The sequence below is a fragment of the Streptomyces sp. NPDC030165 genome, from assembly GCF_055573595.1.
Map to the genome: position 1 here is coordinate 144,239 of NZ_JBVIBD010000010.1, position 57,671 is coordinate 201,909.

The window sequence follows — 57,671 nt, forward strand, 5'->3', positions numbered from 1 at the left end:
CCTCGCCGGTGCCGATGGCCCACACGGGCTCATAGGCGATGACGATGGTCTCGGCCTGCTCGGCCGGGATGTCCTTCAGGCCGCCGTCGACCTGGGCGAGGGTGTGCTCGACCTGGTTGCCGGCCTTGCGGACGTCCAGGCCCTCGCCGACGCACAGGATCGGGGTGATGCCGTGCTTGAAGGCGGCCTTGACCTTGGCGTTGCAGATCTCTTCGTTCTCGCCGTGGTACTGGCGGCGCTCGCTGTGCCCGATGGCCACGTAGCTGCACTTGAGCTTGGCCAGCATGGCGCCGGAGATCTCGCCGGTGTACGCACCGGAGTCGTGCGCCGAGAGGTCCTGGGCGCCGTACTTGATCTTGAGCTTGTCGCCGTCGACCAGCGTCTGCACCGAACGCAGGTCGGTGAAGGGGGCCAGGACCGCGACCTCGGTGGCCTCGTAGTCCTTGTCGGCGAGTGCGAAGGCGAGCTTCTGGACGTGCGCGATGGCCTCGAGGTGGTTGAGGTTCATCTTCCAGTTGCCCGCCATCAGCGGGGTACGGTCAGTCACGGTTCTTCAGTCCTCCAGAGCGGCGAGACCGGGCAGCGTCTTGCCTTCGAGGTATTCGAGGCTGGCGCCGCCACCGGTCGAGATGTGGCCGAAAGCATTCTCGTCGAAGCCGAGCGAGCGGACGGCCGCGGCCGAGTCGCCGCCGCCGACGACGGTGAAGCCGTCGCAGTTCAGCAGGGACCGCGCGATGGCGGTGGTGCCGCCCGCGTAGTCGGGGTGCTCGGCGACGCCGACCGGGCCGTTCCAGAAGACGGTCTCGGCGTCGGCGATCTTCGAGGCGAACAGCTCGCGGGTCTTCGGGCCGATGTCCAGGCCCTCCTTGTCGGAGGGGATCCGGTCGGCGTCGACCGTGACGAAGTCGGCCTTGGCCTTCGTCTTCAGGTCGGGGAAGTCGGCCGAGGCCAGGATGTCGACCGGCAGGACCAGCTCGACGCCGTTCTTCTCGGCGCGCTCCATGTACTCGGTGACGGCCGGGATCTGGTCCTCCTGGAGGAGGGAGATGCCGACCTCGTAGCCCTTGGCCTTGAGGAAGGTGTACGCCATGCCGCCGCCGATCAGCAGCCGGTCGGCCTTGTCGAGCAGCTGGTCGATGACGGCCAGCTTGTCGGAGACCTTGGCGCCGCCGAGCACCACCACGTAGGGGCGCTTGACGTCCTCGGTGAGCTTCTTCAGGACGGTGACCTCGGCGGCGATCAGGTCGCCCGCGGCGTGCGGCAGGCGGGCCGGCAGGTCGTAGACGGAGGCGTGCTTGCGGTGCACGGCGCCGAAGCCGTCGCCGACGTACACGTCCGCGAGGGCCGCGAGCTGGTCCGCGAAGGCGCCGCGCTCGGCGTCGTCCTTGCTGGTCTCGCCCGGGTTGAAGCGCAGGTTCTCCAGGACGGCGACCTCGCCCTCGCCGAGCCCGTCGACGACGGAGCGGGCGGACTCGCCGACCGTGTCCGTGGCGAAGGCGACGTCGCGGCCGATCAGCTCACCGAGGCGCTCGGCGGCGGGGCGCAGCGAGAAGGCCGGGTCGGGGGCGCCCTTGGGACGGCCCAGGTGGGAGGCGACGATCACCTTGGCGCCGAGCTGGGCGAGCTTGGCGATCGTCGGCTGGACGGCGCGGATGCGGCCGTCGTCGGTGATGGTGGTGCCGTCCAGCGGCACATTGAGGTCCGCGCGGACGAAGACCCGCTTGCCGGACAGCCCTTCCTGGGCGAGATCGTCGATCGTCTTCATGCGAAGTGACTCCGTTGCGTAGGTCGGTCATGGGAGGGGGCCCGTACGGCGCTTCGGTGCGCCCTACGAGCCCCTTCCGCACATCTACGTGCCCTGGCCTGGATCAGGCAGGCGTCAGAGCTGCTCGCCGACGAAGGTGGTCAGGTCCACCAGGCGGTTGGAGTAGCCCCACTCGTTGTCGTACCAGCCGATGACCTTGACGCTCTTGCCCTGCGCCATCGTCAGGGAGGAGTCGAAGGTGCAGGAGGCCGGCCAGTTGACGATGTCCGAGGAGACGATCGGGTCCTCGGTGTACTCCAGGATGCCCTTGAGCTGGCCCTCGGCCGCCTTCTGGAACGCGGCGTTGATCTCGTCCTTGGTGACCTCGCGCTCCAGCTCGATGACCAGGTCGGTCACGGAGCCGGTGGGGACCGGGACGCGCATGGCGATGCCGTCCAGCTTGCCCTCGAGCTGCGGGAGGACCAGCGCGGTGGCCTTGGCGGCACCGGTCGTGGTCGGGATGATGTTCTCCGCGGCGGCGCGGGCGCGGCGCAGGTCCTTGTGCGGGAAGTCCAGGATGCGCTGGTCGTTGGTGTACGCGTGGACGGTCGTCATCAGGCCCTTGACGATGCCGAAGTTCTCGTCGAGAACCTTGGCCATCGGCGCCACACAGTTGGTGGTGCAGGAGGCGTTGGAGATGACGTGGTGGTTGGCCGCGTCGTACTTGTCCTGGTTGACGCCCATCACGACCGTGATGTCCTCGTCCTTGGCGGGCGCGGAGATCAGGACCTTCTTGGCGCCGGCCTGGATGTGCTTCTCGGCGTCGGCCTTCTTGGTGAAGATGCCGGTCGACTCGATGACGATGTCGGCGCCCAGCTCGCCCCAGGGGAGCTGCGCCGGGTCACGCTCGGCCATCGTCTTGAAGGTCTGGTTGCCGACCGTGATGGTGTCGTCGGTGTGGCTGACGTCGTGCTTCAGGCGACCCAGGATGGTGTCGTACTTCAGCAGGTGAACCAGGGTGGCATTGTCGGTCAGGTCGTTGACACCGACGATCTCGATGTCCGCACCCTGCTCCAGGAGCGCGCGGAAGTAGTTGCGACCAATGCGGCCGAATCCGTTGATGCCTACGCGGATCGTCACGAACCGATCTCCTCGTTGGTGCGCCGGTGCAGTACCGGCGAGCTGTATGGGATGTCCCCGACCGCCTCCGACCCTACCCCCAATACGAGACGTACGTGACATTGACAGGGGCGGTCCGGGCCCACTCTGGGGCCACGGACCGCCCTGTTCGCCGAGAGAGTACGGGCACGGTCAGCCGTCGAGCGCCCGGAGCGCCGCCCCGGCCAGTTCCGACCGTTCCGTGGCGGTCTGTACGTGCTCCAGGCCGAAGCCCAGCAGCACGGTGTTCCGCGTGGTCACCGCGCCGGCGGCCCGGAACAGCTCCTTGGAGCGGGTCCAGTCGGCCGTGGCGGGCGGACTGCCGGCGGGCGGCCCGGGAACGGTCCAGGGCCCGAGGGAGGTCTCGAAGCCCTCCAGCGGCTCTCCGCCGGTGCCGGTGGTGAGCCGGGTGTTGTCGGCGAAGACGCCGCGGCCGCCGACGCTGGGGTCGGTGACGTAGGAGAGCGACAGCTCGACGCGCTGCCCCGCGTAGGCGGACAGGTCGACGGCGACCGGCCGCCAGCCGTCCGAGGCGCCGGTGAAGCGGTGCCACGCGCCGGTCGTGCCGGTGTTGCGGCACTCGGTGCCGGTGCGGGTCAGGTAGTGCCGGAGGAAGGGGTGGGCGGCCAGGTAGTAACCGGCGCCGCACTCCGCGGGTACGTCGGTGCCGGTACCGCCGTTCGCGTCGGGCAGCGTCGTCCAGTCGTCCTTGCCGGCGGTGTGCGCCTCGACGACGGCGTTGTCGAAGCCGGCCTCCGTGTCGTGGCTGAGCATGAACCGGAGGGTGGGCCGGTCGGCCGCGGTGACGCCGGTCAGGTCCACGGTCCGGGTCAGCCGCATCCAGGAGGTGTCGCGGTGCCGCGCAGCGGCGAACCAGTCGCCCTCGTACGGCTGGAACGGCGTTCGTACCCCCGGATACTCACCCGCCGCGGCGCTGGCGAACTGGGGGAACGTAGCGGGCGGCAGCTCGTCGGAGATCACCGAGTGGGCGCCCGCGGAGTCCAGCGGGTTGCCCGGCGCGTCGGCGAGCCGCACCTCGGCGCCGGCCAGCTTGCCGGTGCCCTTGAAGGCGGGCGGGTTCTTGAGAGCCACCCGGCCGCCGGCGCCCAGGTAGTACTGGCTGAAGTCGTCGGTCACGGCCCGGCCGACCACGGCGCTGCCACCTGCCTGCTCACCCGCGGCGATCAGCTTGCCGCCCTCGTTGAGGTAGTCGCGTACGGCCAGCAGGGTGGCGCCGCCCGGGCGTCCGGCTCCCGTGTACCAGACGACGTTCTCGAAGTGGCTCAGGACACCGAGCGCGTCCGGAGCGCCCTGCCGGGCGACGTCCCAGACCGCGGCGCGGTGGCCGTTGGCGGCGAGGGCCTTGGTGTACGCGGCGGTGTGCCGCGCGGGAGTGGTGCCGCCCTCCTCGGCGAGGACGAGGGTGTCGGCGCGGGGCCGCTCGGCGACGGTGTAGGTGAAAGGTTCACTCTTGGTGGCCTTGCCGTCGCGCGTACGGCCGGAGAACCAGACCTCGACCTCGTCCCCCGGACCGGCGCCCTCGACGGACGCCCGGTACTGGTCGAAGTGCAGGTTGTCCTCGCCGCCGTACCTCTCGCCGCCCTTCCAGGGCTCCAGCTCCTCGGTGTGCCGACGGCCGCCGTCGACGCGGTAGTTCAGCTCCTTGTCGCGTACGGACTTGCGTGCGGTGACCGCGACTTCCTGGTCCTCGCCGCGGGCGTAGGAGGTGGTGAAGGCGTGCGGGGTGAAGTCGGGCGCTTTCAGGCCCACGGAGGAGACGGGCTGGTCAGGGCGCCGGGCGCTCTCGGCGACGGAGAGCGCGAAGGGGATGTTCTTCTCGAACTCCGCCTGGATGAGCTTCTCGGAGTCCGGGAAGTTGAAGACGGACTGACAGTCGGCGGCGTTCCACTCGTCGTTCGGGTCGGCGTCGGACGCCGTCTGACAGGTCGACATCTCCGGTGTGAACATGGGGATGCCGTTGACGTTGGACGCGTGGCCGTCGGCCTCGCCGTTGGTGATGTACAGCTCGGAGGCGACCTGCGGGCGGTAGCCCGGGATCGCGGACTTCTCCGGCGTACCGGCCAGGGCACGGTAGAGGACGTCGTCGGGGGTGGGAGTGGCCACCTGCCAGCCGACGCCGTAGAGGATCAACTCGGCGGCGGAGTGGTAGTTGACGGCGTACCGGAAACCGATGCGTTTCTCGAAGGCGTCCAGCGCCTTGGTCTCGGGCTCGGAGGCGGCGGCCGGGCCGCGATAGGTCTCACCGGCCGGGTTGGGGGACGAACCCTCGTTGTCGTGACCCCACTTGTAGGAGAAGTTGCGGTTGAGGTCGACGCCGTCGCCGGGCGTGATCTTGCCGTCGCCGTTGTTGTCCCGCAGGTTCTTGCGCCACAGGCGGTTCTGCGGGCTCTCGAAGGTGTAGTCGTAGCCGTCCGGATTGGCGGACAGCACGAACCACAGCTCGGTGGTGTCGAGGATCTTGGTCAGCCGCGGGTCCTTGCCGTACCCGGCCAGGTAGTACCGCATCAGCCGGCGGGTCATCTCGGGAGTGATCCACTCCCGCGCGTGCTGGTTGGACAGGTACAGCACCGCGGGCTTGGCGCCGTCCTCGGTCGTGTCGGCGTTCTTGGTGAGCTTCAGGGCCATGATGTCGCGGCCCTTGACGGTCTTGCCGATGCTGACGGCCTTGGCGAGCTTCCGGTTGGAGCGCGCGGTGTCGATCATCTCCTTCAGCAGACCGCTGTCGCCCGTGTACGGGCGGAAGACCCGGTCACCCTGGGCCTCGACCTTGCGCCGCGCCTCCGGGGGAACGTTCCTGCGCGTCAGCTCCACGCCTTGCCGGCGCAGCTCGGCGGCCTGTCCGGCAGAGAGGTACACCTCGACGTCCGCCTTGCCCGTCCTCGGCACCTGCGCGCTCAGCTCATGGCCGTCCACCCCGGCCTTGAGCAGCAGCGGCACCTGCGCCTTGGTGACCTCAGCCGTCCAGACCGCGACGGCATCCCGATCCCCTCCATCCCCCGGCCGCGCCTGCGCCTGCGCGGCCGGCACCGCCACCACCCCTCCCAGCAGTAACGATGCTGCCGCGAGTAAGGATCTCGCCCCGCGTCTCATGAGCCCCCCTTGCCGACGTCCATCTCGTGAATAGGCGTTCGACAGATTGGTCACGCTGCATGATCATGTCAATACAGGGCGTGGCGAATGGCTGGCGATGGCCGAGAAGCCCCCGGGGCGCCGCTTCAGCGGTGAACGCGGTGGCCGTCGGCCGGGGGCGGCGTGGGAAAGCCCGGCTTCGATCGGCGCGGGCCCGGCTCCTACGGACTTCGTCCTACGGTTCCGGTCCCTCCCGTACGTGGTCGGCTGCCGCGCCGGGGGTGGGGGGCGCCTGTCCCCGGCGGTGGTCGATCGCCGTACCGGTCCGTACGGGGCGGGTGGCGCGGGCCCGGGCCCTGCGGACTTCGTCCTCCGGTCCCGCACCCTCCCGTACGTGTCAGGCTGCTACGTGCGTGGGTGGGGGGCGCCTGCCCCCACCGGCCGTCGGTCGCCCTACGGCGGGAGGGGGCGGGCCGTAGGACGGAGTCTGGAGGACCGGTCCCGTACCCGGGTGCGGGACGGCGGCTACCGGTAGGGGGGCGAGCCCGGGCCCTACAGACTTCGTCCTCCGGTCCCGGACCCTCCCGTACGTGTCAGGCTGCCACGTATGTGGGTGGGGGGCGCCTGCCCCCACCGGCCGTTCGCCGCCGTACGGCGGGAGGGGGCGGGCCGTAGGACGGAGTCCGGAGGACTGGTCCCGTGCCCGGGAACGGGAGCGCCGCCCGGTGCGGGCAGCAAGTCGGCCACGGCGGCTGGTCTGCCACCGGCCGTCGAAACTCACCGGTACGGCGGGGGCGCGGGCCCGGGCCCTGCGGTCTTCGTCCTCCGGTCCCGCACCCTCCCGTACGTACTCGGCTGCCGCGTGCGTGGGTGGGGGCGCCTGCCCCCACCGGCCGTCGACCGCCCTACGACGGAAGGGGGCGGGCCGTAGGACGGAGTCCGGAGGACCAGTCCCGTGCCCGGGAACGGGGAGCGGCACCCGGTACGGGCAGCAAGTCGGCCACGATGCGCAGCCGCCACCGGCCGTCAGCCGACCATCCCGTCCGCCATTTCCTCGGACAGGTTGGACTCCGTACCGGGGATGCCCAGGTCCTGGGCGCGCTTGTCGGCCATGGCCAGGAGGCGGCGGATGCGGCCGGCGACGGCGTCCTTGGTCAGGGGCGGGTCGGCGAGGGCGCCCAGTTCCTCCAGGGATGCCTGCTTGTGGTCCATGCGCAGGCGGCCGGCCGCGGCGAGGTGCTCGGGGACCTCCTCGCCGAGGATCTCCAGGGCGCGCTGGACCCGGGCCCCCGCGGCGACCGCGGCGCGCGCCGAGCGGCGCAGGTTCGCGTCGTCGAAGTTGGCGAGGCGGTTGGCGGTGGCGCGGACCTCGCGCCGCATGCGCCGCTCCTCCCAGGCCAGGACCGACTCGTGGGCCCCCAGGCGCGTCAACAGCGCGCCAATCGCATCACCGTCACGGACGACGACGCGGTCCACGCCGCGTACCTCGCGGGCCTTGGCGCCGATGCCGAGCCGGCGGGCCGCGCCGACCAGCGCGAGGGCCGCCTCGGGCCCGGGGCAGGTGACCTCCAGGGAGGAGGAACGGCCGGGTTCGGTCAGTGAGCCGTGGGCGAGAAAGGCCCCGCGCCAGGCCGCCTCGGCGTCGCAGGTGGCCCCCGAGACCACCTGCGGTGGCAGGCCGCGGATGGGCCGGCCGCGGCCGTCGACCAGGCCGGTCTGGCGGGCGAGCTGGTCGCCGCCGGCGACGACCCGTACGACGTAGCGGCTGCCGCGCCGCAGGCCGCCGGGGGCCATCACCACCAGGTCGGAGGAGTGGCCGAAGATCTCCAGGATGTCCTTGCGCAGCCGCCGGGCGGCGATGCCCGTGTCCAGCTCCGCCTCGATCACGATGCGTCCGCTGACCAGGTGCAGACCGCCCGCGAACCGCAGGATCGACGAGACCTCCGACTTCCGGCAGCAGGTCCGGGTGACGGGGAGCCGGGAGATTTCGTCCTTCACCGCTGCCGTCATCGCCATGGGCCGATCCTTCCATGCATCCGAAAAATACGGTCGTACGCGGCGGCCAGCAGCTCCGGGTCGTGCCGGGCGGCACCCTTGTGGGTCTCCGCCGTGCCGCAGGGGCTGCCGGGCGCGGCGACCGCCGCCAGCTCGACCTCGCTGCCGACGAGCTGCTTGGCAGCGACGGTCAGGCTCTCGATGTCGGGCACGGCGGCCCGGTCGGCCAGCACCACGTCGAAGGCGAGTTTAGGGGCGTGTCGGGCCAAAACCTCCAAATGACGCTGCGGGGAAAAGCCATCGGTTTCGCCGGGCTGGGGTGCCAGGTTCAGCGAGAGGACCTTGCGGGCCTTGGTCTCCTCCAGTGCCTCGCGCAGCTCGGGCACGAGCAGGTGCGGGATGACGGAAGAGAACCAGGAGCCGGGGCCGAGCACCACCCAGTCCGCGTCGCGGACCGCGGCGACGGCCTCGGGCACCGCGGGCGGGTCCTCCGGGACGACGTGCACGGACTGCACCTCGCCGGGGGTCAGCGCGACCGTGGCCTGGCCGCGGACCGTGGTGATGTCGTCCGGACGGGTCTCGTCGTGGCCCTTGACCAGGGCCTGGAGTTCCAGGGGTACGGCGGACATGGGCAGTACCCGGCCGTGCGCGCCGAGCAGCTTGCCGACCAGGTCCAGGGCCTGGACGTGGTCGCCGAGCTGCTCCCACAGGGCGACGATGAGGAGGTTGCCGACCGCGTGGTCGTGCAGCTCGCCCTCGCTGGTGAAGCGGTGCTGGATCACCCGGGACCAGGTCTGGCCCCAGTCGTCGTCCCCGCACAGCGCGGCGAGCGCCTTGCGCAGGTCGCCGGGCGGCAGGACGCCCAGCTCGTCGCGGAGCCGGCCGCTGGAGCCGCCGTCGTCGGCGACGGTGACCACGGCGGTCAGGTCACCGGTGATGCGGCGCAGCGCGGCCAGCGAGGCGGACAGGCCCATGCCGCCGCCGAGCGCCACGACCTTGGGTGTGGCGCCCCTGCCGGAGCGGCTGCCCGGAACCAGCTTGCGGACCCGGCGCAGCCGCAGGGGACGGGCGGTCATTCGCGCCCCATGTCCCGGTGGACGACGACGGTCTCGACGCCTTCGGAGACCAGGCGGTGGGCGAGCTTCTCGGACATGGCGACGCTGCGGTGCTTGCCGCCCGTGCAGCCGACCGCGATGGTGACGTACCGCTTGCCCTCGCGGCGGTAGCCCTCGGCGACGATGCGCAGCAGTTCCGCGTAGCCGTCCAGGAACTCCTTGGCGCCGGGCTGGCCGAAGACGTAGCCGGAGACCTCGTCGTTCAGGCCGGTGTAGGGGCGCAGCTCCGGGACCCAGTGCGGGTTGGGGATGAAGCGGCAGTCGATGACCATGTCGGCGTCGACGGGCAGGCCGTACTTGAAGCCGAAGGACATGACCGTGGCCCGCAGCTCGGGCACCTCTTCGCCGGCGAACTGGGCGTCCATCTTGGCGCGCAGTTCGTGGACGTTCAGGCTGGAGGTGTCGATGACCAGGTCGGCGTCGCCGCGCAGCTCGCGCAGCAGGTCGCGCTCGGCGGCGATGCCGTCCACGATGCGCCCGTCGCCCTGGAGGGGGTGCGGGCGGCGGACGGACTCGAAGCGGCGCACCAGGGCCTCGTCGGAGGACTCCAGGAAGACGATGCGGCGCTTGACGCTCTGCGCGTCGAGGGTGGCCAGGGACTCCTTGAGGTTGTCGAAGAAGCGCCGGCCGCGGACGTCCACGACGACGGCGATCCGCGCCACGTTGCCCTGTGAGCGGGCGCCCAGCTCGACCATGGGCGGGATCAGCTCGGGCGGGATGTTGTCGACGACGAACCAGCCGAGGTCCTCCAGGCACTTGGCGGCCGTGCTGCGGCCGGCCCCGGACATCCCGGAGATGATCACCAGCTCGGGGATGGCGGCGCTCTCGCCCGCGTCGGCATCGCGCATCGTGCCCGTACTCACCTGTGCACCGTCTCTCTCGGTCGTGCGGGAAGGCCGGGTGTCCTGGGCTTCCCGCGTGTCGTGCCTGTGCTGCTCGGTACTGCTGCTCATCGTTCCTGCCCCCGCTCTGATGACAACGCGGCCGGCGGGGTCACGTCATCCTCAATGATCTCTCCTGTGGCGGTGTTCACCGCCGGGGCGGCCGGGGCCGCTCCGGCCAGCGCCGCCGCGATCGTCTCGGCCGTCTTGCGGCCGATGCCCGGCACCTCGCAGATGTCCTCGACGCGTGCGGCCCGCAGCCGCTTGACGGAGCCGAAGTGCTTCAGCAGGGCCTGGCGGCGACTCTCGCCGAGGCCGGGGACGCTGTCCAGTGGCCCGGCCTTGAGGCGCTTGCCGCGCTTGTTGCGCTGGTAGGCGATGGCGAAGCGGTGGGCTTCGTCACGGACGCGCTGGAGGAGGTAGAGGCCTTCGCTGCTGCGGGGCAGGACGACGGGGTCGTCCTCGTCGGGCACCCAGACCTCTTCGAGGCGCTTGGCCAGGCCGCAGACGGCGACGTCGTCGATGCCCAGCTCGGACAGGGCCCGCTGGGCGGCGGCGACCTGCGGCTGGCCGCCGTCGACGACGACGAGCTGGGGCGGGTACGCGAAGCGCTTGGGGCGGCCGTCCTCGTCGGTGGGGCCGGTGGCCACGGGCGTGTCCCCGTCGGCGGCCCCGGCGGTCACGGGCGCGGCCCCGTCGGCGGCCGGCGCGTCCTCCCCGGCGGGCGCCTGCTCGTCCCACTCCCCCGTCTGCTGCTTCTCCTGGAGGTAGCGGCGGAAGCGGCGGCCGATGACCTCGTGCATGGCCCGGACGTCGTCCTGGCCCTCGAAGGTCTTGATCTGGAAGCGGCGGTACTCGCTCTTGCGGGCCAGGCCGTCCTCGAAGACGACCATGGAGGCCACCACGTCGTCGCCCTGGAGGTGGGAGATGTCGAAGCACTCGATGCGCAGCGGCACCGAGTCCAGGCCGAGGGCCTGGGCGATCTCCTCCAGGGCGCGGGAGCGGGTGGTCAGGTCGGAGGCGCGCTTGGTCTTGTGCAGGGCCAGGGCCTGCTGGGCGTTGCGCTGGACGGTGGCCATCAGGTCCTTCTTGTCGCCGCGCTGCGGGATGCGCAGCGAGACGTTGGAGCCGCGGCGCTCCGTGAGCCACTGCTGGACCGGCTCGACGGGGTCGGGCAGGGCCGGGACCAGCACTTCCTTGGGGACGGCGTCGCCGCTCTCCTCGCCGTAGAGCTGCTGGAGGGCGTGCTCGACGAGGGCGGCGCTGTCCACGTTCTCGACCTTGTCGGTGACCCAGCCGCGCTGGCCGCGCACCCGGCCGCCGCGGACGTGGAAGATCTGGACGGCCGCTTCCAGCTCGTCCTCGGCGAGTGCGATCAGGTCGGCGTCGGTGGCGTCGGCGAGCACGACGGCGCTCTTCTCCATGGCGCGCCGCAGCGCGTCCATGTCGTCACGCAGCCGGGCGGCCCGTTCGTACTCCATCTCCTCGGCGGCCTCCCGCATGGCCTTCTCCAGGCGGCGGATGTACGCACCGGTACGGCCGGCCATGAAGTCGCAGAACTCCTCGGCCAGTTCGCGGTGCTCCTCGGGGGAGACGCGGCCGACGCACGGGGCCGAGCACTTGCCGATGTAGCCGAGCAGGCAGGGGCGGCCGATCTGGGCGGAGCGCTTGAAGACCCCGGCGGAGCAGGTCCGTACGGGGAAGACGCGCAGCATCAGGTCGACGGTCTCGCGGATGGCCCAGGCCTGGCCGTAGGGGCCGAAGTAGCGCACGCCCTTCTTCTTGGCCCCGCGCATGACCCGGACCCTGGGGTATTCCTCGTTGAGGGTGACGGCCAGGTACGGATAGCTCTTGTCGTCGCGGTACTTGACGTTGAACCGCGGGTCGTACTCCTTGATCCAGGTGTATTCGAGCTGGAGCGCCTCGACCTCGGTGCTGACGACCGTCCACTCGACGGAGGCGGCGGTGGTGACCATCGTGCGCGTGCGGGGGTGGAGGTTGGCCAGGTCCTGGAAGTAGCTGGACAGGCGCTGGCGCAGGCTCTTGGCCTTGCCGACATAAATGACGCGGCGGTACTCGTCACGGAATCTGTAGACCCCGGGCGAGTCGGGGATCTGTCCCGGCTTGGGTCGGTAACTGCTGGGGTCTGCCATGCCGCCCACCCTACTTGGGGGCAGTGACAGCGGGCGGACCGTGGGCGGCGGCGGGCGGGCACGCCGGGGGCGGGGGGGCAGGGAGGGGCGCGGGGAGGGGCGCTGCCAATACGCGCGGGCGCGGGGCACCGGCCCGGGTCCGTGCGGGCCGGTGCCGGTGGCTTCCCGGCCTCGGCTCCGGGGGCCCGTGGCCGAGGCGGGTGCCCGGGGCCGTGCAGGGGCCTGGGGCCGTGCCGGGTGCCCGGGGCCCGGCGGGCCCCTGCCCGGGCCTCAGCGGCTGTGGCGCCTGCGCAGCGCCGCGGCGCCGGAGAGCCCGAGGGCGAGCAGGGCCGCGGTGCCCGCGACGGCCGAGGCGGCGGTCACCGGGCCGCTGCTGTCGCCGGCCGTGGCGCCGGCCGCGACGGGCTGTCCGGGCGTGCCCGCCTCCGGGGCCCCGCCGGCCGCCTGCGGGCCGTACCCGCCCGCGGCGCCGCGCCGGTCGTACGCGGAGCCGGGCAGCTTGTCGCCGTACGCCTTCGCCACCCGCTTCTGGTACGCGGCGACGGTGGTGCCGCCCGCGCCGATCGCCTTGCGCGCCTCGGCGTCCAGCGGCCGGACGCGGTCGCCGCGCTGTTCGTACCAGGCGTTGATCTGCGGTTCCTGGAAGACCGTGCCGCCGTCGCCCGCCGCGCTGTAGCGGGTCTCGTCGTCGCCGGTCGCGATGTTGACGACCTTCCAGGCCCCGCCGGATTCGGCGGTCCACACGGAGGCCTTCTGCCCGTCGGTGGAGACCGCCGTGCTGGCCAGGAACTCCAGCTCGGAGACGGGTGCCCCGGCCTTGCCGCGCACGAAGTCGGCCGAGAGCACGTAGACGGGCACGGTCCGCCCCTGGATCCGCGGCTGCGCCTTCGTCCGGGCGATCGCGCCGTCCCGGGCGAAGAAGCGGGCGAGCGTGGCGAGGGTGTCCGGCGCGGTGGCCGCCGTGCGGGCGGCGGTGACGGCCGACGCGGCGGGTGCGGGGGGCGGCGCGGGGGTGGCGGCGAGCGCGCCCTGCGGGGCGAGGCCGAGGAAGGCGGCGGTGAGCGCGCCGGTGGCGGCGGCCCGTATGGCGGCGCGGCGGGCGCGGGTGCCGCGCCCGGCGGCGGTGGCGGATACGGCCGGAGCTCTGTGCTCGGTCATGGCCTCAGGCTCCGATCCGGTAGAGGGAGTGGGTCCAGGAGAACGAGTTGCCGTTGACGTAGTAGTTGTAGTCGCCCCAGTTGTAACGGTTGTTGGACCCCCACGGGTCTCCCCAGTACACCCAGTTCTTCGCGGTGTCGAAACCGTAGATCACGTGCATGTGCCCGCCGCCCGAGGACCACTGGATGCGGGTCTCCACGGGGCGGCCCGCGTTGATCTCGCTCTGGACGGTGCCGTAGCGCAGGTAGCCCGTGACGTACGAGCCCGGGTTGACGCCCATCCAGTCGAAGGCGTTCTGCACGTTGCCGAGTGTGGCCTGGTTGTTGGGGCAGTTGCTGCCCTGCTGGCGGTTGAAGGCGGCGTTGCAGAACTGGTTCTGGCTGTACCTTTCCCCGTAGAACGTGGCGATGGTGTTGCCGGAGGCGGCCCAGCACCAGTTGGACCGCTCCTGGGCCTGCATGGAGATGTTGAGCCGGTTGGCGGCGAGCGCGCCCTGTGGGGCGGGCGCGGCGGGTGCCGCCTGGACCGCGGTGCCGGTGGGGGCGGGCGCCGCGGTGGCGGGCGTCGCGGGTATTGCGGTCAGTGCGGCGGCCGACAGTGCCGCGGCCGACAGCCATCTGCGGCGCAAGCCGCGGGTGCGTGGTGCACAGGTCATGGCGTTCCTCTCCCGATGAGGGGGTGGGGATGGAGGAGCGCATCCGGATGCTGGTCAGGAGCATCGGGTGTTGTCGGGAGCAGGTCAACACGCTTCAATGCGGGGTGACATGGGGGTGTGGACGTCCGGTGCCGGGTGTGAACGGCCGGTGCCCGGCGTACTGCAATGGACAGGCAGGACCAGCGCACGGTGTGAAGTCCGGTTGTGAACGTTCACCGCGCGCGCCGGAGGGTTGGGCGATGACACAGCACATGGCACAGCAGGCACCACATACACCTCATGAACATCAGGAAGCGCACGGGAAAAGTCCGCACCAGACGCCCCGGGAGCATCCGGTGAACGCCCCGGCGCCTCCCCCATTGGCCGAGCTGACGCAGATCCTGCGCACCGGCCCGTTCCACCTGGCCCTGCGCGCCGCCCTGGCCGCGCGCGGCCTCGCCCTGCACCGCGTCCAGCACAAGCTGGCGCAGCGCGGCATCAAGGTCGGCGTGACCAGCCTGAGTTACTGGCAGCAGGGAGCACGGCGCCCGCAGCGCCCCGAGTCGCTGCGCGCCGTACGGGCCCTGGAGGAAGTCCTCGACCTGCCCGCGCATTCCCTGCACCGGCTGCTGGTCCCCGAAGGCGGCCCGCGGGCCGAGACGGCGGAACGACCCGCCGCCCGCTCCTACCGCTCGCTCTTCGACCCCTCCGACGCCCTGCACGCGCTCTTCGCCGAACTGGAGGCGCCCGTGGACGGCGGGCTGCACACGGTCGGCCACCACGAATGGGTGCACATCGGAGCCGGCAGGGAGCTGAGCGAGCGCAGCTCCCTCCAAGTGGTGCGCGCCCACCGGGACGGCGTGGACCGCTACATCGCCATCCATCAGGGTGATGCGGGCTGCGACCCGTCCCGGGTGATCGTCACGGCCGGGGAGAACTGCCGCCTGGGGCGGGTGCGCCGGAACGCGGCCCACGCGATGGTGGTCGCCGAACTGCTCTTCGACGTCCGGCTGCGCACCGGCGAAACCCACGTCTTCGGCCACCGCTTCGAGGACGGCAGCGGCGGCCAGAGCGCGGAGTACGTACGCGGCTTCCGCTTCGCCGGCGGCCAGTACGTCCTCCAGGTGCGCTTCGACGAGGCCGCGCTGCCGGTGCGCTGCCGCCGCTTCACCCGGACCAAGGCGGGCGCGCCGCGCTCGGGCCAGCAGGAGCTGACGCTGAGCGGGCAGCACCGGGCCGTACATCTGGTGGAGCAGGGCGTACGGCCCGGGATCGTGGGGATCGGGTGGGACTGGGGGTGATCGGGGACGGCGCGTCCTAGGGGGTGTCCGCGCCGGTGGCCGGGACGCCCGACGGGTCGGGGTCCGTGGCGGCCGGGCGGCCGTCCAGGGCGCCCGCGGCCGCCGCGTTGTCCGCGACGCGCCGCTCCAGCATCGAGATCTTGCCGTCGAGCGGCCGGTCCATGCCCGGCCACACGTCGGCCTTGATGCTGACCTGGACGCGCGGCACCCGGTCGGCGACGGCCTCGGTCGCGCGCTTGACGACGTCCATGACCTCGTCCCAGTCCCCCTCGATCATCGTGTACATGGAGTCCGAGCGGTTCGGCAGCCCGGACTCCCGGATGATCTTGATGGCGTCGGCGACGTACGCCGCGCCGTTCTCCTCCACGCCCATGGGCGTCAGGGCGAAGGCAATGAGCACGGTCTTCCTCTCCTCGCAGGGACACACGGACGAAAACGGCGGTCCGTCGGCGGCGGGCCGCGGTGCGGCACCGTCACCCGCTGCCGACGTGAGCCGCCCGGTAGGCGCGTACCACGGGAGACCGGTAGGCATCCGCGATCCGCAGCAGGTGGCGGACCTCCTCGCCGAGATCGCCCGCGCCGGGGCCCGCGAGATTGGCCGTCTGCGCGTGCGGCGCCTCCCCGGCGCGCCGCGCGTGCAGGGCGGCGGCCAGCCAGCAGGCGGTGACGTGCGCGTCGGCCAGGTGCCCGGGGACGGCCTGCTCTCCCACGTGCCGGTGGACCCCGTCGAGCGTGGCCGGGGAGACGTAGTCCCGCAGCACGATCATCGCGTCGCGGATCTCGATGACCCGCCGGTACAGGCGCAGCTGGAGCGGCAGCACGGCGTTGCGCAGCCGGCTGCCCGGCCCCAGGACCACGTCGGGGGTGACCGCCGTCAGCTCCCGCCACAGCACGGCCAGTCCCCGGTAGGAGGCGTGGTCCCGCCACAGGCGCTGGATCCCGGCCAGTACGGGCAGTGCCGCACCGGCCGCGATGAACAGCGCCTCGACGCCGGTGACCGGCGAGAACAGCGGGCCGAAGACCGGGGAACGGGTCTGGAGGTAGCAGAGTTTGAGCACCCACAGCAGCGAGGCCAGCAGGATGCCGGTGCCGAACAGGCGCAGCCCGTACCGCAGCAGCCGGGGCGCGCCGGTACGGCCCTGGGCCCAGCAGACGAATCCGCAGGTGGTGTCGGCCGTCAGGTGGAAGGCGAAGAACACGTACCAGTAGGCGTCCGGCACGCTGGGGACGTCCGGCGAGGGCGTGATCTGGTTGCGCGCGTGCGGCGGCCCGGCCAGGTCGAGGGCGACGAGCGCCAGCATGACGGCGAGGGCGGCGCCGAACACCAGGACGGTACGGCGCTGCCGCCCCGCCGCCTGGAAGATGAACCACAGCACGGCGGCGGCGTCGACGATGCTGAACAGGTGCGTGGTCAGGTCGACCCAGTGGGCGCCCGGCACCAGGCGGGCCAGGACGGCGGTGACCGGCTCCAGGTGCATCGACATGGCCAGCGCGATCATCACGATCGCGAACCACAGGGGCCGCTGCGCCCGGTCCGTCAGGCCCCGCGGGGCCCGGGCGATCACCACGGCCCACAGGGCGACGATGCCGGCGTTCTCCAGCCAGGTGAGGTCCGTCAGCCAGGAGAGCACGGCGCTCCCGGATGACGGGCGTCCCGCAGGCCCATGCCGGACGCCAGGCCGCCGAGCGTGCCGGACAGCAGCGTCGGCGCGGGCACCCGCCCGGCGCCCTCCAGGATCAGGCTGGCGATCATCTCCGCCTCCTGCTCCTGCCGGTCGGAGTAGCGGGTGCGGCCCAGCGCCCGCCGGATGGACGCCGGGTCCTCGATGTCGATGTACCGGAAGAGCCGGGGGTCCTCGACGGCCATCCGGTGGTCGCAGACCAGGTGGCCGATCTCGTGGAGGATGATGTGCTCCTGGTGGAGCGGGCTGGTCTGCGCGTCGTAGAAGACGTAGTCGCCCTCTTCGGTCGCCAGCCACATACCGGTCGGCATGCCCAGCCCGGTCGGGGTGGGCAGGGTCATCAGCCGCAGCGGGCGGTCCCGGTCCGCGGCGAGCCGGGCGCACAGTTCCTGGGCGGAGAACGGCTCGGGCAGGGGTATCGCGTCGATCACGCGCCGGCAGCGGCGGCGCAGTCGCCTCCAGTGCATCGCGGGTGATACTCCATGGCTTGTGGGTACAGGGGGGCAGCCGACCCGGTAGCGGCGCCCGGTCATGCTGCCGCCGCCGGGCGGTGACACGGGGAAACCCGCACGACGACACCCCCTCGCGCGCCATCCGTGCAACGCGTCGTGCGATCGTAGATCTTCACCCGGCCCCCTGTCAGGCCCCCGCCGCCGAGCAGGCCGTTTCCGGCCAACCGCGCTGGGTGACGGTGCCCGTGTCCGCCCGTCAGCCGGCGATCAGCTTGCCGCCCTCGGTCTTGACGGGGACCTCCGGCAGTGGCTTGGAGGCCGGTCCCTGGACGACCTTGCCGGTCGTGACGTCGAACCGGCTGCCGTGGCAGGGGCAGTTGCCCTGGTTGCGCTCGATCTTGTCCAGGACGCATCCCGCATGCGTGCACTTGGCGCTGAAGCACTTGAACCGGCCCTTTTCGGGCTGCGAGACGAGCAGACGGCTCTCGCGGTAGAGCTTGGCGCCGCCGACCGGTACCTCGGAGTCGGCGCCCAGGGTGACGGGCTCGGCGGGCGTCGCGGGCGCTTCGCCCGAGCCGCCACCGGAGCAGGCGGCGACGCCGAATCCCGCCGCGCCGACGAGCGCGGCCCCTCGCAGCACGGTCCGGCGGGCGGGGGGCTGGCTCATGTCGTTCTCCCAGGAGTTCCGTTCAGGGGCGCGGCGTCACCGTGCGGTATCGGCTCCCGACGATACCGGTACCGATCCGTCCGCTTCGGGCTGCCCCGACCGGCCCTCGTCACGGTCGCCCGGATGCCCCGCACGGCCCTTGAGCAGGTCCCGTTCGATCTCCTCCAGGCTGCGGCCCTTGGTCTCCGGCAGCAGCTTGCGTACGAAGACGAAGGCGGCGAACGTCGTCACGGCGAAGAACAGGAAGTTCACGCCGGCGCCCCAGGCCCGCAGCAGAGTCGGGAAGACCAGTGCGACGACCATGTTGAACAGCCAGTTGAACATCACGCACAGGCTCACCGCGGCGGCCCGGATCCGCATCGGGAACAGCTCCGGCAGCATCACCCACTGCACCGGACCCCAGGAGACGGCGAAGGACGCGATGTACAGGGCGATGCCGAAGAGGGTGAGGGTGGACAGCGCCGCCCCGTAGCCGAGACCGGACAGGTTGGTGGCGGCCAGGACGAGCATCGCCGTGCACATGCCGAGCGCGCCGTACAGGAGCAGCGGCTTGCGTCCCTTGCGGTCGATCAGGCGCATGGCGGGCAGCGTCATGAGCATGTTCAGCAGCCCTATGCCGACGTTGGCGAGGATCGCGCCGTCGGAGCCGAAGCCGATGTCGGTGAGGAGCGTCGGCGCGTAGTAGATGATCGTGTTGATGCCGACGAAGTTCTGGAAGAAGACCAGCAGCATCCCGACGAGGAGGACCGGCCGCAGCCGCGGCGACGCGAGGTCCTTGAGGGACAGCGAGCGGCTCGCGGCCCGTTCGATGCGCTCGGTCTCCTCGATCTCGGCCAGTTCGGCGTCGGCCGCGCCGCCCGTACCGCGCAGCCGCGTCAGCACGTGCCGTGCCTCGTCGTTGCGGCCCTTGCCGACCAGCCAGCGGGGGCTCTCGGGCTGGGTGACGATGCCGAGCGCGAGGATCGCGGCGGGCACCACGCCCAGGCCGATCATCCAGCGCCACGCCTCGGCGCCGGCGAGCAGGTAGTCGGTGACGTACGCGAGGAAGATGCCGACCGTGACCAGCAGCTGCATCAGCGAGGTCAGCCCGCCGCGCAGGTGCTTGGGTGCCAGCTCGGTCAGGTACAGCGGTACGACGACGGAGGCGATGCCCACGCCGGTGCCGAGCACGAAGCGGAAGGCGATCAGCGTCCACGGGGTGGTGGCCAGGGCGGCGCCGAGGGTGCCGAGGATGAAGACGGCGGAGGCGGCGAGGATCAAGCGGCGCCGCCCCCAGGAGTCGCAGAGCCGTCCGGACAGGCCCGCGCCGAGCATCGCGCCGACCAGCAGGCCGGAGACGACCATGCCCTCCAGAAGCGGGGTCAGCGCGATGTCGTTCTTGATGAAGAGCATGGCGCCGGAGATGACGCCGGTGTCATAGCCCCACAGGATGCCGCCGAGGGCGCCGAAGACCCAGATCAGGGCGTTCTTGATGCGTGCGGGCACGGTCCGTCACCCCTTTCGCGCGGGGCGCGGGCCCTGCGGCGCGATGTGGATCTTGCGGCCGGTGCCGGCCCGGAAGCGGGCCACCGCCTCGTCGAAGTCCTCCAGCCCGTACACGTCGCTGACCAGCGGATCGAGGTCCAGTCCGGCGGCCAGGACGTCGATGGCGGGCTGGAAACTGTTGTGGACGGCCATCGAGCCGATGATGTCGATCTCGTGGTGGTAGACCAGGTACGGCGAGAACTTCGCCGAGCGGGCCGGGTCGGTGACGCCGAACTGGAGGAACGTACCGCCCTTGCGCACCCGGCCGAGCCCGTCCTCGATGGCCGGGACCGCGCCGGTCGCGTCGATGACCACCTCGAAACCGGGCTTGCGGCCGAGCCGGTCGGCGCTGGTGACGGCGGCGTCCAGGCCGAAGCCCTCGGCGAAGGCGAGCCGGTCCTCGTTGAGGTCCACGACGGACACCGAGGCGGCGCCGGCGGTGCGCACCAGCGCGGCCATCATCAGGCCCATCGTTCCGGCACCGTAGATCAGGTAGTGCTCGCCGGGGCGGCGGGGCAGCCGGTTCAGGCCGTGCACCGCGCAGGACAGCGGCTCGATCAGGCCCGCGGCGGCCTCGGAGAAGGACTCCGGGACGAGGTGGCAGCAGCGTGCGGGGACGGCGACCAGTTCGGCGAAGCCGCCCGCCTGGGTGACGCCGATCGCCCGGTAGTCCTCGCAGAGGTTGGCGCGGCCGATGCGGCAGTAGTGGCAGGCGCCGCACGGCATGTTCGGGTCGACCGCGACGCGGTCGCCGACGGCCGGGCCGGTGACGCCCTCGCCGACGGCCGCCACTTCGCCGGTCAGCTCGTGGCCGGGGACCAGCGGGTAGGGCACGGCGGGCAGCTCGCCGCCGAGGATGTGCATGTCGGTGCCGCACAGCCCGCAGGAGGAGACGCGTACGACGACCTCCGCGGATTCCGGCCGGGGATCGGGGACTTCGGTCAGGGCGGTACGGCCCGGCTCGGTGACCACGACAGCGCGCATGGCGCCTCCTCACGTCTTCGTGCGGTGTTGCGGGTGTTGCGGGATGGGGCGGCGTGAACGTAACCCGGGGGTAAACGTTTGCGCAAGCGTTTACGTCTAGGCTGTGATGGACTACGTACCGGCAGCCGGGCCTCCTGCCGGCGCACCAGGACGACGGACTCGGGGAGACGGACCGGATGACGACGATGGTCGATGTGGCACGGCAGGCGGGGGTCTCCGTGGCCACGGTCTCGCACGTGCTCAACGAGACCCGGCCGGTACGGCCCGACACCCGCGCCGCCGTCCTGAAAGCCATCGACGAGCTGGGCTACACCCACAACACGCTGGCCCGTTCCCTGGTCACCGCACGCACCCGCTCCATAGGCCTCGCGGTCTCAGCGATCAGCAACCCGTACTTCACCGAGATCCTCCAGGGCGTCGAAGCCGGTGCCCTGGAGGCGGGCTACAGCCTGCTGATCGCCGATCCGCACGACGACCCCGCGCACGAGCAGAAGGTCGTCCGGCTGCTGCACGAACGCCGGGTGGACGGCATGATCGTCGCGCCGTCCGCCGAGCCCGCGGGCATGGCCGGCTACCTCACCCGCCGCAAGGTCCCGGCCGTCTTCCTCGACCGGCTCGTCGGCGACGCGTACGACCAGGTCTGCGCCGAGAACACCGCCCCCGTACGGCAGCTCGTCGAGCACCTCGCCGGCCTCGGCCACACTCGCATCGGCCTGGTCGCCGGCCTGCCCGGCCTGAGCACCACCACCGAACGCGTCCAGGGCTACCGCGAGGGCCTGCGCGCCCGCGGCCTGCCCTTCGCCCCCGAACTGCTGGCGGGCGGCAACTCCGAGGCCGAGGGCGCCCAGGACGCCACCCGGCACCTGCTCGCCGCCCCCGAACCGCCCACCGCGATCATCACCGCCAACAACGCGATGACGATCGGCACCCTGCGCGCGCTGCGCGACCTGGGCCTGGACGTCCCCCGCGACATCGCGCTGGCCTGCTTCGACGACTTCTCCTGGGCCGACCTCTTCGCACCGCGTCTGACGGCGATCTCCCAGCCCAGCAAGGAGATCGGCGCCGCCGCGGTCCGCCTGCTGCTGGAGCGGCTGGAGGAACCGGACCGCCCGCCGCGCACCCTCCGGCTGCCCTGTACGTACGTGCACCGCGAATCCTGCGGCTGCACCGGCACCGGACGCTGACCTGCCCCTCCCCCACCCCCAGAAAGGCCAGGACTGTCGTGATCGTCGTCGCCGGCGAGGCCCTGATCGACCTCGTGCCCAGCTCGCAACCGCCGTCCGGGGACGGACCGTTGCCCGCGCTGCTGCCACGCCGGGGCGGCGGCCCGTACAACACCGCCCTCGCCCTCGGACGGCTCGGCTCGCCCGCCGCGTTCTGCTCGCGGGTGTCCACCGACACGTTCGGCGAGGAACTGCTGCGCGGGCTGCGGGCGGACGGCGTGGACACCTCGCTCGTGCAGCGCGGCACCGAGCCCACCACGCTGGCCGTCGCGGACATCAGCCCGGACGGCTCGGCCGGTTACGGCTTCTACGCCGACGGCACCGCCGACCGGCTGTTCACCCTGCCGTGCGCACTGCCCGCCGCGGCACGGGCGGTGTCCTTCGGCACCTGCTCGCTGGTGCTGGAGCCGGGCGCGAGCGCGTACGAGGCCCTGCTGCGCCGCTCGGCGCAGCTCGGGATCTTCACGGCGCTGGACCCGAACATCCGTGCCGGGCTGATCCCGGACCCGGACGCCTACCGCGCCCGCTTCCGCTCCTGGCTGCCGCACGTCGCGCTGCTGAAGCTCTCGGAGGAGGACGCGGAGTGGCTGGCCGGCCCCCAGGGCGTGGCGGCCGCGGTCGAGGACTGGCTGACGGCCGGCCCCGCGGCGGTCGTGCTCACGCGCGGCGGCGACGGGCTGTCCGTCCGGACACCGGGCGGTGCGGAGATCACGGTGCCCGGTGAGCGGGTCGAGGTCGCCGACACGATCGGCGCGGGCGACACCGTCAACGCGGCGCTGCTGCACCGCCTGGACGCGCACGGCGCCCTGACACCCGGCGCGCTCGCCGCCCTGGCCCCGGACGCCTGGCGCGACATCCTCGGCTTCGCGGCCCGCGCGGCCGCGGTCACCTGCTCCCGGCCGGGCGCGGAGCCGCCGTACGCGACGGAGCTGGTGGGGCCGGAGTGACGGCGCGCTGAAAGGGGGCCCCGGGCCGGACCGGGGCGTGCAGCACGCGAACGGGCCGCCGTTCACTCTTTCGAGTGAACGGCGGCCCGTGCTACGGCGGAGGTGACGTCCGTCAGGCCTGGCGGGCCCGCGTCGCCTTCTTGGCTGCCGTCTTCTTCGCGGCCGTCTTCTTGGCGGCCGCGGGCTTGGCGGCCGTCTTCTTGGCCGTCGCCTTCGTCGCGGACGCCTTCGTGGCCGTCTTCGCGGAGACGGTCTTGCGGGCCGGGGCCTTCGTCGCGGCGACCGTCTTCTTCGCCTTGCCCGCCGCGGGCTGCTCCGCGTCGCTGACCCGGTCGCCCAGGATGTCGCGCAGGAACTTGCCGGTGTGGCTGGCGGGGACCGCCGCGACCTGCTCCGGCGTGCCCTCGGCGACGACCAGGCCACCGCCGTTGCCGCCCTCGGGCCCCATGTCGACGATCCAGTCCGCGGTCTTGATCACGTCGAGGTTGTGCTCGATGACGATGACCGAGTTGCCCTTGTCGACCAGGCCGGACAGCACCTTGATCAGCTTGCTGATGTCGTCGAAGTGCAGACCCGTGGTCGGCTCGTCGAGGACGTAGACCGTACGGCCCGTGGAGCGCTTCTGCAGCTCGGAGGCGAGCTTGACGCGCTGCGCCTCACCGCCGGAGAGCGTCGGCGCGGACTGGCCGAGCCGGACGTAGCCCAGACCGACCTCGTCGAGCGTCTTCAGGTGCCGGGCGATGGACGGCACGGCCTCGAAGAAGCTCAGCGCCTCCTCGATCGGCATGTCCAGCACCTCGGCGATGGACTTGCCCTTGTAGTGGACCTCCAGGGTCTCCCGGTTGTAGCGCGCGCCGTGGCAGACCTCGCACGGCACGTACACGTCCGGCAGGAAGTTCATCTCGATCTTGATGGTGCCGTCGCCCGCGCAGTTCTCGCAGCGGCCGCCCTTGACGTTGAAGGAGAAGCGCCCGGGGAGGTAGCCGCGGACCTTGGCCTCCATCGTCTCCGCGAACAGCTTGCGGATGTTGTCGAAGACGCCGGTGTACGTCGCGGGGTTGGAGCGCGGCGTACGGCCGATGGGCGACTGGTCGACGTGCACGACCTTGTCCACCAGGTCGTCGCCCGCGACCCGCACATGGCGGCCCGGCACCGACTTGGCGCCGTTCAGCTCGCGCGCCAGGTGGGTGTAGAGGATGTCGTTGACGAGCGTGGACTTGCCGGAGCCGGAGACGCCGGTGACCGCGGTCAGCACGCCGAGCGGGAAGGAGACGGTGATGTCGCGGAGGTTGTTCTCCTTCGCGCCGTGCACCGTCAGCTGCCGCTGGGGGTCGGCCGGCCGCCGCACCTCGGGCGTCACGATGGCCCGCTTGCCGGACAGGTACTGCCCGGTGACCGAGTCCTTGTTGGCCAGCAGCTCCTTCATCGGGCCGCTGTGCACGACCTTGCCGCCGTGCTCGCCGGCGCCCGGACCGATGTCCACGACCCAGTCGGCGACCTTGATCGTGTCCTCGTCGTGTTCGACCACGATGAGGGTGTTGCCCATGTCGCGCAGGCGCACCAGCGTCTCGATGAGGCGGTGGTTGTCGCGCTGGTGCAGGCCGATGGACGGCTCGTCGAGCACGTACAGCACGCCCACCAGGCCGGAGCCGATCTGGGTGGCGAGCCGGATGCGCTGGGCCTCGCCGCCGGAGAGGGTGCCCGCGGCGCGGTTCAGCGAGAGGTAGTCCAGACCGACGTCGACCAGGAACTTCAGCCGCTCGTTGACCTCCTTGAGGACCCGCTCGGCGATCTTCTTCTCGCGGGCGTCGAGCTTCATCTCGCGCAGGAAGTCGGCGCAGTCGCTGATCGACATGGCCGAGACCTCGGCGATCGAGCGGCCCTTGACCGTGACGGCGAGGACGATCGGCTTGAGCCGGGTGCCCTCACAGGTCGGGCAGGGCACCTCGCGCATGTAGCCCTCGAAGCGCTCGCGGCTGCTGTCGCTCTCCGCCTCCTGGTGGCGCCGCTTGACGAACGGCACGGCGCCCTCGAACGCGGTGGTGTACGAGCGCTCGCGGCCGTAGCGGTTGCGGTAGCGCACGTCGATCTGGGTGCGGTGGCCGTTGAGGATCGCCTTCTTGGCGCGCTGCGGCAGTCCGGCCCACGGGATGTCCGTACGGAATCCGAGGGCGTCGGCGAGCGCGCCGACCAGGCGGCCGAAGTACTCCTTGGTGTGGCCGTGCGACCAGGGGTGGACGGCACCCTCGTCGAGGGACTTCTCCTCGTCCGGGATGATCAGCTCGGGGTCGACCTCCATGCGCGTACCGATGCCGGTGCAGTCGGGGCAGGCGCCGAAGGGCGAGTTGAAGGAGAAGGAGCGGGGCTCCAGCTCCTCGAACGACAGGTCGTCGCGCGGGCAGTACAGGTGCTCCGAATACATCCGCTCGCGCTGCGGATCGTCCTCGTCCAGGTCGACGAAGTCGAGGATGACCATGCCGCCGGACAGGCCGAGCGCGGTCTCGACGGAGTCGGTCAGCCGGCGCTTGGCGCTGTCCTTGACGGTCAGGCGGTCGACGACCACCTCGATCGTGTGCTTCTCCTGCTTCTTGAGCTTGGGCGGGTCGGAGAGCTGGATCGTCTCCCCGTCCACGCGGGCACGGCTGTAGCCCTTGGTCTGGAGGTCGGAGAAGAGGTCCACGAACTCGCCCTTGCGCTCGCGCGCCAGCGGGGCCAGCACCTGGAAGCGGCTGCCCTCCGGCAGCTCCAGGACCTTGTCCACGATGGCCTGCGGCGACTGCCGGGCGATCGGGTCGCCGCACTCGGGGCAGTGCGGCTTGCCGATACGGGCGAAGAGCAGGCGGAGGTAGTCGTAGACCTCGGTGATCGTGCCGACCGTGGAGCGCGGGTTGCGCGAGGTCGACTTCTGGTCGATCGAGACCGCGGGGGACAGGCCCTCGATGAAGTCCACGTCGGGCTTGTCCATCTGCCCGAGGAACTGCCGGGCGTACGAGGAGAGCGACTCGACATAGCGGCGCTGCCCCTCGGCGAAGATCGTGTCGAAGGCGAGCGAGGACTTGCCCGACCCGGAGAGCCCCGTGAAGACGATGAGGGAGTCCCGGGGGAGGTCGAGCGAGACGTTGCGCAGGTTGTGCTCGCGAGCGCCACGGACGATGAGACGGTCGGCCACGCCGGTCGGCACCTTTCTGGAGAGGGGCGGGAGGCCGCGGCTCAGCCGGACCGGCCCGGTCGACGGCGGCGGGGCGGCCCAGTCGTACGGGCGCCGAGCCGGTGGGCACGGAAGCTGAGCGGAGCCCCCGCCCCAGGGTATGGGGGCCGCCGCGGCGATGTCTTATTGATGCCACACACGAGCCTATAGCACGCGCATTCGAATTACCGGGTCCGTCGCACCGCTTCACCCGAACGTGTGGTCGCTGATGTCAACGCCCGGCGGCCCGGGTCTCTTCCTCGCGATCATCGACAGGCCGTTCCCCCCTTCACTCACGCCCGCCCGCCGGCCCCGGTTCCCTCCGGTACCGGGGCAGCCGGGACGGAAACCGGCACCCGGACGAAGGTGTCCGAAGTCACGGCCGGGGCAGCCGGTGTTCGAATTTTCAGGGCGTCCGGCTCTCAGGCGTACGGACCGTCCGGCGCCCGGGTACGGGGCCGTACAGCACTCCAGCCGTCCGGCGCCCGGACCGTCCGGCCCTCAGCCCTCGCGCACCGGCGCCCCCGTCGGCACCGGCACCACCCGGGACAGCACCTCGAACGTGTGCCGCAGCAGCTCCCCCTCCTCCGCGGCGATCTCCTCGACGGGGACGCCCGCGAGCTGCCGGCGGATCACCGTCGCGTACACCGAGCGGTACGCGGCCACGGTCAGCGCCGCGGCCAGCCTCGGCCCGTGCACGTCCGGCCCGGCCCCCTCGGCCTCCGCGAACAGCCCGGCGAGCGTGGCCTCGAATTCCTCCAGCGCCTCACGCCCGCGCGCCAGCAACGCCGGCGACTCCACCAGCACCCGCCACCAGTAGCCGTCCCACGCCCCCACCCCGGCGAGCGGATGCCCCTGTTCCAGCAGGTCGAGCGCGAGGCCGTGCAGCGCCTCCAGGGGCGAGCACCCCTCGCCCCGCTCCCGTACGGCGCGTGTCACCAGTTCCACGGCCTCGGGGACGCGGTCGAGGAAGAGGTCCTCCTTGCGGGGGAAGTAGTTGAAGACGGTCATCGTCGAGACCTCGGCGGCGCGGGCGACCTCGGCGACCGTGACCTGGTCGAAGCCGCGCTCGACGAACAGCCGGGTCGCCTCGCCGGAGATCCGTTCACGGGTCCGGATCTTCTTGAGTTCGCGCAGGGACGGCCCGCCGCCCGCGGCTTCCCGCGCCGCGCCGCGCCGTCCGCTCTTCTCCGTACCGTCAGCCATGGCCAAAATTTTAGCCGAAACAAATTTTTAGTGACTACACTTCGCAGCATGGACACGAAACTGACCGGGGCGACGGACACCCGCCCGGACGTGGTGATCGCGGGCGCCGGGCCGGTAGGACTGATGCTCGCCTGCGAACTCGCCCTGCGCCGGGTGCGCGTCGTCGTACTGGAACGCCTGACCGCACCCGACGAGACGATCAAGGCAGGAGCCTTCAACACACCCAGCGCGGAGGCCTTCTACCGCCGCGGGCTGCTGCCCGCGCTCGCCGAGGTGCAGCGGGAAGCCCTGGGCCGGTTCAGCTCCTTCATGCGGCAGCGGCAGGCGGCCGGGGCGACAGCCGTACGCGCGGCACCGAAGTTCGCCGGACACTTCGCGGGCCTCATGCTGAGCGCCGGACACCTGGACGAGTCCGACCCCGACTTCCACAACGCCGGACCGGCCGGCGACGTCGGACTGGTACCGCAGCTGGCGCTGGAGCGGCTGCTCGCCGAGCGCGCCGCCGAACTCGGGGTCGCCGTACGCCGCGGAGTGGAACTGACCGGCTTCGCCACGGCCGAGGACGGCGTGACCGTCCACATACGCCCGGTCGCGGGGGCCGACGGCGCGGACGGCCACACGGCCGGCGAACCGGTCCGGGCCGGCTGGCTGGTCGGCTGCGACGGCGGACGCAGTACGGTCCGCAGACTCGCGGGGTTCCCCTTCCCCGGCACCGACCCGGAGATCACCGGCCACCAGGCGATGGTGGAGATGACCGGCGCCGAGCAGCTCGGCGCGGGCTGGAACGAGACGGAGACCGGGATCTACGCCCACGGACCGCTGCCCGGCCGCATCCTCACCGTCGAGTTCGACGGCCCGCCCGCCGACCGCGACGCCCCCATCACCCTGGAGGAGCTGCAGACCAGCCTGCGCAGGACCTCCGGGACGGACGTCACGATCACCAAGGTGCTCACCGCCACCCGCTTCACCGACAACGCCCGCCAAGTGCCCGACTACCGCTCCGGACGCGTCCTGCTGGCCGGCGACGCGGCGCACGTGCACTCGCCCTTCGGCGGCCAGGGGCTGAACCTGGGCATCGGGGACGCGGTGAACCTGGGCTGGAAGCTGGCCGCGACGGTCCACGGCCACGCCCCGGAAGGGCTGTTGGACACCTACACCACCGAGCGGCACCCGATCGGCGCGTGGGTGCTGGAGTGGACCCGGGCCCAGATCGCGCTGATGCGGCCGGAGCCGCACGCCCGCGCGCTGCGCGCGGTGGTCCGCGACCTGATCGGCACCGTCACCGGCACCACCTACTTCACCAAGAGGATCTCCGGCGTGTGGCAGGGCTACGACCTGCCCGGCGACCACCCGCTGACCGGCCGCAGCGCCCCCGACCTCGAACTGGCCGACGGCACCCGGCTCGCCGGCCACCTCCAGGACGGGCGGGGCCTGCTGCTCGTCCTCACCGGCGACCCGGAGGCGGCCGGGCAGGCCGCGGGGCACGCGGCCGGGTACGAGGGGCGGGTGCGCGTGGTGACGGGCCGCTGCCCGAGCCGTCCCGAGCTGGCCGGGCTGCTGGTGCGGCCGGACGGGATCACGGCCTGGGCCGCCGGTACGGAAGCGGGGCGGGCCGGGGAGGGGCTGGTCGCCGAGGCTCTGGGCGAGGAGGCTGCGACGTCCGCGCCGCTGGCAGCGTCCGCGCCCGCGTCTGCGTCCGCGGCATCCGGAGGTGCCGCCCCGGAGCGTGCGGCTGTCCGTGCGGCCGGTACGGCGACCGCCACCCGAACGGCAGCGGACGCGGCCTTCACAGCAGTCGAACTGGCCGCTCTCGGCGACGCGTTGCGGCAGTGGTTCGGCGCCCCTGACGGAACGGCCGGGTAACGCCACGGCCCCGGCCGGCCCGCCGACCACCGGCCGGCGGGGGCCGCCCCGCGCCGCCCGCGCCACCCGCGTACGCCCGGATCTGTGCAGGCCGACTCCCGCAGACGCCACCGCGGCGCTAGCTTCGGACCATGACCGACAACGTGCCCGACTCCGCGCCGGGTTTCGCACAGGACACCGCCTCCGTCCGCGAGGCGACCGACCGACTGCTCGTCGACGTGGGCAAGTTGGACGACGAGGCGGTCGGCGAACCGTCACTGCTGCCCGACTGGACCCGCGGCCACCTGCTCGCCCATGTGGCACGCAACGCCGACGCCCTGGTCAACCTGCTGACCTGGGCGCGGACCGGCATCCGCACCCCGATGTACACGAGCGCCGAGGCCCGGGACGCCGACATCGCCGAAGGCGCCGACCGGCCGCTCGCGGTGCACCTGGACGACCTGCGCTCCAGCGCCCAGCGCTTCGACGCGGCGGCCGCGGCGCTGCCGCCCGCCCGCCGCCGGTACGAGCTGGAGATGCGCAACGGCGTCCTGGAACGCGCCGGCCGGCTGCCGTTCCGCCGGCTGGCCGAGGTCGAGCTGCACCGCATCGACCTCGGGGTCGGTTACGGCATCGAGCAGCTGCCGGCGGCCTTCGTCGACGCCGAACTGGATTTCCTGACGGGAAAGAAGTTCGCGGGGCACGTGGACGTACCGGCCCTGGAACTGCGCACCCCAGACGGGCGGCGGTGGCGGACCGGCCGTACGGAGCACACGGGAACGGTCTCGAAGGACGCCGGGGACGTCCCGTACCTGGTGGTGTCCGGGGCCCCCACCGAACTGGTCGGCTGGCTCACCGGACGGGCCAAGGGCACCGGACTCGACACCCGGGGCGGCCCCCTCCCGGCCCTCCCCCCGCTTTAGGGTGGGCCCATGAGCTACACGGGAGCAGTGAAGGTCGGCGGACCGGCCGACGTGCACGAGTTGGCCGACCTGATGATCTCCAAGGTCGCAGTCGGCCCGATGGACAACAACGCCTATCTGCTGCGCTGCCGCGCGACCGGCGAGCAGTTGCTGATCGACGCCGCGGCCGAGCCGCACACCCTCCTCGGCCTGATCGGCGACAGCGGCATCGCCTCCGTGGTGACCACCCATCAGCACGGTGACCACTGGGGTGCGCTGCGCGAGGTGGTGGACGCGACGGGCGCCCGTACGTACGCGGGCCGGTACGACGCCGAGGGCATCCCCGTACCGACCGACGTGCCCGTCGAGGACGGTGACACGATCACCGTCGGACAGGTCGAGCTGACCGCCCGGCACCTGGCCGGTCACACCCCCGGCAGCATCGCCCTGGTCTACGACGACCCGCACGGGCACCCGCACGTCTTCACCGGCGACTGCCTCTTCCCGGGCGGCATCGGCAACACGTGGGACGATCCGGAGCGGTTCACCAGCCTCCTCGACGACGTCTCGGCCAAGCTCTTCGACCGGCTGCCCGACGAGACCTGGGTCTACCCGGGGCACGGTTCGGACACCACGCTCGGCGCGGAGCGCCCGCACCTCGCCGAGTGGCGCGAACGCGGCTGGTGACGGTCCGGGCGGGCGGCCGGTTCGTGCCCCGGCCGCCCGGCGGACGGCGCGTCAGCAGGTGACGTAGGACCGGCGCGCGTTGTTGTAGGAGCAGCTGTCGACGCGCGCGCCGGACGGCTTCTTGAGGGTCGCGGTGTCCTTGGTGTTGTTCCACACGTAGGCGCGGCTGTTCTGGTAACGGTGGGCCGCCGTGTCGCGCCCCTTGCCGGTGTGCACCGTCACGGTCTTGCCCGCGCCCAGGCTGTACGTACCGAAGGTGTACGTGTGCCGGGAGGCGTCGGTCAGCTTCCAGCCCTTGAGGCTGACGGCGCGCGAGGTGGAGTTCTTGATCTGTACCCATTCGGCGTTGAGGCTGGCGTTGGAGCCGTTGTCGCTGCCGGGGCTGTTGTAGTAGATCTTCGCCAGGTGCACGGAGCCGGCGGCGGACGCCGGGGCCGCCGTGACGAGCCCTCCGGCCGTCGTGACTATCGCGAGTGCGGCAGCGGCGGCCGCCTTGCTGAGATGACGCATGGTCCCCCCTCGGGACAGTGCGCGCCGGAGGGCCGTGCCCGGTGGGGCATCGACCGGCCTCCGTCCGGGCGCGCGTTCAACATTGCGCGCACTGTACGGGTTTGGGAGGGGCGCGGGGGCCCGGGGTGCGCATATGTGACGGTGCATATGCCCATAACGGATGCGGGAGGCCCCGCGGTGCACCCGCGGGACCTCCCTGAACACGCCCGGGCGGTGCGGCCGCCCGTCAGGACACCTGGTCAGACGTCCACGGCGTCTTTGGCATCTTCTGTCGCCCCGGCGGCCGCCGCCTCCGCGCGCACCTGCTTCTTCGAGGCCCGCAGACTCGTGATCGTCGTGACGACCAGAACGGCGCAGATCACGCCCAGCGAGACCGGAATGCTGATCTCCGGGACGTGCACACCCGACTCGTGCAGGGCGTGCAGCACCAGCTTCACGCCGATGAACCCGAGGATGACCGACAGGCCGTAGGACAGGTGCACCAGCTTCTTCAGCAGTCCGCCGATGAGGAAGTACAGCTGCCGCAGACCCATCAGCGCGAAGGCGTTGGCGGTGAAGACGATGTACGGGTCCTGGGTCAGGCCGAAGATCGCGGGGATCGAGTCCAGCGCGAACAGCACGTCGGTGGTGCCGATCGCCAGCATGACGATCAGCATCGGCGTCATCAGGCGCTTGCCGTTCTCGACGACGAAGAGCTTGGTGCCGTGGTACCGGTCGGTCGACGGGAACCGCTTCTCGACCATCTTCAGGAAGCGGTTCTCCTCGAACTCCTCGTCCTCCTCCTCGGCCCGCGCCTCCTTGATCAGCTTCCAGGCCGTCCAGATCAGGAACGCGCCGAAGATGTAGAAGATCCACGAGAAGTTGGCGATGATCGCGGCGCCCGCGCCGATGAACCCGGCGCGCAGCACCAGTGCTATCAGCACACCCACCATCAGCACCCGCTGCTGGTAGATCGTCGGCACCGCGAACTTCGCCATGATCAGGACGAAGACGAAGAGGTTGTCGACGCTCAGCGACTTCTCGGTGATGAAGCCCGCGAAGAACTCACCGGCCGGCTGCCCGCCGCCGAAGACCAGCAGCCCGAGGCCGAAGAGCGCGGCGAGGGCGACCCAGACGGCGGTCCAGATACCGGCCTCCTTGATGGAGACCTCATGCGGTTTGCGGCCGCCGATGAAGAAATCGGCGGTGATCAGGGCGCACAGACCGACGATGGTCAGCACCCACAGGGTCAGGGAAACGTCCACTACTCCTCCGGCAGATTCGTACGGCACTCACAGCGTCGTCGCTGCCGGAGGTCTCTTCCACCCGGGAGCGCTGAAGCCGCGCTCCCTGGAACGGGCCGACGCCCCGGGATCTCGTCAGTGGTGCGATCCGTGATGACGGGTACGTCGCGCAGGAATACTCCCCTCCGCAGCACAAGGGTAAAGGGAAGGCAATGGAAAGTAAAGAGTTGGGTAAATGAGCTGGTCGGGCGGCATGCGAGTGTGTCGTTCGGACGCCGCCCCGGGTGCCCGGGGCAGAAGCCCGGCGCTTGCGGGCGTCCGGAGGCCGTCCGGGCCGGGCGGTCGGCGCCGGCGAGGCTCAGCACCCGCGGGTGCCGGTGTGGCCCTGCGACCGGCGGGCCTCGGCCAGCTCGCCCATGACCTTGCGCAGCACCTGACTGCCGTCCGGCACGCGCGACGGCTCGTACGTCCAGGCGTGCCCGACCCAGGGGTCGGCGAGGTGGGCGTCCGGCACCGGCGTGATGCGCAGCAGGGAACGCCACAGCGGGTCCAGGACCGGCCCGTACTCCAGCGCCTCGGCCCGGTCGGCGACCATCAGCAGGTGCACGCCGACCGACGGGCCCTCGTCCGCCAGGTAGCGGAGCTGGTTGACGGCGCGGTCGTCGAAACCGTGCGGGAAGTCATGGACGATCAGCAGCTGTTCGGCGGTGTCCAGGTCAGGCGGCAGGGCCTCCGCCGCCTGGTTGCGGACCGCCATCTGTACGAGGTCCACGCGCCGCGTCAGCGCACCGAGCACCGCGGTCACACCCTGCGCGCCGGTGGCCGGGGGCTCGCGGAGGGCGCCCGTCTCCAGCAGCGGCGCCAGTGCGGGCGCCGCCGAGCCGGCCGGGTCGATGACCTGCACGGTGAGTTCGCCGGCCGGGTGGGCGGCCAGCAGACGGGCGGCGAGCGTGACGGCCGTGTCCACCGCCCGGCGCCGCACCTCGGCCGCGTCGAGCGGTGCGCCGCCGTCCGGGCCGCCGTCGAGACCTTCGAGCCCTTCGAGGCCGTCGGTTCCGAAGCCCGCGAACGCGTCATCGGCGGTCCCCGCTCCGGCGAACGTCTCCGGCTGCCCGCTGTCGATCCACAGGCCGCGGTCCATCGGCAGCCGTACGAGCATGGGAATGCGCAGGTCGGGGCACTCCGGCAGGCGCAGATCGCCGAGCCGTACCGCCGTCGGGTACTCCTCCGGGGGCCGGTAACCCTGCCAGACCGGGCTGCTCCAGGAGGCGAACGCCGGCGGCAGCGCGGGCTCGACGACCTGCGCCTCGGCGGTGAGCTGGGCCAGGTCGCGGTCGAGCACCTCGCGGGCCTGGGCCGCGAGGCGGGCGTGCTTGTCGTGCGCGGCGGAGCGCGCGGCGTCGGCGGCCGCTCCGATGCGGTTACGGGGATCGGCGTTGACGGCGTCCAGTTCCTTGGCCAGGCGGGACTGGGCGAAGTCCATGGCGCTGCGGTAGGCGGCGACGGTCCGCGCCAGGTCCTCGAACATGCCCCAGACCTGGTTGTAGAGCCTCTCCTCTGGGGTCCGGCCGGCGGCGTCACCGGCGACCGGGGCGGCGGGGCGCGCCTCACCGGGCGCGGGTGGGGCGGATGCGGGAGGGGTGGGTGCGGGCGTGGCGGGTGCGGGAGTGGATGCCGCGAGGGCGTTCTGGTGCGGCTGTGGGGGCGTGGAGCGGCGCTTCGGGTGCCGGTAGTCGATGGGGCCGCCGGCGGTGGTACGGGGCTGGGGCTCAGGCGCGGTGTCCGGGTGGACGGCGGCCTGGCGGCCGGCGTCCGGGGCCGTGGCCTGGCCGGGTGCGGGCGTTCCGGTGGAGCCGGAGGCGGGCGTCGCGGTGGGGCCGGCCGACGCGGCGCGGCCGGTTGCCACGGCACGGTCGGCTGCCGCGGCGGGGACCGGTACCGAGCGCGCGTGGCCGCTGCGTACCGCTTCCTGGATCTCCGAGGCCAGTTCTGCGGCCTGCGGCAGACCCTGGTCCCGGAGCAGCGTCGCGAGCCCGCCCGCGTACCCCTGCCCCACGGCCCGCACCTTCCAGGCACCCTGCCTGCGGTACAGCTCCACCGCCACGACGGCGGTCTCGGCGTCGAGGCCGACGAGCGTGTAGGTAGCGAGCTCCGTACCGTCGAGACCCGTCACGGCGACGAACGGTGCCGCCGCCGCGCCGAAGGCCGCCGGGCCGCCGATGCCGACGGGCAGCGCGAGCAGCACACTCGCCCGGTGCACGGCGGCGGGCAGGGCGTCCAGGTCCACCGCGATCCGGTGCTCGGCGGCGGCCTGCCGGGGCACCTCGACGCCGGCACGCCGTGGCGCGCCCGGGTGGGCGACCGCTTCCGCGCCTGCGAGGCCGCCCTGTTCGCCGGCGAGTGTCACCCCCGCGACGACGGGTGTGCCCGCCGCGATTCTGATCTCCAAACGGGTCCGGTCCAGTGGGTGGTTCTGTCCGCGGACAAGCTCGGCCGTCATCGTCGTTCCCCCGAAGTGTGATGCGCCCCGGCTCGCCGACGGGGCCTGATGCGTGCTTACAGGTACGGCAGGATCGCCGGGACGACGTCCTTGAACGTACGGCCGTTGGACGGTTCGCCGATCGCGGTCATCTGCCAGCCGTTGCCGGAGCGGTGCACCTTGCTCATGATCTGCGCGGTGTAGTCACCGCCGCCGGTGAGGGTGTAGCGGGCGAGTTCCTGGCCGTTGGTCTCGTCGACCAGGCGGCAGAAGGCGTCCTGCACCTCGGCGAAGGTCTGCCCGGTGAAGGAGTTCACGGTGAAGACGATCTGGTCGATGTGCACCGGCACCCGCGACAGGTCGACGAGGATCGCCTCGTCGTCCCCGCCCTGCCCCGCGCCGCCGACCACGTTGTCGCCGGTGTGCCGCACCGACCCGTCGTCGCTGACCAAGTGCTGGAAGAAGACGACGTCCATCGGCTGCTTGTCGGCGAAGAGCACCGCCGAGGCGTCGAGGTCGATCTCCCGGGTGCGCGATCCGAACAGGCCGCGGCGGGGCGCCGAACGCCAGCCCAGCCCCATCCGTACCGCGGTCAGCGTCCCCCCGTCGGACTTCGCCAGGCTGATGCCCTGCCCCTTGGACAAGTTGACCGACACGTGCCGTCCCCTCTCGCTCTGTTCTCCCCGTTGCCGCCTCCCCGACGGCCTGCCCCGACCCTATGCACGGCCCGCCCCCGGCACGTACCCACCCCGCGCTTTGTGGCGTTCCTGCAACACAGCCCGTCGCCGGGTCCCCTCCGCACGGCCGGCGGACATCCTCTCCGTACGGCCGGGATGGTTACCCATTCCGGCCGTACGGGGCTGTCACTCTCTCCGTACGGCCGGTACGGACACCCGTTCCGTACCGGCCGGGGTGGACACGCTCTCCGTACGGCCGGGGAAATCACGCTCTCCGTACGGCCGTACCGTGCGGAGGCAGGCCTCCGCGCGACCGCCCCCGCCTGCCCGTGCTGTCTCTCTCCTCCCCCGTCAGCGCAGCCCCGCCTCCTTCATCTGCCGCAGTTCCTTCTTCAGCTCGCCGACCTCGTCGCGCAGCCGGGCGGCCACCTCGAACTGCAGCTCCGCCGCGGCGGCCCGCATCCGGTCGGTCATCTCCTCGATGAGTTCGGCCAGTTCCGCGGCGGGCCGGTCGGTGGGCGTGCCGCCCTTCGCGGCCTTGCCCTTGGCGGCCTTCCCGCCCAGCGCGGGCACCGGCGCCTTGCCCTTGGCGTCCTTGCCCTCGGCCCCCTTGCGGTAGCCCGTGCCCAGCAGTTCCTGGGTGTCGATCTCCTCGCGCGCGAGCGTGGCCACGATGTCGCCGATCTTCTTGCGGAGAGGCTGCGGGTCGATGCCCTTCTCCTTGTTGTACGCGAGCTGCTTCTCCCGGCGGCGGTTGGTCTCGTCGATGGCCCTCCGCATCGCCGGGGTGATCTTGTCCGCGTACATATGGACCTGGCCGGAGACGTTACGGGCGGCCCGGCCGATGGTCTGGATCAGGGATGTGCCCGACCGGAGGAAGCCCTCCTTGTCGGCGTCCAGGATCGCCACCAGCGACACCTCGGGCAGGTCGAGACCCTCCCGCAGCAGGTTGATGCCGACCAGCACGTCGTACTCACCGGCCCGCAGCTCCCGCAGCAGTTCCACGCGCCGCAGGGTGTCCACGTCGCTGTGCAGATAGCGGACCTGGATGCCCAGCTCGACGAAGTAGTCCGTGAGGTCCTCGGCCATCTTCTTGGTGAGGGTGGTGACCAGGACCCGCTCGTCCTTCTCCGTACGCGTACGGATCTCGTGCACCAGGTCGTCGATCTGGCCCTCGGTGGACTTGACGATCACCTCGGGGTCGACCAGGCCCGTCGGGCGGATGATCTGCTCGACGTACCCGTCGGAGCGCGAGAGCTCGTACGAGCCGGGCGTCGCCGACAGGTAGACGGTCTGGCCGACGCGCTCCAGGAACTCCTCCCACTTCAGCGGCCGGTTGTCGAGGGCGGACGGCAGCCGGAAGCCGTGCTCGACCAGGGTGCGCTTACGGGAGGCGTCGCCCTCGTACATCGCGCCGATCTGCGGCACGGTGACGTGCGACTCGTCGATGACCAGGAGGAAGTCGTCCGGGAAGTAGTCCAGGAGGGTGTTCGGCGCGGTGCCGGGGGCGCGGTCGTCCATGTGCATCGAGTAGTTCTCGATGCCGGAGCAGGAGCCGACCTGGCGCATCATCTCGATGTCGTAGGTCGTGCGCATCCGCAGCCGCTGGGCCTCCAGGTGCTTGCCCTGCTTCTCCATCGTGGCGAGGCTCTCGGCCAGCTCCGCCTCGATGCCGGCGATGGCCTTCTCCATGCGCTCGGGGCCCGCGACGTAGTGGCTGGCCGGGAAGACGTACAGCTGCTGGTCCTCGCTGATGACCTCGCCGGTCAGCGGGTGGAGCGTGGACAACGCCTCGATCTCGTCGCCGAACATCTCGATGCGGACGGCCAGCTCCTCGTAGACCGGGAAGATCTCGATGGTGTCGCCGCGGACGCGGAAGGTGCCGCGGGTGAAGGCCACGTCGTTACGGGTGTACTGGATGTCGACGAAGCGGCGCAGCAGCTGGTCGCGGTCGATCTCGTCGCCGACCTTGAGCGGCACCATGCGGTCCACGTACTCCTGGGGCGTTCCCAGGCCGTAGATGCAGGAGACGGAGGCGACCACGACCACGTCACGCCGGGTGAGCAGGGAGTTCGTCGCGGAGTGGCGCAGCCGCTCGACCTCCTCGTTGATCGAGGAGTCCTTCTCGATGTAGGTGTCCGACTGCGGGACATACGCCTCGGGCTGGTAGTAGTCGTAGTACGAGACGAAGTACTCGACGGCGTTGTTGGGCAGCAGCTCCCGGAACTCGTTGGCGAGCTGCGCCGCGAGGGTCTTGTTGGGCGCCATGACGAGGGTCGGCCGCTGCAGCTTCTCGATCATCCACGCGGTGGTCGCCGACTTGCCGGTACCGGTCGCGCCGAGCAGGACGACGTCCTTCTCACCACCGCTGACGCGCTGCGCCAGCTCGGCGATGGCCGCCGGCTGGTCGCCGCTGGGCTGATAGGGGCTGACGACCTCGAAGGGCGCCACCGTGCGTTCGATCTTGGAAACGGGCCGCATGGAATCAACCGTACGACTCCCCACTGACAACCGGCCGGAAAACGCTCCGACCAGCGGCTCAGCGAGCGGAGACGGCGGGGCGCGGCGACCGGCGGCGGGCCGGGCCGGGCGGCCGGGCCCGGACGCGGTGAAGGCAAGCCCGGAACCGGCCAGTGGGGCCGGGCAGGCCGATTTCCCGGCCGGCGGGCGTGGAGGCCGGGCCTCCGCACCCCGCGCCGGGTCCGGCACGTACGGATGTTGCGTGGTTTGTGAGCGGATCACAGGACCGAGGTGTTCAAACGCGGAGCACAGGACACTTCTCGTTCAATTTCTGTCCATCAGACGCCTGTCTTCCGGTACACCCCGACTGCGACCCTCTGCGCGTCCCACCCCGGATCCACCGCGTTCCCCGTAGGGGTTCCGGCTCCGCTCCCGGCCGTACGGGACCGGGGACGGCGGCCGTGTACCCCGTTCCGGACCGGCCCGCCCCGGGGTCGGCCGCGGCACACGGCCGCCCTCACGTCGTCACTAGGAGTTCGTATGCGTATCCGTCCTGTCGCCACTGTCGCCGGTGTGCTCGTGGGCCTGGCCGCGTCCCTGCTCCCCGCCGCCGGCGCCGGGGCCCGGGCCACCGACGGCCACCGCGAAGTGGTGACCATCGCCCACCGGGGCGCCTCCGCCTACGCGCCCGAGAACACCCTCGCCGCCGTCGACGCGGCGGCGGACCTCGGGTTCGCGTGGGTGGAGAACGACGTCCAGCGCACCAAGGACGGCGAGCTGGTCATCGTGCACGACACCTCGCTCGCCCGGACGACCGACGTGGAGCAGGTCTTCCCCGACCGTGCCCCTTGGAATGTCGCCGACTTCACGCTCAAGGAGATCGAGCAGTTGGACGCCGGCAGCTGGTTCGGCCCGAAGTTCGCCGGCGAGCGCGTCCCGACGCTGGAGGACTACATGGACGCGGTCGAGGACAACGACCAGAAGCTGCTGCTGGAGATCAAGGCGCCCGAGCTCTACCCCGGCATCGAACGGCAGATCCTCAAGGAGCTGCGTGAGGAGGGCTGGCTGGACCGCCACCACGTCAAGCACCGGCTGATCGTGCAGAGCTTCAGCGCCGATTCGGTGAAGAAGGTCCACGGTCTGCGCCGCGACGTCAAGACGGGCTTCCTCGGGACCCCCAACGTCGCCGAACTGCCCAAGTACGCGGCCTTCGCCGACCAGATCAACCCCCAGTACAAGTCGATCGACGCCGGGTACGTCGCGTCCGTGCACAAGGTCAAGGGCCCGCACGGCCGGCCGCTGGAGGTCTTCACCTGGACCATCGACGACGCCGCCAACGCGGTCAAGGCCGCCGGGCAGGGCGTGAACGGCATCATCAGCAACAAGCCGGACGTCGTCCGCGACGCCCTGGAGGGCAGCGGCCGGTAGGGCGAAGAACGCGGGTCCTGCCGCTGACGCCGCCCTGGACACAGCTCCGGGGCGTTGTCAGTGGCAGGCCATAGGCTGATGCCGTGATGAACGCAGAGCGTGATCAGCAGGCCGGGCGGGCCGTTCCGGCCGGTCGGCCGGAGCGGTCCGGTCCGGGTGCGCGGTCCGGTGCGCAGGAGCGGTCCGGTCCGGACGAGCTGGCCGGCCCGGACGTGCTGACCGGTCCGCAGGAGCTGGCCGCGCCCGGCGAAGCCCGCGGGCGGAAGGAACCGAAGGGGCCGAAGGAGCCACGCGACTGGGCCTGGCGCGTGCTGGACACCTCCATCGGCCCGCTGCTGCTCGCGGCGACCCGCGAAGGACTGGCGCTGGTCGGCTTCCATGCCGACGAGCGGACCACCCACCGCACGCTGAGCCGCCTCCGGCAGGCGTTCGGCCGCGAACCGCTCCCGGAGATACCCCACCTGACCACGGCCTCCGACGAGTTGGGCCAGTATTTCGACGGCGGTCTGCGGACCTTCACCGTCCCCCTGGACTGGTCGCTGTCCTCGGGCTTCAACGAGCGGGTGCTGCGTGCGCTGGCCGCCCACGTCGCGTACGGCACGGTGGTCGGCTATCAGGACCTGGCCGACCGGGTCGGTGAGCCGGGGGCCGCCCGCGCGGTGGGGGCCGCCATGGGGTCCAACCCGCTCCCGGTCGTCGTGCCCTGCCACCGGGTGGTGGCCAGCGACGGCGGCATCGGTGGCTTCGGTGGTGGCCTGGAGACCAAACGCCGACTGCTGGCCCTGGAGGGCGTCCTCCCGCAGCCACTGTTCTGACATCTTCCCGCGTCCGCCGACGTCTTCTGCCGCCGGCTCCCTCCGCTCTGCCGCCGACTCCCTCCGCCTCGGACGGCTTTCCCTCCCCCTCCGAACGGAAGACGCCCACCAGCCATGTCCCGTCAGATCGCCCTGCTCCGCGGCATCAACGTCGGAGGCAACAAGAGGTTCCCCATGGCGCGGCAGCGCGAGCTGTTCGCATCGCTGGGCCACACGGACGTGACGGTCCTCCTGCAGACCGGCAACATCGTCTTCGCCGACCCGGGTACGCCGCCCGACGAGACCGCGCGCCGCATCGAGGCCCGGATCGCCGAGGACCTGGGCTTTCCCGTCCCCGTACTGGTCCGGACGCGCGACGAGCTGGCCGCCACCGTCGCGGGCAATCCCTTCCCGCAGGCGGTGGCGGAGCCGAAGACCCTGCATGTGACGTTTCTGTCCGGTGCCCCCGCCGACCCGGCCCCGCTGGAAGCGCTGAATGCCGACGCCGACAGGTACGCCCCGGACCAGGTCCGGCTGCTCGGCCGCGACCTGTATTTGTGGTGCCCAAACGGAATCGGCCGCTCCAAACTCGCCGACGCCGTCTCCCGCGCCCGGCTCGGCGTGACGGCCACGGCCCGCAACTGGAACACGGTGACCAGGCTGCTGGCCTTGGCCGACTCCTGACGCGGAGCGGGGCGGAGCGGCCGAGCAGGGCGCTCCCGAGGTCAGCGAGGGCCAGTGAGGTCAGTGCAGAGACCTGTCGGCCGGTCCCGTCGCGAAGCGGGTGAACCGTACCCGCAGGCCCGCCCGCTGCGGCGAACAGCAAAAGGGCCCCGCGAACGCCGTCGCCTCCGGGTCGAGGGGCGCCAGCCGCACCATGCGCCACGGCTCCTGCTCACGCCGCGCCCGTACGGTCAGCGCGTCACCGCTGCGGCTCACGCGCACCGTGACCTCGCGCCCCGCCCACGTCGGTACGGGCGCCAGCGACCAGTCCGACCACTCCCGGGTGACCACCGCGCCCAGCTGCGGCGCTCCGTCGCTCATCTCCACGCCCGCCTTGACCCAGGTGCGGTCGTCCACCCGCACCATCGCCCCGGCCTGGTCGTACAGTTCGCCGAATGCGGCGATGAAGGACACCTCGACGGCCGAGTCCACGGGGAAGGCCGTCAACAGCGCGTGGCCGGTGTCCCGGACGAAGCCGTAACTGGTCCGCCGCCAGAAGTCGCTTCCCTCGGCGGTCGTGACGACCAGCGGCCCGACGCCCGCCGCCCCTGGCTCGCGCACCGCCTTCGGCGGCGGGTTGAGCCACTGCGCCGCGTCCGTGTCCCAGCCGATGTCCTCCATGTGCAGCGCCCCTCCCGGATTCCCGCACGTCGTGGCCATCGGCTCACGCTAACCGGCGTCGCCCTCGGGGGCACGGCCTGGCCCGGCGAGTCCGTCAGCGGTCCGTCGCGGCAGTTCCGGCCGTGCCCGACCGGTCGACTGTCCCGACCGGTCGACCGTTTCCGGCGGGTCAGCCGCGTCCAGCCGGTCAGCCGTGTCCGTTCCAGGCCGGGCGGTTCGGGTCGTCCGCCTTGACGACGACGTCAGCGGCCTCCGCGGGCCGTACCTCGTCCTCGTACCGTGCGAAGGCGGGCAGTGTCCACCGCGCGTCCTGCGGAGTACGGCGGGCCAGCGCGGCGGACGACAGCTTCAGGTGGACCGACAGGTCGAAGGGGAACCAGTGCCCGAACAGCAGCGGGCCGTGCAGCAGCAGTACGCCGCCCGGCGGCAGTTCGGCGTACGGGCTGCGCGTGGCCCGGTCCGTCCGGGGGTCCCACAGATCCGGCAGCACCCGGCCCGTACCGCCCGGATCGAGCGGCGTGAACACCTCCCGCCAGAGCGCCTGCCGGTCGAACCATGCGTCGTAGTACGCGTCGGGGTCCTCCTTCCCGTACTCCAGGCGGAGGGAGGCGGGGCGCAGGAAACCGTCGGCCGCGACGACGTGTACGGGCCTGCCGCGCAGCCGCAGCGCTTCGGCGAGCTGCCCGGTGACCTCCGCCGTACCGGCGGCCGGCGCTCCGTCGACGGCGACGCGCAGCCACGGACTGCCGTCCGCCGACGCCGTCGCGCTCACGCGCTCGGCGAGCGCGTCCGTCAGCCGGTCCCAGGTGATCGCTTCGAGCCGCACTTCTTCATTCTGCCGGGCGCGCCGGGCGGAGGAGCACACCGGCTAGGGTGGCCGGTCGAGCCAGGGTGAAGGGTGAGGCGTATGGGGGAAACGGTCGCGGACGGGCAGAGGTGGCTACGGGTTCCGGTCGGCCCGGAGGCGGCGCAGTGGTCCACCCGGGCCGGAGCCGCACGCGTCCTGTTCGTGGTGCACAACGTCACCTCCGCCACCCGTCTCCTGGACGTACTCCCCCTGTTCGACGCCGACCCGCGCGTCCAGTGCCTGGCCACGTGTACCGGTTCCTCCCCGTATCTGCACGGCGTACCGGAACTTCTGGCGGACGCCGGGCTGCCCGTCCTGCCCTGGGAACAGGCCGTGGAGACCCCGGTGGACCTGGCGGTCAGCGCCAGTTACGGCGGTGAACTGCACCGTATAAAAGGCAAATTGGCTGTTCTCTCACACGGCATTGGTTACAATAAGAGGCTCCCTACACCGGACACCGGACACCGGACACCGGACACCGGACACCGGGGGTCGGGGCCGGGGCGGGATGCCGCGCGGGCGCCGGTCTTCGGACTCTCGCCGGAGTGGCTGCTGCGGGACGGTGAGCCCATAGCTACGGCGACCGTACTGTCCCACCCGGAGCAGCTCGAACGCCTTCGCCACGCCTGCCCGCCCGCTGCCCGTACCGCCGTACTCGCCGGCGACCCCTGCTTCGACCGCCTGCTGGCCGCACTCCCCCACCGCGACAGCTTCCGCCGCGCGCTCGGCGTGTCCGCCGGCCGGCGCCTCGTCGTCGTCAACTCCACCTGGGGCCCGCGTTCACTGTTCGGCGACGCCGACGACGTCCTCCCCTGGCTCCTGGAGAGCCTCACCCGCGAACTGCCCGTCGATTCCTACCGCCGCTGCGCCGTCCTGCACCCGAACATCTGGCACGGACACGGCCCCGGCCAGGTACGCGCCTGGCTGCGCCACGCCGAGCGGGCCGGGGTGACCGTCGTACCTCCGCTCGGCCCGTGGCGGCAGGTGCTGGCCGCTGCCGACGCCGTCATAGGCGATCACGGCAGCGTGACGTACTACGCGGCCGCCATCGGCACACCCGTACTGCTCGGCGCGTTCCCGGAGAACGACCTCGACCCGGCGTCGCCCGTCGCCGAACTGGGCCGTACGGCGCCCCGGCTGCGCCCCTACGAACCCCTCCTCCCCCAGCTCGACAAGCTGCTGGCCGGTCACCACCCCGACCGGTACGCCCAGCTCACCGCGCTGGCCAGTTCTTCCCCGGGCTCCTCGGCCGCCCTGCTCCGGCGCACCTTCTACGGCCTCTTGGGCCTCGCCGAGCCCCGTTCCCCGGCCTACCTGCCGCGTCTGCTCGACCCTGCGCGCAGAAACCAGCCTTCCGACATCCCGCCCACAGCTCCGCTCCGCGCTCCCCTCCACGTCCTGACCCGCCTGCACGACCGCCGCCCCGCCGAACTCCCCGAAATAACCGTCACCCGCCACGCGGACGGCCCCGGCACGGTGGCGTATCCGGACGTGCCCCCGGACATGCCCCCAGACACGGCCTCGGACACGGCCCCAGGCCCTGACCCGGTCGCGGCCATGGACTGGGCCGCGACCCCGGACCGCGTCGTGGCCCAGGCTCCGGTCGCGGCCGCGAACCCGGACCCGGCTGCGGCCCCTCCCACCAACCACTCCGCACCCCAGGCCGCGGCTCACGCCGCCACTTGCACAGCCGCTCACACCGCCGTCCACGAGGAGGTTCCGGACGCGTCCCGGCTGGCCCTCGCCGACCTGGTGCTTCACGACTCCCGGCCTGAGCCCGAGGCGTGGGCGCAGGAGGCGATGCGCCGTCACCGGCACTGCGCCATGGCCGCGTGTGTCACCGCGCCGGACACCTGCCTCGTACGCCTGCCGGACGGCCGCCTGGTCACCCTCACCGCGGCGCCCGGCAAGGACGGCCGCCGCGACCTGTGCGATCCGGCCGTCTACGCCTCGGCCCTCTACGCCTGGTACGAGCGTGGCAAGCCCGTCGAAGAGCTCCTCGACGGCCTGACCGTGGTGACGGGAGACGCCGAGCACCACCTCCAGGTGAAGATCATTCCTCCTCGCTGACCTCTCCGGGCGGCATCGCCTCCCTTTGGGCGGCCGCCACCCGGTCGAGTCGTGCCCGTACGACGCCGGTCCTGGGTGATCCCGTCTGCTCGTGGAAGCCGAGCGCTGCCTGCAGATGTCTGACCTCGCCCGCTGTGTCGCCGGTCCGGCCGGCCCGGTCGGCGCGCAGTTCCGCGAGGTCGGCCTGCTGGACGACCGAGCCTTCCGCCGCCATGACCGACGCGGCCCGGCCGAGCGGCTCGCCGGCCTCTTCGGCACGCCCGGCGTCGAGCAGGGTCCGTCCGAGGCTCATCAGCACCCGGGCCTCGTTGTACGGGTCGGGCAGCGCGCGTATCAGCTCCCGTGCGTGCCGCAGCTGTTCGATCGCCTCGTCGTGACGGCCCATGCCCTGGAGCGACCGTCCGAGGTGGTGTTCGAGCAGCGCCAGCGCCCGCGGGTCGCCGACCTGCTGGGCCAGGCTCCTGGCCGACCGGAAGCACTCGGCGGCGGCGTCCCACCGCTCCTGCTTCAGGTGCAGCAGCCCCAGGGATTCCACCGCCGTCGCCTGACCCCGTACGTGCCCGGCGCGCCGGTCGGCGGCAGCCGCCCCCTCGAACTGCTCCTGCGCCTGCTCGTATTCCGCCAGTCCCAGGTAGGCGAAGCCGAGCTGGGCACGCATCCGTCCCTCGGCCTCGGGGCACTCCTCCGCACACCGGACGGCGGCCCCGACGCCGAGCCGGTGGGTGGAGATCCACTGCTGGTGGAAGCCGAGCCGCAGGTGCAGCCCCCACATGGCCTCGCACAACTGCCACGTCAGGTCGTCGAGTCCGTGGTCCGCCGCGGCCCGTACCGCCTCGGCCAGGTTCTCCCGCTCGTCCCGCAGCCAGGCCAGGGCACTGAGGCCGTCCGCATAGGCGGCGGGCCGGCCCGTGAGCCGTGTGTACGCGGGCCCCAGATGCCAGCGGCCCGGCAGGACGCACGCGTCGGCCGCGGCTGCGGCACGCACGTACCAGAGCAGCGTCCGGCGGACGGCTGCCGCGGCTCCCGCGATGCCGTCCTGCGTCAGCGCGCACCGTTCCGCGTACTGCCGCCACAGGTCGTGAAACCGGTAACGTGGCCGGCCGGGGATTTCCGCAGGGCCCTCGGACACGGCTATCGCCGTCCCTTCCCCTCCGGTCGCGTCCTCCAGCAGCCGCGCGTCGGCCAGTTCGGCGAGCAGGGTGCTCGCCGTGTCCTCGGACATGCCCGCGGCGGCTGCGGCGGCACCCGGCGTCACATACCGCCATGGCCGCAGGCCCGCCAGCCGGAACAGCCGGGCCGCGGTCTCCGAGAGGTGCCCGTACGCGGCGTTCATCGCTATGCGGTTGCCGTCGTGTCCCCTGTCGTCCTCCCCGCTCGTGTCCATCTCACGCTCCAGCAGTTCCCAGTCCGGTTGCTGCCTGCCCGCGGCGCGCGCCCCGATCGCGCACAGTGCGAGCGGCATCCCGCCGCACCGTCGCGCCACCGCCTCGACTCCCGGGCCCGTACCGCCCAGACGGGCCAGCAGCCCTACCGCGTCGGGGGTGCGCAGCGGTCCGAGCCGTATGGTGTGCGCGCCGTACTCGATCACCAGGCGGCCCAGGTCGGTCCGGCTGGTCACGATCGTCAGGGCGGCCGGGGACGCGGCCAGCAACGGCCGTACCTGGGCGGCCGAATGCGCGTCGTCCAGCACCGTGATGATGCGCCGCCCCGCCGTCACACTGCGGAACGTGCTCTCCTGGGCGTCGGGCTCCGCCGGCATCCAGTCCCGGTGGACACCGAGGTCGCGCAGGAAGCGCAGCAGCACTTCGGACGGCCCGGCCGCCGTCGCGGCGGACGCCCCACGCAGGTCCGCGTACAGCTCTCCCTCCCCGAAGCGCTCGCGCAGCGCGGCGGCCAGGCGCAGGGCGGTGGCCGTCTTGCCCACACCTCCGGGGCCCCACAGGACGACCACGAGAGGCGCTCCGGCATCCCCCGTACCTTCAGCGCCGCCGATCGGCAGCGCCTCGTCCAATAAGCGCGTCACCTCGGCCAGTACGGCGTCACGGTTGATGAAATGGCGGGTGCCCGGAGGCAGCGTACGAGGTATCGGGGCGCCGGGCACGATCGCCGGTGCGGTTTCCCGGATCGTCAGCGTGCCGATGCTCTGGGCCTGGACAGCGGCCCCGTACACCGTTCCACTGATGTCGTTGCGCACACTGACGGCCGCCCGGCCGGGCGCGGCCGGGCCGGGTACGGCTCGATCGGTTGCGGCCGGGCCGGGCGCGGCGGAAGGGCTGGGGCCGCCGGGCCCCGGATCAGCCACGAGCAGAGCCTTCCCCGAACCCGCTGCTCCGGGCATCCAGGTTGTTGACCACTCCGGCCTGAATGGTGGTCGCGTTGTGCACTCCGCCGCTGATGATGTTGTGCACCTCTCTCACCTCGACCCTGGCGCCCTCGTCCGGCCGCAACTCCGTCAGCAGCCGCTGCAGTTCCTCGGCCGCCTCCGGGTCGTCGCGCAGTGCCCGCCGCAGCCGCACCCGCCACTCGGCCGCCACGTCGGCCACGCCGTCCTCGTCACCGCTGCGCTGCGCGGCCACCAACTCCGTACGCGACACCTCCAGCTCCCCTTCGAGGGCTTCTTCCTCGCCGCCGTCCCGGCGCCGCGAGAAGAACGCCGCCACCCGCTGTCGCGCCTGCGTCCATCCTTCGGTCACCATCTGCTGCACCAGCGCCGACGCCCCCGCCGTCGCGAGTGCTGCCAACTCCGCGTCCATCGGTCCCCCTTGCTCCCGCCGTACGAGGTGTACGGTCGTGCGTCGCTGTCACGGTAGGGGACGATGCCCCCCTCAGGCCCAAGCCGGACGGGGCCCCCGACAGTTCTCGTTCGCCCCTCCGACTTCTTGTCCCTTAACGCTACTTGACGTCACTGACAGTCACCGCCTTGCGCTCCGCACATCACTCCGAAAGGAGTCGCCGGGCGAGGGTCAGCGGCGTGGTGGCGGTGCCGGACGAGCTGACGCCGGCGCGGTGGCCGGCCCGGCGTTCGACGGACGCGGTGCCGGTCTCGGATTCGAAAGCGGGGGCGTAACCGGCGCCACGGAGCGCTTCGAGCGTCGCGGCGGGCGGCCGGGCACTGACCAGGACCGTGGGAGCGATGGCACGCAGGCCGAGTCCCTGAAGGACACGGTGGGCGGCGAGTTCGCGGATCAGCGCCTCGTCGTCGGAGCGGATGCAGCAGGCGGTGGGCAGTACGCGCATCCGGCCGTGGGCCCGGGCTATGTCCTGGATCAGGTAGGTCAGAGGCTGCGGCAGAGGGCCCGCCGCCGACACCTCGGCCAGGCCGGCGAGCAGGTCCGCGGCTCCGTGGCCGGTGTCGAGGGCACGGCGTACGGAAGCCGGGGTGAACCGCCAGGTCACAGCGTGGCCTTCGGATTCGCGGTCGGCGGCGGCGGAGAGCAGGTCGGCGAGGGCCGCCGACGGAGGCCCCGGCACGACGGCCGTCAGATCGGCCTGGAAGTGGGCCTGCTCGACCGGCGGCGGAAGGAGCTCCCGGAGAGCGGCGCCGAGCACTTCGGGATCCGCCGGGGACGCCGCGAGCAGGGCATGCCCCAGCGGCGTCAAGGCGCCGTGGGCGACGAGCGCGAGGAAGGCGGCCTCGTCGAGGATGTGGGCGGCACGGTCCTCGGCCAGGGGCTCGCCGACGACGGCCAGCGGACGGTGCCAGGCCGCGGCTTCCAGGAGAGCGGGCAGGTCGGGTCGGCCGTCCGGTGCCTCGGAGTGCCGGGATGAGAGAGGCGAGTCGGGCGAGAAGGACGACACGGATGAGGCGGATGGGTCGGACGAGAGGGCCGTACCCGCCGGAAGCGGGGAGGGCTGCGCGCCGGCCGGGGCGTCGGCCAGCGCTTTGAGAAGCGCGTGGCGCAGGGCCGGGGCGTGCCGGTCTTCGCCGCGCACCAAGGCGGTGGGGGTTTCGCCGAAGGGAGCGTAGGTGGGAATGGCCCAGAGGGTGGTCCAGGCGGTGAGGACCGGGGCCAGCCGCTCGCCGGGCGCCAGGGCCAGCCACGCGTCGTACGCCCCGGTGGGCATTGCCGTGATACCGGCGGGGGTCCGTGTCAGGGCGATGAGGTCGGCGGCGAGCACGAGGTCGAGCAGGAGGCGGGTGCGGGCCTCGGTCGTCCCCGCCGCCTTGGCCAGGCGCTTGATCTCGCGAACGGCCAGGCCACCGGTCTTACGGAGGGCCGCGGGCTGGACGGCGAGCGCGGCGAGCAGCCGGTCCAGGGTGGCCGCGAGGGCCGACGCGGCGGCTTGGGACTCGTCCCGGAGGGCGGCCGCGACGGAGGGGTCGGTTCCGGGTGCGGGGGCTTTGGGCCCGGCGGCTTCGGATGCGGGGGCTTCGGTCAGGGCGGTTCCGGTGGGGACGGGGGCTTCCGGAGCGCCTGCCTCCGGGAAGTGCGGGGCGACGGGAGTGAAGCTCCCCAGGTCGTGGGCGGCCAGAAGTTGCGGCGTACGCGGCGGGACCACGATGGCGCCGTCCTCGGTCGGGGCGGCGAGTCCGTCCGCGTAGAGGAGTTCCAGGGCGGCGGTGACGGCATCGCGGGCGGGGCCGGGGACGGCGGCGCCGAGGGCCCGGTAGGCGTCGTCCGCCGGGACCGGTTCGGTGGCCAGGTCCGGGAACGACAGCCGGTGTGCCATCAGTGACTGGTAGTCGGCTCCGGCGGTGGGGGCCGCTGGTACGGGGGCGGCGCCGCGGGCCAGGCCCTGGCTGATGCGGGCGGTGGCCGCAAGGAGGTGGAGGCGGGGGTGGTCGAGGTGGAGGACGGTGTGGTGGAGGGTTTCGTACGACCACAGGGCGCTGGCCAGCTCGCGGAGCCCGGTGGGCGCGGGCCTGCGGGACAGCGGTTCCGCATGGCGCGTGAGCAGGGCGGCCAGCTCTTCGGGAGTGCGCTGCGCGAGGGATCGGGTGAGTGTGTCGAGACCTTCCACGGCCCCGAGGTTAGTCATGGGCCGAGCAGCGCGCTGAGGGCCCCCACGGGGTCGGCGTCGGCGCGGCCGGTGGGCCACCAGTCGTCGGTGCCGGGGTCGGATTCGTACGGGTACCAGCGGTTGTCGTGGCCGAAGCGGAGCTGGATGCCGCGGGCGGGGTCGGTGAGGTGGTTGTACCGGGGTCTGAGGGCGGGGAGGCCGGCGACGATCAGGGCGCTGCGGGCGCGGTCGAAGTCGCCGGCCGGCGGGTTCCAGGTGGTGTCGAGCAGGGTCAGCCCTTCGTGGCCGCCCTGACGCCAGGCGGCCACGGCGCGCGCCACGTCCGTGACGGTGCGTCCGGTGGCCGCGGCAAGATCACGGTAGAGGGCGCGGGTGGTGGAGGTCAGACCGGCGGTGGGGTGGGCGGTGGCGGCCAGCCGGATGCCGTCCTGCCAGGGTGTGAGGGCGGGGAACGGGGACCGGCCGGACGCCGGCGGAAGGCCCGGTCCGGCCGGGTGCGTCAGCGGGGAACGGGGCCCGGCGGCCTGCGGTTCCGGAGCGGAGGCCGGTAGGGAACTCAGGTAGGCGTGCGCTCGGGCGGTGGCGTCGGTGGCGAGGAATTCGAGGGCGTCCGCGTCGAGCGGAAGCCCGTCGGCGTCCGGGAGGGCCTGGGCGTGCCCGGGCTGTGGCGGAAGGGGCATGGGTGGCGGGAGGGGCGGCAGCAGACGGTCGGCCAGGGCGGCTCGGGCGAGTACGCCACGGGGCGAGCGGGATTGCTCCGCCGGTCCCGAGGGCGCGGAATGCGGCGCGTACTGCGCCTCCGCGCCCTCGGCCGGTGCGTACTCCGCCTCCGTACCGTCGCTCGCCTCGCCCTCCTCCGGTGCCGCGAAACGCTCCGACGCGGTGGCGTCCCTCGACGTGGCGTCCCTCGACGTGGCAGGGCTCGCCGTGGCGTCCCTCGCCACCCTGGCAGCGGCCGCCGCCGCCCGTGCGTCAGCGCGGGGACCGCCGCGAGCAGCGGACGAGCGAGCGTCCGGCATCCGGACGTCGGACATGCGCACATCGGACAAGGGCCCGGCAGCCGCTCCCGGCGGCGCGAGCTGAGCGCTGCGGGATTCCCGGGCGGTGAGTGTCGCGTTGCGGCGCGACAGCTCGTCGAGGAGTTCGCGTTCGCCGCGGCCGCGCATGAGGAGCAGCACGAACGGGTCGGCGTCCAGCAGCCGCGCCACCTGGAAGCAGACGGCGGCGGCGTGCTTGCAGGGGTTGCCGTGGTCGGGGCAGGAACAGCGGGTCACGAGGTCGCCCGGGCCGGGCAGCAGCCGCACGCCCGCATCGGCGACGGCTCTCGGCAGCTTCTTGGCGAGGAGGGCGGTGAGCTGGGCAGGGTCGGCGGCGACCGAGTCCAGCAGGACGGTCCACTCGCCATCGGCGAGCTGCTGGAGGCGGATGACCACGTTGTACGGGCGCGGCCTGCTGCCCCGTACGGAGGCGGCGATGCGCCCGGGAGTGATGTTGATCGTGTCGACGTTGCCGTCTCGCGCGTACGTACGACCGCGGGCCAGACGGGCGGTGTCCAGGGCCGTGGTCTCCAGCGCGTCCAGCCAGGCGCTTCCCCACCACGACTCGGCGAACAGCCCCCGGGCGCCGGAACGCTGCGGCAGCGGCGGGAACGTACGCGACCGGTCGGAACGGTCCATGGTGCCTGGACGATCCACGGGCCCCGGGTGGCCTATGGCTCCCGTACGGCCCTGTCCGGCGCCGCGGCGGCCGGAACGGGCGGCCGGGGCCGCTGTCTCACCCGGTGACGGGTAGCGCTCGGCGCCGTCTCCGGGGAAGGGGCGTGGGCGGCGGCTCATGCGGCCCTCCTCAGGGAGACGAGGTCGGCGAGCTGGGCGTCGGTCAGTTCGGTCAGGGCGGTCTCGCCACCGGAGAGGACCGCGTCCGCGAGGGCCCGCTTGGCGGTGAGCAGTTCCGCGATGTTGTCCTCGACCGTCCCTTCGGCGATGAGCCGGTGGACCTGGACGGGCTGGGTCTGGCCGATGCGGTAGGCCCGGTCGGTGGCCTGCTCCTCGACCGCCGGGTTCCACCACCGGTCGTAGTGGATCACGTGACCGGCCCGGGTGAGGTTGAGGCCGGTGCCGGCGGCCTTCAGGGAGAGCAGGAAGACCGGCGTGCGGCCCGACTGGAACCGGTCGACCATCTCCTCGCGGGTCTTCACGGGCGTGCCGCCGTGCAGGAGGGCGTTGCCGATGCCGCGTGCGGTCAGGTGCTTCTCCAGCAGCCGCGCCATCTCCACGTACTGCGTGAAGATCAGCGTCGCGCCGCCCTCCGCGAGGATCGTGTCGAGCAGTTCGTCCAGCAGCTCCAGCTTCCCCGACCGGGCCGCCAGGCCGGGGGCGGCCTCCTTCAGGTACTGCGCGGGGTGGTTGCAGATCTGTTTGAGGGCGGTGAGCAGCTTCATGACGAGGCCGCGGCGGGCGATGCCCTCGGCCGCCTCGATACGGGCCAGGGTCTCGCGGACCACCGCCTCGTAGAGCGCGGCCTGCTCGCGGCCCAGCGCCACCGGGTGGTCCGTCTCGGTCTTGGGCGGCAGTTCGGGGGCGATGCCGGGGTCGGACTTCTTGCGGCGCAGGATGAACGGGCGGACCAGCCGGGCGAGGCGTTCGGCGGCTTCCGGGTCCTCGCCCCCTTCGACCTCACGCGCATACAGGGCGCGGAACGTCTTCAGGGAGCCGAGGAGGCCGGGGGTGGTCCAGTCGAGGAGGGTCCACAACTCGGACAGGTTGTTCTCGACGGGGGTGCCGGTGAGGGCGATGCGGGCCGGGGCCTTGATGCCGCGCAGTGCCTTGCCCGTGGAGGACCGCGGGTTCTTCACGTGCTGCGCCTCGTCCGCGACGACCCAGGCCCAGGAGCGGGCGGCCAGCGCGGCGGCGCTCGAACGCATCGTGCCGTACGTGGTCAGGACGAAGCCGCCGTCCACGTCGTCCACAGTGCGTCCGGTGCCGTGGAAGCGGCGTACGGGGACGCCGGGGGCGAAGCGCTCGATCTCGCGCTGCCAGTTGCCGAGGAGGGAGGCCGGGCAGACCACGAGGACGGGGGCGGCGGGCCGCTGGTGCAGGTGGAGGGCGATGACCGTGATGGTCTTGCCGAGGCCCATGTCGTCGGCGAGGCAGCCGCCGAGCCCGAGGGACGTCATACGGTCCAGCCAGGCCAGGCCGCGGAGCTGGTAGTCGCGCAGGGTCGCGTTCAGCCCGGCGGGCTGGGGTGGGACGGGCGCTTCCTGGGTCAGGCGGGAGCGCAGGGCCGCGAGGGCGCCCAGGGGCACCACCTCGACCTCCTCGCCGTCCACCTCGGTGGTGCCGTTCAGCGTCGCGGCCAGGGCGTCGACCGGGTCCAGGTAGCCCAGTTCGCGTTTGCGGGCCTTGCGGACGAGCGCCGGATCGACCAGCACCCACTGGTCGCGCAGCCGCACCACGGGCCGGTGGGCCTCCGCGAGGGTGTCCATCTCCGCCTCGGAGAGCGGCAGGCCGTCCAGAGCCACCTGCCAGCGGAACTGCAGCAGCTTCTCGGTATCGAAGAAACCGAACCCGTCGGCCGCGGAGCCGGGGGCCGGGCGGAGGACGGCAGCCGCGGTCAGCCCCCGGGCCAGCTCCTTCGGCCAGTGCACGGCGATGCCGGCGGCAGCCAGGCGAGGAGCCGCGTCACCCAGCAGCTCGTACAACTCCTCCTCGGTCAGCGGGAGGACGTCGGGCACCGGCCGCTCCAGGAAGCGGGACAGCGGGGGCCAGACGCGGGCGGCCCGGCGCAGGGCCAGGAGGGTGTCGACGCGGGCACGCGGGCCGAAGTGGTCGGGACCTTCGCCTTCCCACAGTTGTACGGCGTCGGTGACGAGGGTGGGGTCGGTGAGGCTGTGCACCTGGAGGACGGCCGCAGCGGCACTGCGTTCTTCCGCTGCGACAGAGGCCGGTGCGGCAGCGTCGGAGGCTGCGCCTTCCGCCATGTCCGTTGCGGCCGCGTCGGAGGCTGCGCCTTCCGCTACGTCCCCCTTCTCGTCCCGCATGTCGAAGAGCCCGTGGGCGGCCAGGTCGAGCCGCATCGACAGCCGCACCCCGGCGTCCACTCCCGCCGCCACTTCGGCAGCCCAGTCCCGCGCGCCGGGCAGGTACTGCGGCTCCGTCGCCGCGAAGGGGGCTCCGGTCAGATGCGCCGCCGCGGGAGTACGGGGCAACGCGTCCGCCACCGCGTCCACGAGAGCCCTGACCAGCAGCGCCGGATCGGGAACCTGCAAGGGACTGGTGTCCGGCAGCGGAACGGCGTACGCCTCGGACGGCATGGCGGCGGCGACCGCCCGCAGGTGCGCGACATCCTCGGGCTCCAGCGGACCGGCGCGCCAAGCGTCGAAGTCCTGGGCGGTCAGTCCGGGCAGGATCCGGCCGCGCGCGGCCAGGTTCAGAGCGTGCAGAACGGCCGCGCCCCAGCAGGCCACGGCGGGGTGAGCCGACGGATCGTGCCGGGCGCGAGCCAGCAGCGGCACCGCCTCGGCGAGGGGAAGCAGCACCGCGGGAACCGTACGCCTGCGGGCACCGTTGCCGTGCCGGCGCGCAACCGTCAGCTCGACCGCTTCCGCCGCACCAGCCGTCCCTGCCGTACCGACCGTCCCCGCGGCGTCAGCCACGGCCGTGGCCGTGCTCGGAAGGCGACCACCGTCCGGACGCCAGAAAGCGAACCGGCCCGCCCGCGGTGGCTCAGCAGGCAGGAAGACCGCGGCACAGCGGACGAACGCCGAACCGTTCCCACTCCCCCATTCCGATCCCTCTCGCTCCTCCCGCTCCTCCCGCCCCGCACGACCTGCGCGTCCTGCGGGACCTGCACGACCCACGGCACTCACAGCGGACGGCAGGCCGACCACAGGCGTCGACTGCCCCGCCGCCCCGCTGCCTTCCGCCATACCGCTGCCTTTCCCTCGCCGCGTCTCCTGCGCCCGTCTCGCCTCCGGTCCAGCCCTCGTCCCCGGCCTTTTCCCCGCCCCTCTTCCCGGTGCGCTCCTCGTCCCAGCCTTCACCCTTCGCCGCTCACGTCCCCACCATCCCCATCGGCCACTCCTCCGACCTGCGAGTTTACGGTCGTCCACACCCACCCCTGCCTTCCGCTGCCGGCCGGCGACAGTGACGGACCGGAGCCGGCACCGCGCCGAAAGCGCCGCGACCGAGTCCGACCCGATCGATCCGCGTGAGGTCGATGGAAGCAGACGGCACTGACAACGGCCCCGCCGACGAGCGCCGGGACGAAGTTATCCACAGGTCGCGAGAGAAATCCCACGGCCGGCTCGCGATCGGCTACCGTCGATTCAGTCGTCACGCACAGTGACGAAAAGCTACAGAGCGAGGAGCAGCCATGCACCGTCCGACCGTCGTCATGAGCCGTCCGACAGCCGAGCAGACCGCCGCCGCGGACGCCTTCCGCACCGGCGACCACCTCGTGATCCAGGCCGGGGCCGGCACGGGCAAGACGACCACGCTCGCCACGCTGGCCCTCTGCCCGCCCCCGCGCGGGCGTCCACCGTGCGGACAGGGCCGCTACATCGCTTTCAACAGGTCGATCGCGCGGGACGCCTCCCGGCGCTTCCCCCGCCACGTCACGTGCAGTACCGCCCACGCGCTCGCGTACGCGTCCGTCGGCAAGGACTACCAGGCCCGGCTGAACGCCCCTCGGCAGGCGGGCTGGCGCATCGGTGCCGCCCTGGGCATCGACGCCGGGATGAACGTACGCATCGGTGCCCGCCGGATCGGCAACAAGGCGCTGTCGTACTCGGCCCTGCGCACCGTGACCCGGTTCTGCCAGACCGCCGATTCGGACCTCACGGACCAGCATGTGCCACGGCTGCGCGGAGCCGAGGCGGACGTGCTGCACGAGCAGCTGACAGAGATCGTCCTGCCCTTCGCGCGCAAGGCATGGGCCGATCTCCAGCACCCCGAGCGGGGCACCGTGCGTTTCGAGCACGATCACTACCTGAAGATGTGGGCACTGGGCGCCCCGAAGATCACGGCGGACTTCCTCCTGCTCGACGAGGCCCAGGACACCAACCCCGTGGTCGAGCGGATCTTCACCTCCCAGCGCGGACATGCCCAGCTGGTCATGGTCGGGGACTCCGCGCAGGCCATCTACGGATGGCGCGGAGCACGCGACGTGATGAGTACCTTCGACGGCCGGCAGCTGACCCTGTCCCGTTCCTTCCGCTTCGGCCCGGCGCTGGCCGAGGAAGCCAATCGCTGGCTGGCCATCGTCGGCGCACCGATTCGGCTCGACGGCTCACCCTGCCTGGTCACCGAGCTGGAGAAGGTCCCGAGACCGGACGCGGTCCTGTGCCGGACCAACGTCGGAGCGATGGTGGAGGTGATACGGCAGCTCGAACAGGGCCGCCGGGTGGCGCTGGCGGGTGGCGGCGGGACGCTGGCCGCGCTGGCGCAGGCCGCACACGACCTCAGATCGGGGCGCCGCCCGTCCCACCCCGATCTGATGCTCTTCGAGTCCTGGGAGGAGCTGCGGGAGTACGCCGGGTACGACCCGTCCGGCCGGGATCTCCAGCCCTTGGTCGAACTCGTCGACGAACACGGCACAGAAGCCCTGCTGCAAGCACTGGACCGCTTGTCCGAGGAGGAAACAGCCGAGGTCACGGTCTCGACGGCACACCGGGCCAAGGGGCGGGAGTGGCCGACGGTCCGGATCGCGGAGGACTTCACGGGCCCTGACGACCTCGACGAACGCGACGCGGACGGAGAACCGCTCCCCGGGCCCATCGACCTCGCGGAAGCGCGCCTGGCCTACGTGGCCGTCACGCGGGCCCGGACCCACCTCGACATCGGCGGCCTGACATGGCTCAACAGCCACCCGGCCGGCGACCCCCGCCCGGGCCTGCCACGGGGATCACCGTGAGCGCGGCAGAGATCGATGCCGACCGGAGCCGGTCTCCGGTGCAGACCTGGCGTCCGATCACGAACCACATGACGCGAACCACGGGTCAGGAGGACCCTGAAAGGAGAGACACACCGCAGAGCCTGCAACAGGAACGTCCTCAGCGCCGCGCTCGGCCTACGGTCTCGGCGCTCGGCGCTCGGCGCTCGGCGCTCGGCGCTCGGCGCTCGGCGCTCGGCAACAGACGGTGCTGGACGGCCGAGGACAACGGTGCACCGTGCAGACGCGCACAGGGCAAGACAACACACGACAACACACGACACAAAACGTGACACATGCGAGGAGCGATGTGTGGTGAGTGGTGATGCGTACCGGTAATGAGCCTCTCCAGGCGCGCAGCCCGCTGAAGATGCGACGTGGGCTGGCGTTGTGGGGGATGTTGTGGGCCGCGGCAGGCACGGTGGCGTTCGTGCTGGCCGGCAGGCCGGAGTGGGCGGCAGCGTGCGCCGTGGTGACCGCACTCGCCGCCACCGACCTGGCGATGGTGATACGGCACATCCACCAAGGGCCGCACTACCAGCCGGGGAGGGACGTGCCGCCGTACGAACCCGACCACGGCCCAGGCCCCCGGCCATCCCGCCGCAGCCCGGCCGACCTCGGCTGGAACGGCCATGGGCGAGGTGATCACGGCATAGGCAGCCGGGGCCGGGACCGGCCTGGCGCGGGTAGGAGCGATGACGACAACGGGGAAGGGGGTGACCGAGGGCGCATAGGCGACGGCCGCTAGCGGAAGAGCAACCGGGTCGCGAGTCGCGTCCTACGCCTCTTCGGGGTCTGTCGGCGGTTCGAAGCGGGCGGCTTCGATGAAGTCGGGGCGGGGGTCGAGAGCCGCGGCCAGACGGAAGTGGCGCTGGGCTTCCTCCGGGCGGTTGGCGCGCTGAAGAGTGCGGGCCAGGGCGAAGTGGGCGAAGGCGTTGTCCGGTTCACGTTCCAGGACGATCTGGAATTCCAGTTCGGCCGGACGGAGTTGGGCAGCGAGGAAGAAGGCACGGGCGCGCAGCAGGCGGGCCGCGGTGTTCTCCGGGTGAGCGGCGATGACGGGGTCCAGAAGTTGCACAGCGCCGCGCGCGTCGCGGGCCGCCAGCAACTGCTCGGCGGCCCGGAAGTCGATGACGTTCGTCTCAGGGCTGCGTTCGGCCACGGCCGTCTCCTCTCCCGTACCACGGGCCACCAGCCGCACGTAGCTCGCCGCTTCGGTTCGGGCAAGCACATGCGTCACCCGCTCCGCGGGCGTTACGTGCGGCACAACAAGCGCCTCCCTCGTCGAATTCCCCACCCGGCCGGCTCGCAACCTGACGTCCGTTGTTCGCATGGTCCGTTCGATGCCGTGTACGACGCCGGTGTGCGGAGGCCAGTCGCGCGGCCCTCAGCGGGTGCCTCGGTATCCGTGACCA

43 protein-coding genes (1 of these 43 cut by a window edge) are annotated in these 57,671 nt (G+C 72.2%); 12 read left to right on the forward strand and 31 right to left on the reverse strand.

The genetic code is table 11. The annotated features are described in order from the left end of the window. The 10 genes from tpiA to ACZ4Z1_RS20575 all read right to left on the reverse strand — a co-directional run. On the reverse strand, positions 1 to 547 hold the 5' portion of the coding sequence (gene tpiA, locus ACZ4Z1_RS20530) for a triose-phosphate isomerase (RefSeq protein ID WP_468488016.1). The gene continues 230 nt to the left of window position 1, outside the view; the window shows 547 of its 777 coding nt (coding positions 1-547); it begins with the start codon at positions 545 to 547; its stop codon lies beyond the left edge, outside the window. Positions 548 to 553: 6 nt separating this feature from the next. Then, positions 554 to 1,765: a phosphoglycerate kinase gene (locus tag ACZ4Z1_RS20535; protein ID WP_468488017.1), complete on the reverse strand. Its 1,212-nt coding sequence runs from the start codon at positions 1,763 to 1,765 to the stop codon at positions 554 to 556. A gap of 114 nt (positions 1,766 to 1,879) precedes the next feature. After that, on the reverse strand, positions 1,880 to 2,884 hold the full coding sequence (gene gap / locus ACZ4Z1_RS20540) for a type I glyceraldehyde-3-phosphate dehydrogenase (RefSeq protein ID WP_468488018.1): 1,005 nt from the start codon (positions 2,882 to 2,884) through the stop codon (positions 1,880 to 1,882). Between the two features lie 171 nt (positions 2,885 to 3,055). After that, the gene (locus tag ACZ4Z1_RS20545; protein WP_468488019.1) at positions 3,056 to 6,013 is read right to left on the reverse strand and encodes a M14 family metallopeptidase; all 2,958 of its coding nucleotides are present in this window, start codon (positions 6,011 to 6,013) and stop codon (positions 3,056 to 3,058) included. A gap of 1,005 nt (positions 6,014 to 7,018) precedes the next feature. Next, complete coding sequence (whiA, locus tag ACZ4Z1_RS20550) at positions 7,019 to 8,008, reverse strand: DNA-binding protein WhiA (protein ID WP_003987139.1); 990 nt, start codon at positions 8,006 to 8,008, stop codon at positions 7,019 to 7,021. Beyond that, complete coding sequence (locus ACZ4Z1_RS20555; protein ID WP_365838405.1) at positions 7,999 to 9,063, reverse strand: gluconeogenesis factor YvcK family protein; 1,065 nt, start codon at positions 9,061 to 9,063, stop codon at positions 7,999 to 8,001. Before ACZ4Z1_RS20555 ends, whiA begins: the two co-directional genes overlap by 10 nt. Then, positions 9,060 to 10,055 (reverse strand): RNase adapter RapZ, encoded by a 996-nt coding sequence (gene rapZ, locus ACZ4Z1_RS20560; RefSeq protein ID WP_361142526.1) that lies wholly within the window; start codon positions 10,053 to 10,055, stop codon positions 9,060 to 9,062. The genes ACZ4Z1_RS20555 and rapZ overlap by 4 nt, the downstream gene beginning before the upstream one ends. Next, positions 10,052 to 12,136 (reverse strand): excinuclease ABC subunit UvrC, encoded by a 2,085-nt coding sequence (uvrC, locus tag ACZ4Z1_RS20565; RefSeq protein WP_468488020.1) that lies wholly within the window; start codon positions 12,134 to 12,136, stop codon positions 10,052 to 10,054. Before uvrC ends, rapZ begins: the two co-directional genes overlap by 4 nt. A gap of 270 nt (positions 12,137 to 12,406) precedes the next feature. Continuing rightward, positions 12,407 to 13,294, reverse strand: coding sequence for a hypothetical protein (locus tag ACZ4Z1_RS20570; RefSeq protein WP_468488021.1), 888 nt, complete (start codon positions 13,292 to 13,294; stop codon positions 12,407 to 12,409). A 4-nt stretch (positions 13,295 to 13,298) separates the two neighbouring features. Beyond that, complete coding sequence (locus tag ACZ4Z1_RS20575; protein ID WP_468488022.1) at positions 13,299 to 13,949, reverse strand: papain-like cysteine protease family protein; 651 nt, start codon at positions 13,947 to 13,949, stop codon at positions 13,299 to 13,301. Between the two features lie 359 nt (positions 13,950 to 14,308). Between ACZ4Z1_RS20575 and ACZ4Z1_RS20580 the strand changes: the two genes are divergently transcribed. Beyond that, entirely contained in the window at positions 14,309 to 15,229 is a 921-nt protein-coding gene (locus ACZ4Z1_RS20580; protein WP_468488145.1) for a hypothetical protein, read from the forward strand. A gap of 16 nt (positions 15,230 to 15,245) precedes the next feature. On the opposite strand, the gene ACZ4Z1_RS20585 is transcribed toward ACZ4Z1_RS20580, so the two are convergent. The 6 genes from ACZ4Z1_RS20585 to ACZ4Z1_RS20610 all read right to left on the reverse strand — a co-directional run bounded on the left by ACZ4Z1_RS20585 (position 15,246) and on the right by ACZ4Z1_RS20610 (position 20,538). Further along, the gene (locus ACZ4Z1_RS20585) at positions 15,246 to 15,629 is read right to left on the reverse strand and encodes a thiamine-binding protein (RefSeq protein WP_468488023.1); all 384 of its coding nucleotides are present in this window, start codon (positions 15,627 to 15,629) and stop codon (positions 15,246 to 15,248) included. Positions 15,630 to 15,702: 73 nt separating this feature from the next. Beyond that, positions 15,703 to 16,860, reverse strand: a complete 1,158-nt coding sequence (locus ACZ4Z1_RS20590; RefSeq protein ID WP_468488024.1) for an MAB_1171c family putative transporter — start codon at positions 16,858 to 16,860, stop codon at positions 15,703 to 15,705. Beyond that, the gene (locus tag ACZ4Z1_RS20595; RefSeq protein ID WP_468488025.1) at positions 16,845 to 17,378 is read right to left on the reverse strand and encodes a hypothetical protein; all 534 of its coding nucleotides are present in this window, start codon (positions 17,376 to 17,378) and stop codon (positions 16,845 to 16,847) included. The genes ACZ4Z1_RS20590 and ACZ4Z1_RS20595 overlap by 16 nt, the downstream gene beginning before the upstream one ends. A gap of 241 nt (positions 17,379 to 17,619) precedes the next feature. Next, the gene (locus ACZ4Z1_RS20600) at positions 17,620 to 18,030 is read right to left on the reverse strand and encodes a Rieske (2Fe-2S) protein (RefSeq protein WP_468488026.1); all 411 of its coding nucleotides are present in this window, start codon (positions 18,028 to 18,030) and stop codon (positions 17,620 to 17,622) included. A 36-nt stretch (positions 18,031 to 18,066) separates the two neighbouring features. Then, positions 18,067 to 19,515 carry a sugar porter family MFS transporter gene (locus ACZ4Z1_RS20605; RefSeq protein ID WP_468488027.1) on the reverse strand — a complete coding sequence of 483 codons (1,449 nt, stop codon included), beginning with the start codon at positions 19,513 to 19,515 and terminating at the stop codon, positions 18,067 to 18,069. A gap of 6 nt (positions 19,516 to 19,521) precedes the next feature. Further along, positions 19,522 to 20,538, reverse strand: a complete 1,017-nt coding sequence (locus ACZ4Z1_RS20610) for a zinc-dependent alcohol dehydrogenase family protein (RefSeq protein WP_468488028.1) — start codon at positions 20,536 to 20,538, stop codon at positions 19,522 to 19,524. Between the two features lie 176 nt (positions 20,539 to 20,714). On the opposite strand from ACZ4Z1_RS20610, the gene ACZ4Z1_RS20615 reads away from it, so the two are divergent. Together ACZ4Z1_RS20615 and ACZ4Z1_RS20620 are read left to right on the forward strand one after the other, a co-directional pair. Further along, entirely contained in the window at positions 20,715 to 21,722 is a 1,008-nt protein-coding gene (locus ACZ4Z1_RS20615; RefSeq protein WP_468488029.1) for a LacI family DNA-binding transcriptional regulator, read from the forward strand. A gap of 38 nt (positions 21,723 to 21,760) precedes the next feature. Beyond that, the gene (locus ACZ4Z1_RS20620; protein WP_468488030.1) at positions 21,761 to 22,708 is read left to right on the forward strand and encodes a carbohydrate kinase family protein; all 948 of its coding nucleotides are present in this window, start codon (positions 21,761 to 21,763) and stop codon (positions 22,706 to 22,708) included. Between the two features lie 112 nt (positions 22,709 to 22,820). Here the strand turns inward: ACZ4Z1_RS20620 and uvrA are convergent, their stop codons facing one another. Both uvrA and ACZ4Z1_RS20630 read right to left on the reverse strand, forming a co-directional pair. After that, positions 22,821 to 25,877, reverse strand: a complete 3,057-nt coding sequence (gene uvrA / locus ACZ4Z1_RS20625) for an excinuclease ABC subunit UvrA (protein WP_468488031.1) — start codon at positions 25,875 to 25,877, stop codon at positions 22,821 to 22,823. Between the two features lie 519 nt (positions 25,878 to 26,396). Continuing rightward, the gene (locus ACZ4Z1_RS20630; RefSeq protein WP_468488032.1) at positions 26,397 to 27,101 is read right to left on the reverse strand and encodes a TetR/AcrR family transcriptional regulator; all 705 of its coding nucleotides are present in this window, start codon (positions 27,099 to 27,101) and stop codon (positions 26,397 to 26,399) included. Positions 27,102 to 27,149: 48 nt separating this feature from the next. On the opposite strand from ACZ4Z1_RS20630, the gene ACZ4Z1_RS20635 reads away from it, so the two are divergent. From ACZ4Z1_RS20635 to ACZ4Z1_RS20645, 3 genes are all read left to right on the forward strand, one after another. Continuing rightward, entirely contained in the window at positions 27,150 to 28,964 is a 1,815-nt protein-coding gene (locus ACZ4Z1_RS20635; RefSeq protein ID WP_468488033.1) for an FAD-dependent oxidoreductase, read from the forward strand. A gap of 131 nt (positions 28,965 to 29,095) precedes the next feature. After that, positions 29,096 to 29,866 carry a maleylpyruvate isomerase family mycothiol-dependent enzyme gene (locus tag ACZ4Z1_RS20640; RefSeq protein ID WP_468488034.1) on the forward strand — a complete coding sequence of 257 codons (771 nt, stop codon included), beginning with the start codon at positions 29,096 to 29,098 and terminating at the stop codon, positions 29,864 to 29,866. A gap of 9 nt (positions 29,867 to 29,875) precedes the next feature. Continuing rightward, entirely contained in the window at positions 29,876 to 30,532 is a 657-nt protein-coding gene (locus tag ACZ4Z1_RS20645; protein WP_468488035.1) for an MBL fold metallo-hydrolase, read from the forward strand. A 51-nt stretch (positions 30,533 to 30,583) separates the two neighbouring features. Here the strand turns inward: ACZ4Z1_RS20645 and ACZ4Z1_RS20650 are convergent, their stop codons facing one another. The 5 genes from ACZ4Z1_RS20650 to uvrB form a co-directional block, all read right to left on the reverse strand. Next, positions 30,584 to 31,042: a lamin tail domain-containing protein gene (locus ACZ4Z1_RS20650; RefSeq protein WP_468488036.1), complete on the reverse strand. Its 459-nt coding sequence runs from the start codon at positions 31,040 to 31,042 to the stop codon at positions 30,584 to 30,586. Between the two features lie 239 nt (positions 31,043 to 31,281). Further along, a complete protein-coding gene (locus tag ACZ4Z1_RS20655; protein WP_468488037.1) occupies positions 31,282 to 32,286 on the reverse strand; it encodes a TerC family protein in 1,005 nt (334 codons plus the stop codon). A gap of 337 nt (positions 32,287 to 32,623) precedes the next feature. Further along, the gene (locus ACZ4Z1_RS20660; protein WP_468488038.1) at positions 32,624 to 34,765 is read right to left on the reverse strand and encodes a TerD family protein; all 2,142 of its coding nucleotides are present in this window, start codon (positions 34,763 to 34,765) and stop codon (positions 32,624 to 32,626) included. Positions 34,766 to 34,821: 56 nt separating this feature from the next. Then, positions 34,822 to 35,400, reverse strand: coding sequence for a TerD family protein (locus ACZ4Z1_RS20665; protein WP_468488039.1), 579 nt, complete (start codon positions 35,398 to 35,400; stop codon positions 34,822 to 34,824). A gap of 372 nt (positions 35,401 to 35,772) precedes the next feature. Next, on the reverse strand, positions 35,773 to 37,902 hold the full coding sequence (gene uvrB / locus ACZ4Z1_RS20670) for an excinuclease ABC subunit UvrB (protein WP_468488040.1): 2,130 nt from the start codon (positions 37,900 to 37,902) through the stop codon (positions 35,773 to 35,775). A 519-nt stretch (positions 37,903 to 38,421) separates the two neighbouring features. Between uvrB and ACZ4Z1_RS20675 the strand changes: the two genes are divergently transcribed. From ACZ4Z1_RS20675 to ACZ4Z1_RS20685, 3 genes are all read left to right on the forward strand, one after another. Then, entirely contained in the window at positions 38,422 to 39,309 is an 888-nt protein-coding gene (locus ACZ4Z1_RS20675) for a glycerophosphodiester phosphodiesterase (protein ID WP_468488041.1), read from the forward strand. 233 nt (positions 39,310 to 39,542) lie between these two features. Further along, positions 39,543 to 40,124: a methylated-DNA--[protein]-cysteine S-methyltransferase gene (locus ACZ4Z1_RS20680; RefSeq protein WP_468488146.1), complete on the forward strand. Its 582-nt coding sequence runs from the start codon at positions 39,543 to 39,545 to the stop codon at positions 40,122 to 40,124. Positions 40,125 to 40,238: 114 nt separating this feature from the next. Next, positions 40,239 to 40,787, forward strand: a complete 549-nt coding sequence (locus ACZ4Z1_RS20685; RefSeq protein ID WP_468488042.1) for a DUF1697 domain-containing protein — start codon at positions 40,239 to 40,241, stop codon at positions 40,785 to 40,787. A gap of 60 nt (positions 40,788 to 40,847) precedes the next feature. Here ACZ4Z1_RS20685 and ACZ4Z1_RS20690 read toward each other — a convergent pair whose 3' ends face one another. Next, entirely contained in the window at positions 40,848 to 41,447 is a 600-nt protein-coding gene (locus ACZ4Z1_RS20690; protein ID WP_468488147.1) for a DUF1349 domain-containing protein, read from the reverse strand. A gap of 187 nt (positions 41,448 to 41,634) precedes the next feature. Beyond that, the gene (locus ACZ4Z1_RS20695) at positions 41,635 to 42,273 is read right to left on the reverse strand and encodes a nucleoside/nucleotide kinase family protein (protein WP_468488043.1); all 639 of its coding nucleotides are present in this window, start codon (positions 42,271 to 42,273) and stop codon (positions 41,635 to 41,637) included. Between the two features lie 81 nt (positions 42,274 to 42,354). Between ACZ4Z1_RS20695 and ACZ4Z1_RS20700 the strand changes: the two genes are divergently transcribed. Further along, complete coding sequence (locus ACZ4Z1_RS20700; RefSeq protein ID WP_468488044.1) at positions 42,355 to 44,364, forward strand: hypothetical protein; 2,010 nt, start codon at positions 42,355 to 42,357, stop codon at positions 44,362 to 44,364. Here the strand turns inward: ACZ4Z1_RS20700 and ACZ4Z1_RS20705 are convergent. From ACZ4Z1_RS20705 to ACZ4Z1_RS20725, 5 genes are all read right to left on the reverse strand, one after another. Continuing rightward, the gene (locus tag ACZ4Z1_RS20705; protein WP_468488045.1) at positions 44,348 to 46,666 is read right to left on the reverse strand and encodes a tetratricopeptide repeat protein; all 2,319 of its coding nucleotides are present in this window, start codon (positions 46,664 to 46,666) and stop codon (positions 44,348 to 44,350) included. The two genes, ACZ4Z1_RS20700 and ACZ4Z1_RS20705, sit on opposite strands and share 17 nt — an antisense overlap. After that, the gene (locus ACZ4Z1_RS20710; protein WP_468488046.1) at positions 46,659 to 47,117 is read right to left on the reverse strand and encodes a hypothetical protein; all 459 of its coding nucleotides are present in this window, start codon (positions 47,115 to 47,117) and stop codon (positions 46,659 to 46,661) included. Before ACZ4Z1_RS20710 ends, ACZ4Z1_RS20705 begins: the two co-directional genes overlap by 8 nt. Positions 47,118 to 47,298: 181 nt before the next feature. Next, positions 47,299 to 49,326, reverse strand: coding sequence for a helicase-associated domain-containing protein (locus tag ACZ4Z1_RS20715; protein WP_468488047.1), 2,028 nt, complete (start codon positions 49,324 to 49,326; stop codon positions 47,299 to 47,301). Between the two features lie 14 nt (positions 49,327 to 49,340). Further along, positions 49,341 to 51,161: an SWIM zinc finger family protein gene (locus ACZ4Z1_RS20720; protein ID WP_468488048.1), complete on the reverse strand. Its 1,821-nt coding sequence runs from the start codon at positions 51,159 to 51,161 to the stop codon at positions 49,341 to 49,343. Beyond that, entirely contained in the window at positions 51,158 to 54,253 is a 3,096-nt protein-coding gene (locus ACZ4Z1_RS20725) for an SNF2-related protein (RefSeq protein ID WP_468488049.1), read from the reverse strand. Before ACZ4Z1_RS20725 ends, ACZ4Z1_RS20720 begins: the two co-directional genes overlap by 4 nt. 467 nt (positions 54,254 to 54,720) lie before the next feature. On the opposite strand from ACZ4Z1_RS20725, the gene ACZ4Z1_RS20730 reads away from it, so the two are divergent. Further along, a complete protein-coding gene (locus ACZ4Z1_RS20730; protein ID WP_468488148.1) occupies positions 54,721 to 56,238 on the forward strand; it encodes a UvrD-helicase domain-containing protein in 1,518 nt (505 codons plus the stop codon). 343 nt (positions 56,239 to 56,581) lie between these two features. Continuing rightward, positions 56,582 to 57,004, forward strand: coding sequence for a DUF6343 family protein (locus tag ACZ4Z1_RS20735; protein WP_468488050.1), 423 nt, complete (start codon positions 56,582 to 56,584; stop codon positions 57,002 to 57,004). Positions 57,005 to 57,034: 30 nt separating this feature from the next. On the opposite strand, the gene ACZ4Z1_RS20740 is transcribed toward ACZ4Z1_RS20735, so the two are convergent. Further along, positions 57,035 to 57,418, reverse strand: a complete 384-nt coding sequence (locus ACZ4Z1_RS20740) for a tetratricopeptide repeat protein (RefSeq protein WP_468488051.1) — start codon at positions 57,416 to 57,418, stop codon at positions 57,035 to 57,037. Between the last annotated feature and the right edge of the window lie 253 nt (positions 57,419 to 57,671).

Coding starts and splice junctions, on each gene's coding strand:
- ACZ4Z1_RS20535 (WP_468488017.1), bottom strand. CDS start 1,765: ATGAAGACGATCGACGATCTCGCCCAGGAAGGGCTGTCCGGCAAGCGG.
- ACZ4Z1_RS20545 (WP_468488019.1), bottom strand. CDS start 6,013: ATGAGACGCGGGGCGAGATCCTTACTCGCGGCAGCATCGTTACTGCTG.
- whiA (WP_003987139.1), bottom strand. CDS start 8,008: ATGGCGATGACGGCAGCGGTGAAGGACGAAATCTCCCGGCTCCCCGTC.
- ACZ4Z1_RS20555 (WP_365838405.1), bottom strand. CDS start 9,063: ATGACCGCCCGTCCCCTGCGGCTGCGCCGGGTCCGCAAGCTGGTTCCG.
- rapZ (WP_361142526.1), bottom strand. CDS start 10,055: ATGAGCAGCAGTACCGAGCAGCACAGGCACGACACGCGGGAAGCCCAG.
- uvrC (WP_468488020.1), bottom strand. CDS start 12,136: ATGGCAGACCCCAGCAGTTACCGACCCAAGCCGGGACAGATCCCCGAC.
- ACZ4Z1_RS20570 (WP_468488021.1), bottom strand. CDS start 13,294: ATGACCGAGCACAGAGCTCCGGCCGTATCCGCCACCGCCGCCGGGCGC.
- ACZ4Z1_RS20575 (WP_468488022.1), bottom strand. CDS start 13,949: ATGACCTGTGCACCACGCACCCGCGGCTTGCGCCGCAGATGGCTGTCG.
- ACZ4Z1_RS20595 (WP_468488025.1), bottom strand. CDS start 17,378: ATGCACTGGAGGCGACTGCGCCGCCGCTGCCGGCGCGTGATCGACGCG.
- ACZ4Z1_RS20600 (WP_468488026.1), bottom strand. CDS start 18,030: ATGAGCCAGCCCCCCGCCCGCCGGACCGTGCTGCGAGGGGCCGCGCTC.
- ACZ4Z1_RS20610 (WP_468488028.1), bottom strand. CDS start 20,538: ATGCGCGCTGTCGTGGTCACCGAGCCGGGCCGTACCGCCCTGACCGAA.
- ACZ4Z1_RS20615 (WP_468488029.1), top strand. CDS start 20,715: ATGACGACGATGGTCGATGTGGCACGGCAGGCGGGGGTCTCCGTGGCC.
- ACZ4Z1_RS20630 (WP_468488032.1), bottom strand. CDS start 27,101: ATGGCTGACGGTACGGAGAAGAGCGGACGGCGCGGCGCGGCGCGGGAA.
- ACZ4Z1_RS20635 (WP_468488033.1), top strand. CDS start 27,150: ATGGACACGAAACTGACCGGGGCGACGGACACCCGCCCGGACGTGGTG.
- ACZ4Z1_RS20640 (WP_468488034.1), top strand. CDS start 29,096: ATGACCGACAACGTGCCCGACTCCGCGCCGGGTTTCGCACAGGACACC.
- ACZ4Z1_RS20645 (WP_468488035.1), top strand. CDS start 29,876: ATGAGCTACACGGGAGCAGTGAAGGTCGGCGGACCGGCCGACGTGCAC.
- ACZ4Z1_RS20650 (WP_468488036.1), bottom strand. CDS start 31,042: ATGCGTCATCTCAGCAAGGCGGCCGCCGCTGCCGCACTCGCGATAGTC.
- ACZ4Z1_RS20660 (WP_468488038.1), bottom strand. CDS start 34,765: ATGACGGCCGAGCTTGTCCGCGGACAGAACCACCCACTGGACCGGACC.
- uvrB (WP_468488040.1), bottom strand. CDS start 37,902: ATGCGGCCCGTTTCCAAGATCGAACGCACGGTGGCGCCCTTCGAGGTC.
- ACZ4Z1_RS20675 (WP_468488041.1), top strand. CDS start 38,422: ATGCGTATCCGTCCTGTCGCCACTGTCGCCGGTGTGCTCGTGGGCCTG.
- ACZ4Z1_RS20685 (WP_468488042.1), top strand. CDS start 40,239: ATGTCCCGTCAGATCGCCCTGCTCCGCGGCATCAACGTCGGAGGCAAC.
- ACZ4Z1_RS20690 (WP_468488147.1), bottom strand. CDS start 41,447: ATGGAGGACATCGGCTGGGACACGGACGCGGCGCAGTGGCTCAACCCG.
- ACZ4Z1_RS20700 (WP_468488044.1), top strand. CDS start 42,355: ATGGGGGAAACGGTCGCGGACGGGCAGAGGTGGCTACGGGTTCCGGTC.
- ACZ4Z1_RS20710 (WP_468488046.1), bottom strand. CDS start 47,117: ATGGACGCGGAGTTGGCAGCACTCGCGACGGCGGGGGCGTCGGCGCTG.
- ACZ4Z1_RS20720 (WP_468488048.1), bottom strand. CDS start 51,161: ATGAGCCGCCGCCCACGCCCCTTCCCCGGAGACGGCGCCGAGCGCTAC.
- ACZ4Z1_RS20725 (WP_468488049.1), bottom strand. CDS start 54,253: ATGGCGGAAGGCAGCGGGGCGGCGGGGCAGTCGACGCCTGTGGTCGGC.
- ACZ4Z1_RS20730 (WP_468488148.1), top strand. CDS start 54,721: ATGAGCCGTCCGACAGCCGAGCAGACCGCCGCCGCGGACGCCTTCCGC.
- ACZ4Z1_RS20735 (WP_468488050.1), top strand. CDS start 56,582: ATGCGTACCGGTAATGAGCCTCTCCAGGCGCGCAGCCCGCTGAAGATG.